At 40.3% G+C, this 57,671-nt stretch carries 48 protein-coding genes, 21 tRNA genes, 3 rRNA genes and 7 pseudogenes (2 of these 79 cut by a window edge); 20 read left to right on the forward strand and 59 right to left on the reverse strand.

The annotated features are described in order from the left end of the window. A pseudogene (locus tag RGF10_RS21530) lies at positions 1-2,800 on the reverse strand (GH36-type glycosyl hydrolase domain-containing protein) (it extends 5,464 nt beyond the left edge of the window). Positions 2,801-2,988: 188 nt separating this feature from the next. On the opposite strand from RGF10_RS21530, the gene RGF10_RS21535 reads away from it, so the two are divergent. From RGF10_RS21535 to RGF10_RS21570, 8 genes are all read left to right on the forward strand, one after another. After that, positions 2,989-3,141 carry a hypothetical protein gene (locus tag RGF10_RS21535; RefSeq protein ID WP_318505667.1) on the forward strand — a complete coding sequence of 51 codons (153 nt, stop codon included), beginning with the start codon at positions 2,989-2,991 and terminating at the stop codon, positions 3,139-3,141. Between the two features lie 18 nt (positions 3,142-3,159). Continuing rightward, positions 3,160-3,510, forward strand: a complete 351-nt coding sequence (locus tag RGF10_RS21540; protein ID WP_318505668.1) for an ASCH domain-containing protein — start codon at positions 3,160-3,162, stop codon at positions 3,508-3,510. 268 nt (positions 3,511-3,778) lie between these two features. Then, a complete protein-coding gene (gene atpB, locus RGF10_RS21545) occupies positions 3,779-4,522 on the forward strand; it encodes a F0F1 ATP synthase subunit A (RefSeq protein ID WP_318505670.1) in 744 nt (247 codons plus the stop codon). Between the two features lie 14 nt (positions 4,523-4,536). After that, positions 4,537-4,944: a F0F1 ATP synthase subunit B gene (locus RGF10_RS21550; protein WP_318505672.1), complete on the forward strand. Its 408-nt coding sequence runs from the start codon at positions 4,537-4,539 to the stop codon at positions 4,942-4,944. Next, complete coding sequence (locus RGF10_RS21555) at positions 4,913-5,875, forward strand: AtpZ/AtpI family protein (RefSeq protein WP_318505673.1); 963 nt, start codon at positions 4,913-4,915, stop codon at positions 5,873-5,875. The genes RGF10_RS21550 and RGF10_RS21555 overlap by 32 nt, the downstream gene beginning before the upstream one ends. 279 nt (positions 5,876-6,154) lie before the next feature. Continuing rightward, positions 6,155-6,562 (forward strand): anti-sigma regulatory factor, encoded by a 408-nt coding sequence (locus RGF10_RS21560; protein ID WP_318505675.1) that lies wholly within the window; start codon positions 6,155-6,157, stop codon positions 6,560-6,562. Then, positions 6,555-6,863, forward strand: a complete 309-nt coding sequence (locus RGF10_RS21565; RefSeq protein ID WP_318505677.1) for a hypothetical protein — start codon at positions 6,555-6,557, stop codon at positions 6,861-6,863. Before RGF10_RS21560 ends, RGF10_RS21565 begins: the two co-directional genes overlap by 8 nt. 53 nt (positions 6,864-6,916) lie before the next feature. Then, complete coding sequence (locus tag RGF10_RS21570) at positions 6,917-8,425, forward strand: ATP-binding protein (RefSeq protein WP_318505679.1); 1,509 nt, start codon at positions 6,917-6,919, stop codon at positions 8,423-8,425. Positions 8,426-8,511: 86 nt separating this feature from the next. Here RGF10_RS21570 and bioA read toward each other — a convergent pair whose 3' ends face one another. Together bioA and bioD are read right to left on the reverse strand one after the other, a co-directional pair. Next, positions 8,512-9,813: an adenosylmethionine--8-amino-7-oxononanoate transaminase gene (gene bioA, locus RGF10_RS21575; protein ID WP_412176755.1), complete on the reverse strand. Its 1,302-nt coding sequence runs from the start codon at positions 9,811-9,813 to the stop codon at positions 8,512-8,514. A gap of 52 nt (positions 9,814-9,865) precedes the next feature. Next, on the reverse strand, positions 9,866-10,585 hold the full coding sequence (gene bioD / locus RGF10_RS21580) for a dethiobiotin synthase (protein ID WP_318505682.1): 720 nt from the start codon (positions 10,583-10,585) through the stop codon (positions 9,866-9,868). 115 nt (positions 10,586-10,700) lie between these two features. Between bioD and RGF10_RS21585 the strand changes: the two genes are divergently transcribed. Further along, a complete protein-coding gene (locus RGF10_RS21585; protein ID WP_318505684.1) occupies positions 10,701-11,288 on the forward strand; it encodes a biotin transporter BioY in 588 nt (195 codons plus the stop codon). Positions 11,289-11,384: 96 nt separating this feature from the next. Here the strand turns inward: RGF10_RS21585 and RGF10_RS21590 are convergent, their stop codons facing one another. The 6 genes from RGF10_RS21590 to RGF10_RS21615 all read right to left on the reverse strand — a co-directional run bounded on the left by RGF10_RS21590 (position 11,385) and on the right by RGF10_RS21615 (position 16,468). Further along, entirely contained in the window at positions 11,385-12,755 is a 1,371-nt protein-coding gene (locus tag RGF10_RS21590; RefSeq protein ID WP_318505686.1) for a sensor histidine kinase, read from the reverse strand. 35 nt (positions 12,756-12,790) lie between these two features. Beyond that, the gene (locus tag RGF10_RS21595; protein WP_318505687.1) at positions 12,791-13,489 is read right to left on the reverse strand and encodes a response regulator transcription factor; all 699 of its coding nucleotides are present in this window, start codon (positions 13,487-13,489) and stop codon (positions 12,791-12,793) included. A gap of 152 nt (positions 13,490-13,641) precedes the next feature. Further along, on the reverse strand, positions 13,642-14,631 hold the full coding sequence (locus RGF10_RS21600) for a sensor histidine kinase (protein WP_318505689.1): 990 nt from the start codon (positions 14,629-14,631) through the stop codon (positions 13,642-13,644). 5 nt (positions 14,632-14,636) lie between these two features. Continuing rightward, positions 14,637-15,017: a hypothetical protein gene (locus RGF10_RS21605; RefSeq protein WP_318505691.1), complete on the reverse strand. Its 381-nt coding sequence runs from the start codon at positions 15,015-15,017 to the stop codon at positions 14,637-14,639. Then, on the reverse strand, positions 15,014-15,709 hold the full coding sequence (locus tag RGF10_RS21610; RefSeq protein ID WP_318505693.1) for a response regulator transcription factor: 696 nt from the start codon (positions 15,707-15,709) through the stop codon (positions 15,014-15,016). Before RGF10_RS21610 ends, RGF10_RS21605 begins: the two co-directional genes overlap by 4 nt. A gap of 162 nt (positions 15,710-15,871) precedes the next feature. Further along, a complete protein-coding gene (locus RGF10_RS21615; RefSeq protein WP_318505695.1) occupies positions 15,872-16,468 on the reverse strand; it encodes a hypothetical protein in 597 nt (198 codons plus the stop codon). Positions 16,469-16,674: 206 nt separating this feature from the next. Here RGF10_RS21615 and RGF10_RS21620 point away from each other — a divergent pair, with 206 nt between their 5' ends. Beyond that, the gene (locus tag RGF10_RS21620) at positions 16,675-17,754 is read left to right on the forward strand and encodes a GIY-YIG nuclease family protein (protein WP_412176657.1); all 1,080 of its coding nucleotides are present in this window, start codon (positions 16,675-16,677) and stop codon (positions 17,752-17,754) included. A gap of 46 nt (positions 17,755-17,800) precedes the next feature. Here the strand turns inward: RGF10_RS21620 and RGF10_RS21625 are convergent, their stop codons facing one another. Together RGF10_RS21625 and RGF10_RS21630 are read right to left on the reverse strand one after the other, a co-directional pair. Continuing rightward, positions 17,801-18,124, reverse strand: a complete 324-nt coding sequence (locus RGF10_RS21625) for a nitrous oxide-stimulated promoter family protein (RefSeq protein ID WP_318505699.1) — start codon at positions 18,122-18,124, stop codon at positions 17,801-17,803. Between the two features lie 154 nt (positions 18,125-18,278). Next, positions 18,279-18,887, reverse strand: a complete 609-nt coding sequence (locus RGF10_RS21630) for a methyltransferase domain-containing protein (protein ID WP_318505701.1) — start codon at positions 18,885-18,887, stop codon at positions 18,279-18,281. Between the two features lie 238 nt (positions 18,888-19,125). Between RGF10_RS21630 and efeO the strand changes: the two genes are divergently transcribed. The 3 genes and pseudogenes from efeO to RGF10_RS21645 all read left to right on the forward strand — a co-directional run bounded on the left by efeO (position 19,126) and on the right by RGF10_RS21645 (position 23,000). Next, positions 19,126-19,983 (forward strand): iron uptake system protein EfeO, encoded by an 858-nt coding sequence (efeO, locus tag RGF10_RS21635; protein ID WP_318505703.1) that lies wholly within the window; start codon positions 19,126-19,128, stop codon positions 19,981-19,983. 1 nt (position 19,984) lies between these two features. After that, positions 19,985-21,248: pseudogene (gene efeB / locus RGF10_RS21640) on the forward strand (iron uptake transporter deferrochelatase/peroxidase subunit). Between the two features lie 12 nt (positions 21,249-21,260). Next, complete coding sequence (locus tag RGF10_RS21645; RefSeq protein ID WP_318505704.1) at positions 21,261-23,000, forward strand: FTR1 family iron permease; 1,740 nt, start codon at positions 21,261-21,263, stop codon at positions 22,998-23,000. A 78-nt stretch (positions 23,001-23,078) separates the two neighbouring features. On the opposite strand, the gene RGF10_RS21650 is transcribed toward RGF10_RS21645, so the two are convergent. Together RGF10_RS21650 and RGF10_RS21655 are read right to left on the reverse strand one after the other, a co-directional pair. Continuing rightward, positions 23,079-23,858, reverse strand: a complete 780-nt coding sequence (locus tag RGF10_RS21650) for a TPM domain-containing protein (protein ID WP_318505706.1) — start codon at positions 23,856-23,858, stop codon at positions 23,079-23,081. Beyond that, on the reverse strand, positions 23,858-24,433 hold the full coding sequence (locus RGF10_RS21655) for a LemA family protein (protein WP_318505708.1): 576 nt from the start codon (positions 24,431-24,433) through the stop codon (positions 23,858-23,860). Before RGF10_RS21655 ends, RGF10_RS21650 begins: the two co-directional genes overlap by 1 nt. Before the next feature lie 384 nt (positions 24,434-24,817). Here RGF10_RS21655 and RGF10_RS21660 point away from each other — a divergent pair, with 384 nt between their 5' ends. Continuing rightward, a complete protein-coding gene (locus tag RGF10_RS21660; RefSeq protein WP_318505710.1) occupies positions 24,818-25,987 on the forward strand; it encodes a pyridoxal-phosphate-dependent aminotransferase family protein in 1,170 nt (389 codons plus the stop codon). A gap of 39 nt (positions 25,988-26,026) precedes the next feature. On the opposite strand, the gene RGF10_RS21665 is transcribed toward RGF10_RS21660, so the two are convergent. From RGF10_RS21665 to RGF10_RS21730, 15 genes and pseudogenes are all read right to left on the reverse strand, one after another. Beyond that, positions 26,027-26,455: a DUF4395 domain-containing protein gene (locus RGF10_RS21665; protein WP_318505712.1), complete on the reverse strand. Its 429-nt coding sequence runs from the start codon at positions 26,453-26,455 to the stop codon at positions 26,027-26,029. Between the two features lie 175 nt (positions 26,456-26,630). After that, positions 26,631-27,296, reverse strand: coding sequence for an NAD(P)H-hydrate dehydratase (locus RGF10_RS21670; protein WP_412176756.1), 666 nt, complete (start codon positions 27,294-27,296; stop codon positions 26,631-26,633). Beyond that, positions 27,223-27,378 carry a hypothetical protein gene (locus RGF10_RS23995; RefSeq protein WP_412176757.1) on the reverse strand — a complete coding sequence of 52 codons (156 nt, stop codon included), beginning with the start codon at positions 27,376-27,378 and terminating at the stop codon, positions 27,223-27,225. The genes RGF10_RS21670 and RGF10_RS23995 overlap by 74 nt, the downstream gene beginning before the upstream one ends. Further along, entirely contained in the window at positions 27,357-28,181 is an 825-nt protein-coding gene (locus tag RGF10_RS21675; RefSeq protein ID WP_318505713.1) for an NAD(P)H-hydrate epimerase, read from the reverse strand. Before RGF10_RS21675 ends, RGF10_RS23995 begins: the two co-directional genes overlap by 22 nt. Positions 28,182-28,288: 107 nt before the next feature. Next, positions 28,289-28,762, reverse strand: a complete 474-nt coding sequence (locus tag RGF10_RS21680; RefSeq protein WP_318505715.1) for a PepSY domain-containing protein — start codon at positions 28,760-28,762, stop codon at positions 28,289-28,291. 114 nt (positions 28,763-28,876) lie between these two features. Continuing rightward, on the reverse strand, positions 28,877-29,146 hold the full coding sequence (locus RGF10_RS21685) for a PepSY domain-containing protein (protein ID WP_318505717.1): 270 nt from the start codon (positions 29,144-29,146) through the stop codon (positions 28,877-28,879). Further along, the gene (locus RGF10_RS21690; protein WP_318505719.1) at positions 29,073-29,444 is read right to left on the reverse strand and encodes a PepSY domain-containing protein; all 372 of its coding nucleotides are present in this window, start codon (positions 29,442-29,444) and stop codon (positions 29,073-29,075) included. Before RGF10_RS21690 ends, RGF10_RS21685 begins: the two co-directional genes overlap by 74 nt. 58 nt (positions 29,445-29,502) lie before the next feature. Beyond that, on the reverse strand, positions 29,503-30,015 hold the full coding sequence (locus tag RGF10_RS21695) for a sensor histidine kinase (RefSeq protein ID WP_318505721.1): 513 nt from the start codon (positions 30,013-30,015) through the stop codon (positions 29,503-29,505). Beyond that, positions 29,972-30,862, reverse strand: a complete 891-nt coding sequence (locus RGF10_RS21700) for a histidine kinase dimerization/phospho-acceptor domain-containing protein (RefSeq protein ID WP_318505723.1) — start codon at positions 30,860-30,862, stop codon at positions 29,972-29,974. The genes RGF10_RS21695 and RGF10_RS21700 overlap by 44 nt, the downstream gene beginning before the upstream one ends. After that, positions 30,859-31,560, reverse strand: coding sequence for a response regulator transcription factor (locus RGF10_RS21705; RefSeq protein WP_318505725.1), 702 nt, complete (start codon positions 31,558-31,560; stop codon positions 30,859-30,861). The genes RGF10_RS21700 and RGF10_RS21705 overlap by 4 nt, the downstream gene beginning before the upstream one ends. 179 nt (positions 31,561-31,739) lie before the next feature. Then, positions 31,740-33,074: pseudogene (locus RGF10_RS21710) on the reverse strand (IS3 family transposase). A gap of 121 nt (positions 33,075-33,195) precedes the next feature. After that, positions 33,196-33,946, reverse strand: a pseudogene (locus RGF10_RS21715) (amino acid ABC transporter ATP-binding protein). A 14-nt stretch (positions 33,947-33,960) separates the two neighbouring features. Then, positions 33,961-34,620 (reverse strand): amino acid ABC transporter permease, encoded by a 660-nt coding sequence (locus RGF10_RS21720; RefSeq protein ID WP_318505727.1) that lies wholly within the window; start codon positions 34,618-34,620, stop codon positions 33,961-33,963. 64 nt (positions 34,621-34,684) lie between these two features. Then, positions 34,685-35,468, reverse strand: a pseudogene (locus RGF10_RS21725) (amino acid ABC transporter substrate-binding protein). 202 nt (positions 35,469-35,670) lie between these two features. Further along, positions 35,671-35,901, reverse strand: a complete 231-nt coding sequence (locus tag RGF10_RS21730; RefSeq protein WP_318505729.1) for a hypothetical protein — start codon at positions 35,899-35,901, stop codon at positions 35,671-35,673. 135 nt (positions 35,902-36,036) lie between these two features. On the opposite strand from RGF10_RS21730, the gene RGF10_RS21735 reads away from it, so the two are divergent. Beyond that, positions 36,037-36,110 (forward strand) — tRNA-Arg (locus RGF10_RS21735). A gap of 72 nt (positions 36,111-36,182) precedes the next feature. On the opposite strand, the gene RGF10_RS21740 is transcribed toward RGF10_RS21735, so the two are convergent. Further along, on the reverse strand, positions 36,183-36,692 hold the full coding sequence (locus RGF10_RS21740; protein WP_318505731.1) for a YfbU family protein: 510 nt from the start codon (positions 36,690-36,692) through the stop codon (positions 36,183-36,185). 699 nt (positions 36,693-37,391) lie between these two features. Between RGF10_RS21740 and RGF10_RS21745 the strand changes: the two genes are divergently transcribed. Next, positions 37,392-37,775: a hypothetical protein gene (locus RGF10_RS21745; protein ID WP_318505733.1), complete on the forward strand. Its 384-nt coding sequence runs from the start codon at positions 37,392-37,394 to the stop codon at positions 37,773-37,775. After that, positions 37,763-38,050, forward strand: a complete 288-nt coding sequence (locus tag RGF10_RS21750) for a YxcD family protein (protein WP_318505734.1) — start codon at positions 37,763-37,765, stop codon at positions 38,048-38,050. The genes RGF10_RS21745 and RGF10_RS21750 overlap by 13 nt, the downstream gene beginning before the upstream one ends. A 113-nt stretch (positions 38,051-38,163) precedes the next feature. Here RGF10_RS21750 and RGF10_RS21755 read toward each other — a convergent pair. Beyond that, positions 38,164-38,924: pseudogene (locus tag RGF10_RS21755) on the reverse strand (SDR family NAD(P)-dependent oxidoreductase). Between the two features lie 408 nt (positions 38,925-39,332). Here RGF10_RS21755 and RGF10_RS21760 point away from each other — a divergent pair. Next, a pseudogene (locus RGF10_RS21760) lies at positions 39,333-42,364 on the forward strand (efflux RND transporter permease subunit). An 80-nt stretch (positions 42,365-42,444) separates the two neighbouring features. Here the strand turns inward: RGF10_RS21760 and RGF10_RS21765 are convergent. After that, entirely contained in the window at positions 42,445-42,624 is a 180-nt protein-coding gene (locus RGF10_RS21765; RefSeq protein WP_318505736.1) for a hypothetical protein, read from the reverse strand. After that, positions 42,596-43,462, reverse strand: a complete 867-nt coding sequence (locus RGF10_RS21770; protein WP_318505737.1) for an NADH:flavin oxidoreductase — start codon at positions 43,460-43,462, stop codon at positions 42,596-42,598. Before RGF10_RS21770 ends, RGF10_RS21765 begins: the two co-directional genes overlap by 29 nt. A gap of 197 nt (positions 43,463-43,659) precedes the next feature. Between RGF10_RS21770 and RGF10_RS21775 the strand changes: the two genes are divergently transcribed. Then, a complete protein-coding gene (locus RGF10_RS21775; protein ID WP_318505739.1) occupies positions 43,660-43,962 on the forward strand; it encodes a DUF5634 family protein in 303 nt (100 codons plus the stop codon). 403 nt (positions 43,963-44,365) lie between these two features. Further along, the gene (locus tag RGF10_RS21780) at positions 44,366-45,982 is read left to right on the forward strand and encodes an ATP-binding protein (RefSeq protein WP_318505741.1); all 1,617 of its coding nucleotides are present in this window, start codon (positions 44,366-44,368) and stop codon (positions 45,980-45,982) included. A gap of 269 nt (positions 45,983-46,251) precedes the next feature. On the opposite strand, the gene RGF10_RS21785 is transcribed toward RGF10_RS21780, so the two are convergent. The 27 genes from RGF10_RS21785 to RGF10_RS21915 form a co-directional block, all read right to left on the reverse strand. Continuing rightward, positions 46,252-46,325: transfer RNA gene (locus tag RGF10_RS21785), tRNA-Ile, on the reverse strand. Positions 46,326-46,330: 5 nt separating this feature from the next. After that, positions 46,331-46,404: transfer RNA gene (locus tag RGF10_RS21790), tRNA-Gly, on the reverse strand. Positions 46,405-46,476: 72 nt separating this feature from the next. After that, positions 46,477-46,551 (reverse strand) — tRNA-Gln (locus tag RGF10_RS21795). A 16-nt stretch (positions 46,552-46,567) separates the two neighbouring features. Continuing rightward, positions 46,568-46,643 (reverse strand) — tRNA-His (locus RGF10_RS21800). A 6-nt stretch (positions 46,644-46,649) separates the two neighbouring features. Continuing rightward, positions 46,650-46,734, reverse strand: a tRNA-Tyr gene (locus RGF10_RS21805). A gap of 29 nt (positions 46,735-46,763) precedes the next feature. Beyond that, positions 46,764-46,839, reverse strand: a tRNA-Phe gene (locus RGF10_RS21810). Positions 46,840-46,879: 40 nt separating this feature from the next. After that, a tRNA-Asp gene (locus RGF10_RS21815) sits at positions 46,880-46,956 on the reverse strand. A 3-nt stretch (positions 46,957-46,959) separates the two neighbouring features. Beyond that, a tRNA-Met gene (locus tag RGF10_RS21820) sits at positions 46,960-47,033 on the reverse strand. A gap of 172 nt (positions 47,034-47,205) precedes the next feature. Next, positions 47,206-47,298, reverse strand: a tRNA-Ser gene (locus tag RGF10_RS21825). Positions 47,299-47,377: 79 nt separating this feature from the next. After that, a tRNA-Met gene (locus RGF10_RS21830) sits at positions 47,378-47,454 on the reverse strand. Positions 47,455-47,477: 23 nt separating this feature from the next. Next, positions 47,478-47,553: transfer RNA gene (locus RGF10_RS21835), tRNA-Ala, on the reverse strand. 21 nt (positions 47,554-47,574) lie between these two features. Then, positions 47,575-47,651, reverse strand: a tRNA-Pro gene (locus RGF10_RS21840). Between the two features lie 8 nt (positions 47,652-47,659). Beyond that, positions 47,660-47,733, reverse strand: a tRNA-Arg gene (locus RGF10_RS21845). Between the two features lie 36 nt (positions 47,734-47,769). Beyond that, positions 47,770-47,859: transfer RNA gene (locus RGF10_RS21850), tRNA-Leu, on the reverse strand. An 8-nt stretch (positions 47,860-47,867) separates the two neighbouring features. Next, a tRNA-Gly gene (locus tag RGF10_RS21855) sits at positions 47,868-47,942 on the reverse strand. Between the two features lie 7 nt (positions 47,943-47,949). Continuing rightward, positions 47,950-48,034, reverse strand: a tRNA-Leu gene (locus tag RGF10_RS21860). 15 nt (positions 48,035-48,049) lie between these two features. Then, positions 48,050-48,125: transfer RNA gene (locus tag RGF10_RS21865), tRNA-Lys, on the reverse strand. 6 nt (positions 48,126-48,131) lie between these two features. Then, positions 48,132-48,207: transfer RNA gene (locus RGF10_RS21870), tRNA-Thr, on the reverse strand. A 3-nt stretch (positions 48,208-48,210) separates the two neighbouring features. After that, a tRNA-Val gene (locus RGF10_RS21875) sits at positions 48,211-48,286 on the reverse strand. 6 nt (positions 48,287-48,292) lie between these two features. Next, positions 48,293-48,367, reverse strand: a tRNA-Glu gene (locus tag RGF10_RS21880). 42 nt (positions 48,368-48,409) lie between these two features. Next, a 5S ribosomal RNA gene (gene rrf / locus RGF10_RS21885) occupies positions 48,410-48,525 on the reverse strand. 62 nt (positions 48,526-48,587) lie between these two features. Then, positions 48,588-51,524: ribosomal RNA gene (locus tag RGF10_RS21890) — 23S ribosomal RNA — on the reverse strand. 195 nt (positions 51,525-51,719) lie between these two features. Then, a 16S ribosomal RNA gene (locus RGF10_RS21895) occupies positions 51,720-53,269 on the reverse strand. The 16S, 23S and 5S rRNA genes sit together here with 20 tRNA genes alongside, the layout of an rRNA operon. A 377-nt stretch (positions 53,270-53,646) precedes the next feature. After that, a complete protein-coding gene (locus tag RGF10_RS21900; RefSeq protein ID WP_318505742.1) occupies positions 53,647-54,375 on the reverse strand; it encodes an amino acid ABC transporter ATP-binding protein in 729 nt (242 codons plus the stop codon). Then, positions 54,372-55,016: an amino acid ABC transporter permease gene (locus tag RGF10_RS21905; protein WP_318505744.1), complete on the reverse strand. Its 645-nt coding sequence runs from the start codon at positions 55,014-55,016 to the stop codon at positions 54,372-54,374. Before RGF10_RS21905 ends, RGF10_RS21900 begins: the two co-directional genes overlap by 4 nt. A 53-nt stretch (positions 55,017-55,069) precedes the next feature. After that, the gene (locus RGF10_RS21910; RefSeq protein ID WP_318505746.1) at positions 55,070-55,846 is read right to left on the reverse strand and encodes a transporter substrate-binding domain-containing protein; all 777 of its coding nucleotides are present in this window, start codon (positions 55,844-55,846) and stop codon (positions 55,070-55,072) included. Positions 55,847-56,199: 353 nt separating this feature from the next. Further along, positions 56,200-57,671, reverse strand: partial view of a polyprenyl synthetase family protein gene (locus RGF10_RS21915; RefSeq protein ID WP_318509640.1) — the 3' portion only. The gene runs 922 nt beyond the window's last position; the window shows 1,472 of its 2,394 coding nt (coding positions 923-2,394); its start codon lies off the right edge, out of view; it ends in the stop codon at positions 56,200-56,202.

Here is a 57,671-nt window from a genome sequence, read left to right on the forward strand (position 1 = left end):
GACCTTGAACAACGGTATTTTCATTCAAAATCGTGGCAATGAAAAGAATTGCGACTAAAATGTATCCTCCAACCATTCCAAGCATAATGGGCGAGCCTGTCTGCTTGCTATTGCGATCCTCTTCACTTGATGAGACCCATTCTAGCAAGCGCTTCTTAGAAAAAAATAAGCGATAGAGTGCCTTACCAATTCCATCTATTAATAAGGCGATTTGAAATGGCAGAGTAACAAACGAGACAAGAACCTGTCCTATTGTATTTAAGATACTACCAGGATTTACAAACCACGTTTGAAAAGTTAACAACTGACGAATGACAGGTAAAAATAGCGTTACAGCTACTAGTGCGAACCAGCGGAGCGGGGAACCTGGTAAAATCGTTAACCCTAATAAGAGGATGAAAAAAAGTGCCGGCTGTAATAAACTACGCCGCATATTATCGAGGATTTGCCATTTAGTTAAAATCGATAAATCGACTGGCAATAACTCCCCTCTTCGGTTAAACGATTTCGACATTAACCAAGGTAACAACTGCCAATCTCCTCTTACCCAACGATGCTGTCGCTTTTGAAACGCAATATACTTTGCAGGGTGGCTATCAATTAATTCAATGTCTGATAGTAAACCAGCACGAAGAAAGCCCCCTTCCAGTAAATCATGGCTTAATACACGATTTTCTGGAATTCGTTCGCACAACACTTGATAAAAGGCATCGACATCAAAAATTCCTTTCCCCGTAAAAATCCCTTGTTCTAAACCATCCTGATAGGGATCAGACATCGCAAAAGCGTATGGATCCATGCCAGGCTCAGAAGACGATAGATTAGCAAATCTAGAGCGCATCGCCGATTCATGACTCATGCCAATCCTTGGCTGAAACACTCCATAGCCTTCAATTACTCTCGTCCCAGCCTTGTTTAAAACAGGTTGATTATATGGAAAATGTAGTGTTCCAATCATCCGCTGAGCCGCTTCATGAGGAAGCTGTGTATCAGAATCAAGCGTAATGATATATTTAATTTCTTTTAATAAAGGGACCTCTTCTGTTACTAAAAAACTCGTTGTCTGGCTCCCCTTAATTAACTCAACAAACTCAACTAATTTCCCTCTTTTTCTTTCCCACCCCATCCAAAGTCCTTCAGTTGGATTCCATAATCTTTTTCGTTGAAAAAGATGAAAGGTGGCTTCAGGATAAGTATTTCGCAACCTCTCTATCCCTTTTTGGGCTGTTAAAATGATCCCTTCATCCTGCTCGAGCGATTCAAAATCAGCATCCTTAAAGTCACCTAAAATGGTAAAATGAATATTTTGATCCCGATTTGCTAAGTAATGCAATTCAAGTCGATCCACAACCTCTTCTACTTCTTCAAGCGATGACCAAATAACAGGAATCACAACCATTGTCGCTGCATTATCTGGAACCCCTTCTGAAAAGTCGTATCTAAGCAGCGGAACAGGATGTTTAACTCTTTCAATAACCCAGTGTGCAGCAGTGATAGCCCATTCTAGCGCTGGCATCAACAAAACGGCTAATACCACAACAATCTCAGCTGGACTTAAGAAATATTCCCACCCCATCCAAATGGAAAAAATAACGAGTGCCATCACACTTAATCCTGCAATCATATTAAAATACGTTCCAGTGGCACGTCGTAATATACCTGTTTCTGGAAGCGCCCTTGGTTTACCACACATCTTTAATGCCTCATGCAATAACTTAATTCCATTTGCATCCAATAAATAATACGCTACAAAAGACTGCCGTGAAGACCATTCACCTTTATTCTCAGTTTGTTCCTTCACATATTGATTCGCTAACTCAACAGCTTGCGTTGCTACTAGATTTTCTGGGAGATTTAAGCGTCGCGCTAACACTTCTACTCTCCTACGTAAATTATTCCTACTAGAAAAATCTAATTGTGCATATAAACCTGTACTCTCCTTGCGTAATGTTTGCTCTACCATTGAAATTTTTTCAAAGGTTTCATCCCAATTCCAACGCGAGAGTCTCCGAATACTTGTGATTAAATTTCCTGTCGTCACCTGATAGGCAGCTTGAAGTTGATATTCATACGATAGGATATGATCTAAGCTTTCTGGACCATTTTCTAATTTACAGATCAACCATTCGCCTACTGTAGCGGTATAATCAGCTCGTTCACGAAGATGTTTTACTAAATGGACAATCATCGGACCTGAAAGTGGCATTTCTTGTTCGGCATCATCTAAAACCTGCTTTAACTTTTCTGGTGTAAGCTCTGCTGTATCAATTCCAGCTACTAGTTGATCAACTAAGGTACAAACATCACGCCGTTCATGAATTGTGTCCATTATACTTGAAAGCTGGCGAATTAATGCAACTCTCATGATAAGTGGAAATGCCCACACCTCAGATATGGTTAATACGGAAACCTCTTGATAGCTTCTAAGATAGGAGATAAAAGAATCCTTATTTAAATGACCATCACTAGCCTTTAAATATTCGGTGCAAATTGAAAAGACTCTAGTTTCCCCGCTTTTTTTCAAATGGGGCAACGAGTTTACAAACCCTTTGGTTAATTGCTGTTTAACAACTAGTACTTGCTCTTCTAAAAATTCGGCATTATCTAGAAGCCATTCCTCTGCTGGCTGAGCACATCCTGAACGGTTTTCCCGTAAATCCTTAACAAAACTACGTAAATTCTCAAGGTCCCTATCATTGGTACGCCAAAAACGTGTTGAGGGCTTTCGGCTAATAAAAGGATCATGATTCAAAGCCGTTTTATGCGCCTCTTCTCTGAGCTGTTCTTGATTCAAAATCATGTATTATTTCCCCCAAATATCTTTTAGCAGTAAATGCGTATACTGATAAAATTTTCCCATTCTGTCCATAAAATATGCATGTTGGATCGAAAAGGCTGAAAAAAAGAGGGAATAGGCTTTGGAGGTTTTTAACATTACCAACTTTAATATGTTATGATATTAGAGAATTTTATAGGGGGTTGTAACATATGCATCCATCTTTTCGTTATGGGATGATGGTGATCCTAATCTTTGTGTTTACCTGTGATGGCAACGCCTTTATCTTCAATCATTTTTACCAAAACAGTAATGAGGATAAAGGAAAGTATATAAGAATGTTTTCAAGTCTAAAATATTCATAATAACAAGGGGGCGTCTCTATGATAAAGCAACAGAGCAATAGTGAATTACCAGCAAAAACCTGTACAATTGATCGACTCGTAACCATACCTGCTGATGTAAAAAAAGTAATCCAAGGAAAAAAAACTGCCACGAGACGAAATGGAAGGTATGCTGATATTGGCGAAATTATGATCCTTGAGAATAAACAATTTATTGTGGAAAGAGTGTATTCACAAGCGTTAGGTGAACTAACAGAGGAAAATGCAAAACAAGAAGGTTTTGACAGCATTGAAGAATACAAGCAAACGATATTATCCTATCATCCAGGAATGCCTTGGTTACCACAAATGCGCGTTTGGGTTCATGAATTTAGGCAGATTTCTGAGTAAACACACAGCAATCTTACCCAAGATATGTTCTATCTGAGGCAGACATATGTTAGAGAACTAATATAACGAAATGCTGCCTCTTTTTCTTTCTCCTATACTCACAGTTACAAGTTGAGATTTCTGAATTTTTAATTTATCGCACTATTTATAGTACCTTTTTCCTATTAAATTATGTATAATTGAACTATAAGAAAGATTCGGCTATATCCCCCTACTTTCATCCCCACCACTTTCTGTCACTATTTTCAAACAGAAAGGAGGGTTCATTATGCACTCAACACGCCCACTAGTGCAATTTTTCGGATTAACTTTTGATTTATCCATCATTCTATCAAGCACTGTTGCCGCTTTAATCGTGCTTATTTTCGTCTATGCCTGTACTCGGCACATCACAGAAAAAAAACCCGGAAAAATGCAAAACTTAATCGAATGGATTATTGGCTTTGTTCAAAATATCATGATCAACTCTATGGGGACAAAGGATAATTTTTTTATTTTAACAGCTGGTGTAGGACTTCTTCTCTATTTATTTATCGCCAATATATTAGGGATACCATTTGCGATAATTGCTGGAGAACACGATATTTCATGGTGGAAGTCACCAACTTCAGATGCGCACGTTACGTTAACCATGGCGATTATGATGATTGTCTATACCCATTTTATTGATATTCGCTTGCACGGCTTTAAAAAATATTTATTAAGTTTTTTTAAGCCATTTAAAGCGCTCTTTGTCATTAACATTTTGGAACAATTTGCGACGACATTAACACTTGGATTACGTCTTTTCGGTAATATTTATGCTGGCGAAGTTATGCTTGCCATTCTTGCAGGAGCTGTGACAAATGGGTTTGACTCCGGTTGGTTAACAGGTATGGGGGCAGGGTTACTAACCGCATTTCCAATGATAATTTGGCAAGCGTTTTGTTTATTCATCGGTGGGATTCAAGCATACATTTTTGTAACACTTTTCATGGTTTACATTGGCCAAAGGGTAAATGAGGCCGCTTAAGGAGTGTATAAAAAATGGGGGACTTTGAGATTTTTGGTATGCCCGTCTCATTAGGGACAATGATATATCAAGCGATCCTTTTTACGATTCTTATTTTCATACTTAAAAGAAAAATGCTTGGTAAAGTAGTAGAGGCAATGGAGAACCGTAGAGATACGATTGAAAATGAACTGAAACTTGCAGAATCGTTTAAACGTGAAGCTGAGAGCAACATGATTAAACAACGTGAACTAACGGAAGAAGCCACAATTGAAGGAAGGAAAATTATCGCGAAAGCACGGGCAGAAGCAGGAAATATTGTAAAAGAAGCAAGAAAAGAAGCATTGATGATTCGTACCCAAGCCTATGATGATGGACGTCCTAAAAAAGTTCGGGGGTGCGTGGAGTGTCATGAAGAATGTGTTTATTCGAGAAATTGGTAAAGTCGTTGAGAAAATCGACCTCGATGAAGAGACTAAATGGATTCATGTTAAATATGCAAGAGGGAATTTTCATAAAACCGCCTATATTATTAAAAATGACCCAGATGGTGCCCAAAATTCGATTGAGAATTTTCTTAAGGACTGTAATGCTTCCAATGAAATCATTGCCGACTTAAACAACCCGATGAAAAAGGGAAAACAGAGTACGGAGATTCATTATCAAGAATTCATCAATTTTCTCGTTAAAACATCATCTGTTCACATTATGGGCGCCATCTCACTCGGTTTATCGATTTTTGCAGGGTATCAACTTGGAGTTATGATGGATGAACGACTTAATAACTATCCATCATACACAGTAATCGGATTATTATTTGGTCTGGTAGTTGGCTGCTTAATTGGCTATGTAATGATGTATAAATACCTTGGCATTCTCTCAAAAAAAAGCATGGACAAATCGGACAAGAGATTAATTAGCACAGATAACTTCGAGTGGCCCACTATTGAGGTAACGCTTTATGATGTACAAAGGGCAGTTCGTAATTTTTCAGCTGATCTTCCGAAAGGAATAAAAAGAACCGTTCTTGTTTTAGAAGATAACAAGATTGATTTTAAACAATTGGCACCCTATTTAAAGGGAATACCTAGCAAGCCATATTATATGGCCAAAGAAACATATGATATCTTTGAGGAAAAAGACAAGCACATTGCTCCAATAATTGATACGGTTCAAAAAGCTGTCTATTTATTTTATAAGGTAAATGAACAATATCCAACGATGCCATACGATCGGCTTCATCGTATAAACTATTACCAACTTATGCAGGATCATTATCTCAATGAAAAGCCAAGCATTGAGCTGTATTTGACAGAGTATAATGGATTAATCACTCATATAAAACCACAGAAAAAACAGGTTGGCTCCTTCTAATTACAAAAGCAGTTACAAGAATACCTTGTGGCTGCTTTTTTACTGAATCATCTATAGTGAATTAAATTATCTAATTCCGCTACATTACCATAGTAAACACTCCCATCATTTTTTCGACAAATTACCACATAATCCGTTGTTCCCTAGCATACTATGTCTACATAATACGAATTTTCTTTATTTTTAAAAAACATTATCAAATTTTCGGATAGATGTGCTAAAATACACTTTGGAATATATTAATTTACTTTTATTTTACGAAAAGGATAGGATAAGAATTTGTACAGGATTGTAATTGAACGAGAAGATGATGTGTACATGGCAAGTACAATCGGGAAACGCGTTGCTGAAGATTTCGGTTTAAACAAAAGCGAACAAACGAAATTAGTTGTATCCATTATGGAATTAACACGCAACATTGTCTTTTACGCTGGCAAAGGCGAATTATTCATCAAGCCCGTACCTTCCTATGGAATTGAAATTGTCGCTGTTGACCAAGGTCCTGGCATCCCTAACCTTGATCATATTTTAAATAACAAGGTCCACTCAAAAACTGGCTTAGGATTGGGGATTTCTGGTGTGAAAAGATTAATGGATGAATTTGAAATCAAGAGCACCGTTAACCTCGGTACGAAGGTCAGAGCAGTTAAATGGTTTAATGAAGGGCAGGTTAGTCACATTGATTAAATCACCCACCGCTCATGAAATCTCCTATGGATTAGTTGAACTCAATCCAGACGGAACCATTCAGAGAGCTAATGAAGAAGCGAAAAGACTATTAATTTCCGAGGAGAGTGATACCAATTACCTTTTTCATCGGATTAACAACAATGAAATAAAAACAAAACTCCATGAATGCTTTATGGGGAGAGCCAATGAATTTATTGTCACAATAGATAATCAGCCCGTCTTTTTTTATTTCATCGCTCCCACAACGATCACCATGATAATATCCATGTCTACATGTTTAACATCTACAATCTATTAACACTTCATGATCACAACAACTGGAATAATCATTTATTATCGTCAATTGGGGAAATGGCAGCAGGTATTGCCCACGAAGTGCGGAATCCTTTAACTGCCGTGAAGGGCTTTTTACAATTAATGGAGCAAACATATAAGGAAGAATATTCTCATATTGCCCAAAGTGAATTAGATCGAGCGATTCATATACTAAATGATTTAATGAGTGTCTCAAAGCCTGAGTTTGCTCAAGAGGAACAAACCTCCTTCAATGTATGCTCTAAAATCGAATCCATCTTATTGCTGTTCCAGAATCAACTCTATCAAATCAATGTCATTAAAAGTTTTGAAAATGAAAACGCGGTCATAATTGGTCGACGAGATCAAATTAAAAAGGCATTATTTAATCTAATTAAAAATGCAATTGAAGCCATGTCGGATGGCGGAACGTTGATTATTGAACAATATGAAGATGGACACGATGTACACATTAGTATTTCTGACTCTGGCGTCGGAATCCCAAAGGACAAGCTTCGATTACTTGGAACACCTTTCTTTACTTTAAAGCAGGACGGGAAAGGAATGGGCTTAGCCCAAGTCTTTAACGCCATTCAAAGTAATCACGGAAAGATTCGAGTGACAAGTGAGGAAGGTTTAGGTACAACTTTCTTCCTTTCGTTCCCAAAAAAGAGCCAGTACTCTACCCAATATTTAGGAGGTAACTCAATGTTACAGGTTATCGATTCAAAAACAGAATTAACAGATTTTCTCTACAAAAATTTAGATTTTTATACAAATGAATGGGTTCAATATTTAGAGAAAAACAAAGGCTACATTACTTCTTTATTAAAAGAAAATGGGGAAATGGATGCCTATTATAAGGTCGGTAACCCGATTATGAAGCTTGTTGCACAAAATATCCTTGAAATGAAAACTGAACTCATTATGGATGTAGCAAAAGAACGCGGCGTGAAAAGTGCTAAAACAGAATTCCCGATGCATTTAGCTTGGGAACTTTTCCAATCTTCCCGCGGCATCATTTGGAATGCGATTAAGTCATTCTATAATGAATCGAAAAATACAATGTCTACAGAAGAATTTTTCACGTTAGAACGCAATGTCAATGACATCATTGATTTATATATTGATTCATATACAGCTTACTATGTGAATTATAAAGAAGAATTGTTAAAGAGCCATCGTGAAACAGTCGACGAATTATCTGTTCCAATCATCCCAATTGCCGAACGAGTTTGTATTTTACCAGTGGTAGGAAATGTGGATACGTATCGGGCTAAAAAGATACGTGAAAAAACGCTTGTCCGTGTAAAAGAGTTAAAAGCACAACAGCTTATTATTGATATTTCTGGTGTTCCTTTTGTTGATACCGCTGTCGTCAATCATTTATTTAAAATAGTCAAAGGGATTAAATTGCTTGGCTGCTCGACAATTCTTACAGGTATTAGTGCTGAAATTGCCGACACGATGATTGAGCTTGGAATCGAAATTGATAATGAACTAAAAACAAGATCGGACCTTCAGCAAGCCTTACAAGACATCCAGCAATTTAAGATTGGGAAATAAACTATAATACCTTTAAAAAAAGAATTATTTAGAAAAGAAGAACCGTTCCTGCAACGGTTCTTCTTTTCTTTATATATCGAGTTATTTTAAGCTTGATATGACATTTCGGTAGTGTAGATGATGGCTTCTTTCATAATTTCTAACATATGGGTTATTTGTTCTTCGGTAGCTGCTAAAGGTGGCATGAAGACCACGACATCCCCCAATGGCCGCGTCAACATCCCTCTTTTTCTCATTTCAAGTGTCGCTCTATAGGCCATGCGATGTTGCCACGGAAAAGGCTCTGCTGTTTCTTTTTCCTTTACGAGCTCAATCCCGCACATCAAGCCGGCCTGACGTACATCACCCACATGTGGTAAATTCCACAACTGCTTTAATTTCTGTTCAATAAATACGGCTTTTTGTGCTGCCTGCTCGACGATTTGCTCCTTTTCAAATAGTTTGAGATTAGCAAGGGCCGCGGCACAGCCAAGCTGATTTCCGGTAAACGAATGCCCATGGAAGAAAGTTTTAAATTCTTCGTATTCACCGTAAAAGGCTTCATATACTTCTTCCGTTGTAAGGGTAGCGGCGATTGGTAAATAACCGCCTGTAATCCCTTTGGCTACGGTCATAATATCGGGCTGAACCTCCTCATGTTCAACGGCAAACATTTTGCCGGTGCGTCCAAACCCAGTTGCCACTTCGTCAATGATAAGCAAAATATTAAACTCGCGACAAAGCTGCTCAACTCCCTTCAAATATCCCTTTGGCATTACATTCATACCGCCTGCACCTTGAATGATTGGCTCAAGCGTTATACCAGCTATTTCATTGTGATGTGCCTCAAAGATTTCGCGCAAAGATTTTAGCGCTTCATCACGAACGATCGCCCCCTCTTGATCTGCATAAACATTTCGATACATAAGCGGAAACGGCGCCTTGAAGGATTCAAACATTAATGCCCCATAGACGCGATGATATAGGTCAATATCCCCAACACTAATCGCACCTACTGTATCACCATGATACCCATTTGAAAGGGTCACAAATTTTTTCTTATTGGTTTGACCAATGTTTTGCCAATATTGATACGCCATTTTTACAGCAATTTCAACTGAAGTTGCACCCGAATCCGAATAGAATACTCGTTGGAGCTTGGATGGTGCAATCTCAATTAATTTTTTTGCCAGTTGAATTGCCGGTACATTCGCCGCCCCAAGAAGCGTTGAGTGGGCAATTTGATCTAGCTGCTCCTTAATCGCGGTGTTAATTTCAGCTTTACGATGTCCGTGCACATTGAGCCATAAAGATGAATAACCATCAAGATATTCATTCCCGTCAATATCCTTAAGGATGATTCCTTCTCCGCTTTCAATAATGAGCGGATCGCGATCGTAATCCGTCATTTGGGTAAACGGAAGCCATAAATATTTTTTACTTTGATCTAGCAATGTTTCACTATTCAACTTTCTCCATCTCCTTAATTCTATCCATTTGCAGGTTAGCAAGGACCTTCCTTAGCTCCCCATCATCCTTAAACAAATCTTCCACATTCTCTATGTAAGGAATAATTCCTAATACAGGAACGCCAGTAAGCCTTTCAATCATTCTTTGATTCTCTTGTTCGACAACTGATCCTTCTGCCTGTAAACGATTTAAAATAATTCCGGCTATTTGTATTCCAGCCTGCTTCAATGCCATAACCGATAATACAGTATGGTTGATCGTTCCAACTCCTGATCGAGCTACAAGAATAACAGGTGCGGCTATCTCCTGAATCAAATGTAGAATGCAGTCACCCTCATCATTAAGGGGAACGATTAACCCCCCTGCTCCCTCGACTAAAATCATTTCATATTTTTGCTTAAGTGCTTGATAATCATCGATGATTTCAGCCATCAGGATCTCACTCCCTTCTGTACGCGCCGCTAAATGTGGAGATGTTGGCAGCTTGAATAAATAATGATTGGCTTCCTCCACTTTAAGCTCGGGAAGTGCACACTGATAAACTTGCAGGTCAGGTGCCACAAGCTTTCCTGCTTCAGTAATTCCTCCGCTTTGGATTGGCTTGTAGGGAATAACATTTTTGCCTTGTTGTTTAAAATAAGCTGCAAGTAGAGCTGTCACTACCGTCTTACCTACATCCGTATCAGTGCCCGTAATAAAAAAACAACTCATCTAACCCTTCCGGTGATTATTAAATGTAAACCTTATTTACTTTTAAGTTAACATATGAGAAAATAATATTCAATATTTTACAAAAATATAAAAAACTTACCAAGGGAGTAGAGAAATGGTTCAATCAAAAACAAAAAATCTGGTGTATTGTGCGTTATTTGCAGCATTAATGGCTGTTGGCGCTAATGTAACGTCATTTTTAACAATTGGTGGTGTCCCCATCACACTGCAATTAATGTTTGCCATTCTTGCGGGAGGGCTGTTAGGAAGTCGCGTTGGCGCATTGGCGATGCTGAGTTACATCTTTATCGGATTGGCAGGTGCGCCTGTTTTTGCCCAGTTAAAAGGTGGACCAAGTCACTTATTAAGTCCGACGTTCGGCTTTATTGTTTCATTTATTGTTGTGGCGTTCATTACAGGAAAATTAATTGGTGACCACGAACATGTAACACGGAAGCATTTGATTAGTGCAGGCTTCCTAAGCATTTTAGCGAATTACATAATCGGAACGAATCTCATGTATTTAGCTTTAAAAGTATGGGCAGAGGCTCCAACAGGCTTCAACTATGGAATGGCCTGGATGTGGATGGTCAGCTATTTACCGATTGACATAGTTGTAACGATAATTTCGCTGGCGCTTGTTCCAAAATTACAGAAGGCTTTAAAGAAAACGATTGGCACAGGTAAACAAAGCCTTTCATAAGTCTTAAACTCAATAAAAAGGCAAATCCCCCTCATAATTACGGGAGTTTGCCTTTAATTTTTAAGCTAATCTGAGCTATATTTAAAACGACTTAACCTAGCTTTTGTGAAGTTCAAACCAAAATGTAGTGCCAATATTTTTTTTGCTTTCTACGCCGTATGCTACTTGGTGTGCCTCTAGTATTTCTTTGACGATTGCTAAACCAAGCCCGGTTCCAGTTGTTTTCTTTTCGCTAGTTTTGTCAGCTTTATAATAGCGCTCCCAAATATGCAGTAGCTCATCAGCGGATATACCACTACCGGTGTCGGAGATTTCAATTCTAACTTTGTTTAACCCAGCGATGATGTTAACCGTTATCGTTCCGCCACTTGGCGTATGGGTAAAGGCATTGTTAAGTAAATTATAGAAAACTTGGCTAATTCTTATCTCGTCGGCTTCAATAACCACATCCTCAGATTCTACCAGAACGATGGCCACTCCGTTCTTTTCACTGAGAATGGTATAACTTTTTACAGCGGTTTGAATCAGTTCATTTATTTTAAAGCGTTCTTTGCTGAGCTCTACGCTCCCAGACTGAAGCTGGGAAAGATTCATAATATCATCAACAATTTTACTTAATCGTTCTGTCTCTTCTATTATAATTCCCAATTGCTTTTCTCTTTTTGCTGGATCCTTTCCGGTTACATCGCGAAGCGTTTCCGCATAGCCTCGGATTAAGCTTAAAGGCGTTCGCAAATCGTGCGAAACGTTGGCGATTAGATCCTTTCGTAGCTGTTCAATTTTGGAAAGCTGCGCTCCCATATTGTTAATGGTTTCAGCTAGCTCATCTATTTCATCCTGCTTCTTGCTTATTTTTATCCTCGCAAAGAAATTCCCTGCGGCAATTTGCTCAGCTGCCTTCTTTATGTCCAAAATTGGGTTACTAATTCGGCGCGATAAAAAGTAGGAAATAAGCACAGCAGCAAACAAGAGAATGATCGTAATGTAGATAAGCTGCCCTTTTAATATTAGGGAGGTATCCTCCATTGGCGCTAATGGCGTAATAATTAGCATCGCCTTTGAGACCTCACCAGAAATTTTAATTGGTAACCCAATCAATCGAAACTCACTCCCGAATTTCGGATGGGTAACAGCCGCTTCTACTTCCTTCCCTGCTAAGATTTCTGAGATAACCTCTTCTTTCTCTTTCTCATCAATCATCGGCATTTTCCCTGCAGAAACAGTAGAACCAGTGATAAAGCTCGATTCTCCACTTTGGTCAACAAGTTCTGTATAAATATTATTATTAAAAGCAAAGACGGCTAACTTATTTTCAAATTCTTCATTTTCACCTTTTTCAAGTAAATGATTAATCGTAATCACTTCTGTTTTGATGTAAGAAATCCACATGCGATTATAAAAAGTTTCCAGGAATACGACTTGAAAGAACCAAAGAAGAATTAGGACAATACCCACTAACGTCATCATTCCCGCCCAAAGCTTAAAGCGTATGCCCTTCATCCTCATTTTCGTTTACCTGTCGTTTCAAATTTGTAGCCTGTCCCCCATACTGTTACGATAAATCTACGATAATCCTTTAAGCTCTCCCTTAACGTTTTTATATGAGTATCCACAGTTCTGTCGTCACTTTTATAATCGAAGCCCCAAACAGCATTGAGGAGCTGTTCCCTTGAAAAAACGATTCTTGGATTTTTCACAAACAGGCAGAGCAATTCGAACTCTTTTGGCGTTAGATTCACTTCCTCACCATCAACGTACACACTTCTCGAGCTACCTTCAATTTCCAGCCCCTCGATTACAATTGTGTCAGGCTGAGCGTTTCCCCCTTCCGTGATAGAGCTTCTGCGAATGATCGCTTTCATCCGGGCAAGTAGCTCTTTCGGACTAAATGGTTTAACGAGATAATCATCAACTCCTAATTCAAACCCGAACAGTTTGTCGTATTCCTCACCTCGAGCGGTCAGCATTATGATCGGAACCTGAGAACTCTTGCGAACCTCTTTGCATACACCCCAACCGTCTAGCTTTGGCATCATTACATCAAGAATGATTAATGAATACTGACGGCTGATAATCATATCTAGAGCCTCAACACCGTTAGCTGCCTCGTCAATTTCGTAGCCTTCAAGACTAATATACTCTCTGATCATATCGCGTATCCGTTCTTCATCGTCTACTATCAGGATGCGGTCATTCTCCATTTTCATCACCCGCTTACTAGAATTCCAGTCTAAATTTATTTAGACATATGGATCTATTTTTATTTTAAACTTAAATTGTTAAAAAAGTTTGAAAATCAAACGCTTTTTCTCGGGATTGAACGATTCAATAAAAAAAACACTCGACAAATGTCTTACTGCCGAGTGTTTCCCTTTACCATAATTCTAAAAATAGTCCCTTTCCCCACTTCACTCTCTACAGTGATGCTGCCTCCATGAGCCTCCACGAACCCCTTTGCAATCGACAGTCCCAGACCTGTCCCACCTTCATTACGATTCCTCGATTGATCCCTTTTATAAAAACGGTCAAATATGAACGGAAGGGCCTCTTTAGGAATTCCTGGGCCATTATCAGCCACCTGGATAAAAACCTGGTCCTTTCCCTCTTGAACAGATACTTCTACGATTCCCTTTTCTGGTGTATGACGAAGGGCATTTCCAATGAGGTTAACTAATACCTGTGTCATTCGATCCCGGTCAAGCATGAGCCAACATTGATCAGGAATCGCCCCATAGCGAAGGGTAATTTCCTTCTCATCTGCCAACCATTGCAAATTGCTGCAAATTCTTGTAATAAGCTCCTTTACGTTCATTCGCTCTATTTTTAGTGATAGTTTTCCAGCTTCAGCGAGACTTAATTGCTGTAAATCACTAACAAGGCGATTCAGACGATATACTTCATCTGTGAGCTCCAGTATGACCTGTTCAGACGGGTTAATTGCATCTTCTTGAATCGATTCTAGTTTTCCTTGCAGAATCGCTAATGGTGTTCGTAATTCATGTGCAACATCGGCCACAAGGGCCTGTCTAATTTCCTCATTTCTCGTTAACTTTTCCGACATTTCATTGAATGCTTCTCCAAGCTCGTGAATTTCATCGTTCGTGTTTATTTTTACTTTATCTACTTTTTCTCCACTCGCAATTTGATGAATCGCTGCGACGAGTTTTCGCAGTGGATTGGTCATTTTTCTGGCTATCCATACACTGAACAAGACAGCAATCATCATAACCATTAAACTACTAATCACAATTGCCATATTGGATGAACGAAGGAATTCCTGTTCAAGATTCTGTAGCTTATGCTGGTAAAGAATAAGTGTCCCTGCTTTTTTTCCATCAATCATTATGTCTAGTGTTTTTCCCGGACATCCATTCCGCTTGTTCCTATCCTCGATTGGGCTGTATCGGCAACAACCTTTCCATTAGCATCTACTAGAAGCATTTCGGCATTTGACATTGCCATATTCATCAAGTTCCCTTGCATCATCATGCCATGTCCATGTCCCATTCCAGTGGAAAAGTACAGTTCTTGAACCTCATCCCAAGAGCCGGTTTCGTCATAAAAGCTCTCAAGATTTTGCTTCATTTGTTCCATATAACCAAAATTGTACTGCTCAAGGTATGTTTGAAAAGTTGATTCAATTCTATTTTGTAAAAAGATAGATTGACTGACGCCCATCAATAAAACAATTGCAACAAAAGCCACAATTAATTTTGTTTGTAGCTTCATTTTTTATCACCAAAGCGATAACCGATTCCATATACAGTATGAATATAGTTTGGATGTGCAGGATCCTTCTCTACTTTTTTTCGTAGGTTGCTGACATGAGTATCGATTGAACGCTCATAATTAATAAATGCCTCCCCCATCACATTGTTCATTAATTGCAAGCGGCTGTATACTCTACCTGGTTTTTGAGCAAGAGTAACGAGGATTTTATATTCTGTTGGTGTTAAATTTAAGAGTTCATTGTTCACTTTTGCTTCATACGTACTTAAATTGATTTCAATTTCTCCTCGTCGAAGCCACTCATCCTGTTCTACTTTTTCATCAGGAGTACTTCTCCGTAAAACTGTTCTGATTCGGGCAGCAAGCTCACGCATACTAAATGGCTTGGTGATATAGTCATCAGCTCCCATTTCAAGTCCGAGCAACTTATCAATTTCTTCTGTTTTTGCTGTCAGCATAATGACAGGCATTTTCTCGCTTAGCAAACGAATTTTTGCCAATGCTTGTAATCCATTCAAGTTTGGCATCATCACATCTAATAAAATGAGGTCGACCGCATGTTTTTCTACTAGTTGGACAGCGGCCGCTCCATCTTCTGCTTCCACTACTGTAAACCCCTCATTTTCTAAATACGATTTAACTAAATCTCGAATTTTCTTTTCATCATCGACAACAGCAATTAACTTCCCCATTAATTTCTCCACCTTATTTCGTCTTGACTCTATTATATCAAGCGGAAACTGATTTCCTTTGCCGTAAATTTGACTGCTTCGGTATATCTCAAAAAAACTCTGAAGCAAAGCTCCAGAGTTTAAGAATAAAGATACGATATAGTCTCGCTTCATCTTAAGTTATTAATTAAATTGTTGTGTGGTTTCAACGTTATTATTCCATCTACCTTTTCCCATCATACCCATCATTCCTCCTGACCCATTCATCATGGAACCAAAGGAATCATTTTCAATCATCGATTTTATTCGCTCTTCCATATGGTCTAGCATCGTATCCATTTGTTGCTGCGAAATCTTTCCGTCCTTCACAAGCTGCTCTAGTGCCGCTTTTCTTTCCTCGAAAACCTTTGTTGTAACGGTTTCAACAGTCACACCCTTTTCCTCGGCAATAGCTGCGACTGATTTCCCTTGATTTTGTGCAGCTTGAAGCTCGTCCACTGACATTCCGAGCGAATCCGCAATCACTTCAAACATCGATCCATTCATATGCATGCCCATGCCTGCACCACTTCCCATTGGTTCACCTGTCATGGGGCATGTATATTCACTTGAATCTCCTTGTGGTGCATCCTTTTCGTTTACAACTGGAACAGCAGACAGCTTTCCATTATTACTTGGACTATTGTTGGTTGCAGTTGATTCTCCGATTGGAGCGAACATCGCTCCTAGAGTAAATACGCCCAGAAAAGCTCCACCTATAATTAGATTTTTCAATCTCATTTTACCCACTCCTTTTTATTTCTCTCTTTTATTACAGCCTTATCTTATCGAACAACTTTCTAGAACCTATCTAGGAAATGTCAAGATTGTATTAAGATTATAAGAGTTTCCTGTTTATCCTTACCAATTCAAGAATCATACTGTTGTTATTTCATGCCCGTGATAGAATAAAGAGAAAAAGAGCTTTTTATGGGAGAACCAACAAAATGACACTTCAGGAAAAAGTTAAAAATTTGCCCTCCTCCCCTGGCGTGTATTTGATGAAGAATTCAGCACATACGATTATCTATGTCGGGAAGGCAAAGCAGCTTAAGCGCCGCGTTCAATCCTATTTCCAAAACACGAAGCACCACTCGCCTAAAACAATAAATCTAGTCAAAAATATAAAGGATTTCGATTACATCCTAACTGATACAGAATTCGAGGCTTTCATGCTAGAATGCCAGCTGATTCACGAAATAAAACCGCACTTCAATCGGAAGATGAAAAATACATTAGCTTATACGTACATCGTGATTAAAGCAGAAAATGGATCTCGTAAAATCGTCATTACGAATCAGCCCGTATTTGATGAAGGCGGTATTTGCTTTGGTCCCTATCCGAGTAAAGGTGTGGTCGAACGAGCCGTTCAAGCCTTTAAGGATTTTTACAAAATTAATTGCAGCAATCCAACTAAACGAAACTCTACTTGCTTGAACTTTTCTCTCGGCTTATGTATTGGAATGTGCATGGGTGGACCCGCCGTCGAGCTTTATGAAAAAATCCTCGACAGGTTAATTGGCTTATTAAGTGGGGATGAGCACTCGATTATTGGGGAAGTCGAGCTACGAATGAACCAAGCCGCTAACGATTACGATTTTGAAACAGCAGCCAAATATCGTGATACGTTAGAATTAATCAACTATCTTCTCAAGCGCGAGAAGATAATTGAATTTACCTCAGCAAATCAAAGTATTGCAGTTATCGAACATTTGGAGGATACAGCCTTTAAACTGTTTCTAATCAAAAGAAATAAGATTATATTAAATAAGAAGCTTGAGATGACAAGTATAAAAGAAAAACGAACAAGAACCAAGCTGCTCAAGGAGCTTATCGCTAATATTCAAGCATGTCCTGCTCCAGCATCAACAACTATTAGCCAGGATGAAATCGATGAGGCACAGATTATCTATAGCTATTTAAACGGGAGCAGTTGCACGCATATCGTGATACCAGAGGAAGCAGCCCATCATTCTGCCAACAGCAATAACCTTCAGCAGCTTTTGGAGGAATTTATTCCAAAATAAACAACTCGCCGAGAATCGTCTCGGCGAGTTGCTTTTATTGTAAACCCTATTTGTTTAATAAATGCTTCACAGAATATACTGGGTGATAGAGCATCATCCATGGTCCCGAGAAGCGCATAACTGCTTTCATTTTTGCCCGATAATCGGGCTTATAGCAATGAACGGAGCAGTTTGAGCATGCTGTTTTTTCCTCGCCAAAACGGCAATATGACAGCCTTTTATAGGCGTAAGCTTTTAGTTCCTGGCAATCCTCACAGAGTTCCGCTTGATGATGCTTTTTCTTACAATATAAATGGATCATTTTCGTGACCATTTCTTTTTCTTTTTGGATGACTGGTCCATTATTCGGGACGCGTTTTTGTGTCGTCATCGTCGTAAACCTCCATTTCAATGATTTACTTCAAAATCGACCTCTAATCCCTACCATACCATATCCAGCAAAATATACATGGACCAATCATAACAATTTTTCAACAATCTTTGTCACTTCAAAAAGATTTTTAATAGTATTCCTCTCAATACTTCTAATAAGCCAACCGGTAAATCAAGAATCTTTCGTTCTGATTATGCTCATAAAGATTAGGTATAAGGATTTCTTGTTTCAATTCAAATACAGATTGATTTTCTAAAAAATAAATATAATCTTCTGATACATAATATAAGACCAGCTCTATATCCCGGGCACAGCTTTCTCTAGACAACAAAATGTTATTAATAATTTTCCTAAAGATTTGAATCGAAAACGGATTAAAAAAATAAAAACGGTTGTCCAGCTGGTCTATCTTGTAGTCCTCAGCTAAGCAACAATAAAAATGAATTTTCCCTTTCCTTTTTCCAAACTTATCTAAGTAAAGACTGCGATTTTCAATTGCCTGCTGATAAAAGGCTTCATTCATTTCAATCCCGGTCACCGTTGCATTGAATAAATAATGAATAAAAAAATTCAATCGCCCTTTTCCACAACCAAAGTCCACAACTCGATCCTCAGGCTTTATTTCATATGTTTTAAATAAGGTTTCTAACGCAGAATATGGGGTTGGCTCGTATCGATGATAGTGAAACGATTGATTAAATCCCTTTTGATCCCCACTTGTACGGATATTTAGTAGCTCATCATATTCATGTTCTCTCATTGTTTCACACCTATTCATGTGAGATCTTCCTTTTACTATAATATATATTTATTCTTTTATGAATGGATGCTTTTGAAATGTATCCTTCCTACCTCAATTATTTCAATTTTTAAAACTCTCAATTTCAAAATATCATAAAACAATTATAAATTTTTATAATAATATAAATATTAATTGACAACACAACTGATAATGATTATCATTTTTACTAGATTGAACAAAAAGGTGGGCATTAGGTATGAATTACATAGTAAAAATAACAGGTTCGCTCGTTCTTGCAGCTAGTTTACTAGTCGGCTGCAGCAACGATACAACTTCAACTTCTACAGAAGAGCAGGTAAACACAACTTCAAAAGTGGATTTAACAAAACAACAGCAACAATACAAAGAGTTCGCAATGGAGCAATTAGACCAATTTGTCATCAGCACGGAGGAATTTGTTAAAGCGGTACAGGCTGGTGATGTCGAAAAGGCTAAACAGCTTTATGCACCTGCGCGGATGTATTTTGAACGTTCAGAGCCAGTTGCCGAGAGCTTTGGCGATCTTGACCCGCGTATCGATGCCCGTCTTGCCGATGTAAAGGATGAAGGCAAGGGCGAAGATGAATGGTCTGGCTATCATAAAATCGAGTATGGCTTATGGGTAGAAAATACGACGAAAGGCTATGAGGAAGTTGCCAAGCAGCTATTGAACGACACAAAAGAGCTTCGCGCAAAGGTTGAAACGGTAGAGGTAACTCCGGACTTAATGATTACCGGTGCGGTTGATTTATTAAACGAGGTTTCCACTTCTAAAATAACGGGTGAAGAAGAAATTTATTCTCATACAGACCTATACGATTTTAAAGCAAATATTGAAGGTGCTGAGAAAATTTTTGAAATATTTAAGTCTGAGTTAGCGAAAAAAGACGCTGACCTTGTGAAGACCTTAGATGAAAAATTTTCAGCTGTAAATGATTTATTAGCAAAGTATGAGGACGGCAACGGTGGTTACGTTTCCTTTGAACAGTTAACAAAGAATGATACGAAGGCTTTATCTGAAGCGGTTGATCAACTTGGTGAACCTTTAAGTCAAATGGCGATTGTGGTGGAATAACATGAAAGAACAATCAGTTTTTAATAAAGGAGTTTCACGACGCAATGTATTAAAAACCGCAGGTATTGGAGGCGCAGGAATTTTTCTTGGCGCCTCTGGCCTTGGCGGTGCACTTTCTGTGATGGGTGTAAATTTAAAAGTTAAGGATAATCCTAACTCAATCAACAAACTTAACTTTTTCGGTGACTATCAGGCTGGCATCCTGACAAAAAACCCAAAGCACGTATACTTTGTTGCATTAAATTGTGTTGCCCAATCAAAACAAGAATTAATAAAGCTTTTTCAAACCTGGACAGAGGACAGCGTCCGACTGATGAATGGCGAAATGAAGCAAAGTAGAAATAACGCGCTTTTGCCACCAGATGATACAGGTGAGACAGTCGGATTAGATGCCGCCAATTTAACACTCACTTTCGGTGTTGGACCAAGTTTATTTGACAAGCCTGAACTTGGTTTACAAAATAAGAAGCCAGTTGAACTCAATGATTTACCTCATTTTCCGAAAGACCAGCTTGACCCTCATTATACTGGTGGGGACATTTGTATTCAGGCCTGTGCCGATGACCCTCAAGTAGCCTTCCATGCAGTTCCGGAACTTAGTCCGGAACGGCCGAGGGAAAGTAACTATGAAATGGTCCCAAACAGGCTTTAATTCTTACCCCGAAAAAAACGGGAAAACGGAAACACCACGCAATTTATTTGGATTTAAAGATGGGACGGGAAATCCGAATGTCGACGATAAGAAGGAAATGAATTCAGTTGTCTGGGTAGAGCAAGGGGAATCGAAGGATTGGTTAAGCGGCGGAACGTATTTAGCTGTTAGAAAAATTCAAACACATCTTGAAACATGGGACCGAACCGCGTTAAAGGCTCAAGAGGCAACTTTTGGTCGCCATCGTGACAGCGGTGCGCCTCTTGGCAAAACTGGAGAATTTGATGAAATGGAGATAGAACGAAAGGATCCGTCTGGAAACTCAATCGTTCCAATTAATTCACATGTTTTCCTCGCTAAGCAAGTAAAGGATCAAATATTGAGACGTTCCTTTTCCTATTCAGATGGGATAAATCCGGAAACTGGTGCGTTTGATGCCGGGTTATTATTTATTTCTTTTCAAAAAAATCCCAGTCAATTTATCAATATTCAAAGCAGTTTAGGTGCACTCGATAAAATGAATGAGTATATAACCCATCGTGGCAGCGCCTTATTCGCCTGTTTTCCGGGAGTGAAGCATGGAAGCTACCTCGGAGCAGGATTATTCAATTAAGGAGTCTTATTTATGAAAAAAATCATGATGATTTTTGCACTCTTCCTCCTCTTCCTACATCCAGCACAAGGTCAAGCGGCAAAAGAGGATTTCGGGCCACTGTACATCCACATTGGCGAGGCGATTATGGACACGAAAGCAGGAGACTGGGAAGGATCTAAAGGGGCACTCAATCAGCTCAAACTGGACTGGGATAAAATCGAAAAGACAAACAGTCACGAAGTAAAAGCGGTTAACGAAGCGATTGATGCTGCCATAAACTCTCTTCCCAAAAAGGATCAGTCGCAATTACTTAATCAGCTTTCCACTCTATCAAATGCCTTACTTGCATTTGACAAAATGATGAATCCAGCTGACCCAGAAGCCGATCGGGCGAACTTCGAAACTGCGCTAACACCAGTGATGAAATCACTTGAAGAAGCCATTGCCACAAAAGATGCAGACAGTTTAAATTTAGAGTATAAGCGCCTTTCATCTACGTGGACGAAAAACGAAAAACTTGTACGAGAGCAAAGCATTGATTACTATGGACAAATTGAAACACAAATGGGTTTCTTGCGTATAGCGATTACGAAGGATAGTAAGGATTTTGCAGAAATTGAGCAAATATATACGAAGCTTTCACAAACAATAGCTAATTTTATTTCAGGGAAAGAAGCAAAAAAGGTGGAAAATAACAACTATTCCCTTCAGACCCTACTTAATTTATTAAACACAGCAGTCAAATCAATTGATAATGGTCAGCCAGCAAAAGCTACGGCACCTCTTCAGGAATTTTTAACAGTGTGGCCAAGCGTTGAAGGGGATATCCAAACAAAAAATGGTTCATTATATGAAGAATTAGAAAATAACATTCCGATACTTGCAGGAAAACTATCTTCCAGCAACCCTAATATCGAAAGCATCCAGACTCAGCTCAAGGAATACATTCAAGAGATTCGTTTACTCGAAAATAAACAGTACTCCGTTTGGGACGCAGCCCTGATAATGCTGCGCGAGGGCCTTGAGGCATTATTAATTGTCGCTGCCCTTATTGCCTTTTTAAAGAAAACGAATGTATTGAGTGCACAAAAATGGATTTGGGTTGGGGCTGCAGCAGGTGTGGCAATGAGTGTTCTGGTTGCTTATATCATCAATACGATCTTTTCAGCAGCGATGGCTGGATCAAATCGTGAAATTATTGAAGGGGCAACCGGAATCATTGCCGTTATCATGATGGTTGGAGTCGGCATTTGGCTCCATCGAAAATCCCATATTGCTGCATGGAATAAATATATTAATTCGCAAATGGGCAAGGCGCTCTCCACAGGAAGCATACTTTCGATGTCCTTTATTAGTTTCCTATCCATTTTTCGAGAGGGTGCGGAAACCATTATTTTTTATTCTGGGATGGCACCTTCCATTTCAGCTGAAAAATTACTCACTGGTATTGGAATTGCGGTGCTGATTCTTGCATTATTTGCCTTCGTATTTATCCGTTTTAGCACAAAAATTCCGATTGGATTATTTTTTAAAGTGGCCACTGTTCTTATTTATGCGTTAGCCTTTAAAATTCTCGGTGTGAGCCTTCATGCCTTACAATTAACCAATGTAATTAGCACGAATTTAATAAAGAATTTCCCTGTAATTGACTTGATTGGCTTTTTCCCAACATGGGAGACGGTTCTCCCTCAGCTCTTGTTGTTTGGAATGATTATTTCGATGATTGTTATCGTTGAAGGGAAACAGAAGAAAACAGTTATAAGTGGTTGATAGAATAAGAAAAAGCTCATTCGAATTTTTTACTGACGGATGAGCTTTTTTCTTTTTCAAATATGAACGCCTCTAAAGTCACCAGCCACGTCCCGCGCCTCCTCCACCAGATGAACCACCGCCACCGCCACGAAATCCTCCGCCTCCCATGCCACCACCGCCACCTCTGCCGCCTCGCAATAAGGTTGCCAGCAAAAAGTGCGTAAGAAAACCGCCAAAAAACTTAAAATCAAGAAATAGAACGACCACAACGATGATAATCAGCAGCCAAGATGGGATTCCTCCACCTTCAGCATCGGAAATATGCTCATTCTCTCCCCTAGCTGGCGTTTGCTGCAGACCTTCTTGTCCGTACTCAGTAAGGACTTCATTTGCCAATACTTTATACGTCTCGATTAAAGCTTTATTAGGCTCTTGATTTTGGAGATAAGGGATCGCGTACTGATCAAGAATTCGACCAGCTTTCCCGTCTGGAATTCTCCCCTCTAACCCATACCCAACTTCGATCCGAATTTGACGGTCATCCAATGCAAGGACCACTAATACGCCGTTGTTTTCCTGTTTCGCGCCGATGCCGAATTGGCGAAATGCCTCATTCGCGTATTCCTCCATCGGCACATCTTCTGTCGTGTTCACTGTTAAAACTGCAACTTGGGCACTGGTTTGATTTTCAAGCGCTCGGCCCATATTAATTAATTCTGCTTTTTCCTGAGCTGATAAAACGTTGGCAAAGTCCTGAACATAAATGTCTCCAACAGGCGCTGGAATGGAGAGTTCCTCAGCAACACCCCGCCATACAAAAAGCAAACAGGAAATGATGCAAATGACGATTCCACTGAAGAACCGTAGATTCTTCATTATTCATTGCCCTCGAAATCTACCTCAGGTGCTTCTTCAGCCTTCGGGTCCGCCTTAAAATACTCCTTCTCATCAAAACCAGTCATACCAGCAACCACTACCCCAGGAAAACTTTTCACTGTTTTATTATAAATCGCTACCTCAGCATTATAATCCTTACGGGCGACGGAAATTCGATTTTCCGTTCCCGCTAATTCATCCATTAATTGCGTAAACTGCTGATCCGCTTTTAGTTCAGGATAGTTTTCAACCACAACAAGCAAACGACTTAATGCACCGGATAGTTCCGCATTCGCTGTTGCTTCATCCGCTGGTGATTTTGCTCCAGCAAGTCGGGCACGCGCATCTGAAATCGCAGCAATTACTTCTTTTTCATGGGAGGCATAGCCTTTTACCGTATTGACCAGATTTGGGATTAAATCAAGTCTTCTTTGCAGTTGATTCTCAATTTGTGCATAGGACTGGTCAACATTTTCCTCTAAGCTGACGAAATTGTTATAGCTATTCATTAACATCACACCAACTATAACGAAGGCTGCAACCACAACTCCAATCGCTACTAAACCTTTTTTCAATTTAAACACACTCCTTTGTGTTTAGTATGGATAATTGGAAATTATTCTATTTAGCATGACTGAATAAAACATCCTATTAAAAAATAAGACTGTGTTAAATTAGAATGTTGATTTTCGCTCCAGGTGCTTCGCTTTCCGCGGGGCGGGCGGTGAGCCTCCTCGTCGCTACCGCTCCTGCGGGGTCTCACCTGTCCCGCTACTCCCGCAGGAGTCTTCGCACCTTACGCTTCAATCAACTTGTGCCCAAAACAACATGGAGCTTTAACACAACCAAAAATAAAGAGTTAAGAGGAGATTTTATAGGTTCCATCGAAATCATTATTGTATTCATAAATTAGGTTAGTTTTTGCTTTTATTATGGTAATAAAATTAGGGGGATAAATTATGACTGAAAAAGAACTGTTGCTAATACCGGGTCCAACTCCTGTCGTTGATTCCATTTACGATGCACTTTCTCAAGAAACACTTGGACATACTGACCCTAGATTTGCAGCCATTTATAAACAAGCCATTCAAAAAACAAAAGACATGTTAAAAACAGATGGAGAAGTCTTTGTCATTGCGGGATCCGGCACGATCGCCATGGAAATGGCCATCGTAAACACGTTTGCTCCTTCCGAAAAGCTGTTAGTTATTAGTCATGGCTATTTTGGTGATCGCTTCTTAAAATTGGGCGAAGCTTTTGGAATTAAAGTGGACGTTTTACAGTCACAATGGGGCAAACAAGTCTCACCTGCGATCATTGAAGAAATGCTCGCAACCGAAAAATATAAGGCGGTTACAATCACCCATGCCGATACCTCAACTGGAGTCGCAGCCAACTTGGATGAACTTGTCCCACTCATTAAAAAGTATGGGGCACTTGTCATTCTCGATGGTGTTTGCGCAACGGCGGCAATGGAAGAAGACATGAGCAAAACATATGGTTCCGATGGGGCAAAAATCGATATCGTTTTGACCGGTTCACAAAAGGCGATTGGCGTACCACCAGGTTTGGCGATTGTAGCCTTTAATAAGACAGCATTAGCAGCACGAGAACAACTGGAGCATGTCCAAGCATACTATTGCGATATCAAAAATTGGATTCCAATTATGAATGATCCTCAAAAGTATTTTGCTACACCTCCAGTCAATCTCATATATGCCTATAACGAAGGAATGAGATTAGTGCTTGAGGAAGGTTTAGCTAATCGATATTTGCGTCACAAAGCATTTGGTACTGCCGTTCGCGAGGCACTTATCTTATATGGAATGCAGCCTTTAGCGGAAGAAGAAGTTGCTGCCGCAACACTTAGCTGTATTCTTTATCCAGAAGGAATCGATGACGCTGCTTTCCGTACAGCTCTTGCAAAAAAAGGCGTGGTTGTAGCAGGAGCGCTCGCCCATCTTGCCGGAAAGGCATTTCGAATTGGTCATATGGGAAACACGACAGAAGCCATGCTTGAAAAAGCAATAGAGTTAATTGGGGGAACATTAAATGAGTTAGGTTTCTCAGTTGAGCCAACAAAAGCTGTTGAACGATTTAGAGAACTGGCATTTGTTCGAGGAGCTTAGCAGATAGAAACAGGGCTGCATTCATTGCAGCCCTGTTTCTTATTGATGTGCTCTTCTTCTGTATTGATATTGCTTCCACTGAAAATGGATAAAGCAGCCGATGCAAAATCCATTTATGGCTACAAATGCTGCGATACCAACTAGAATGGTAAAAATATAGCCAATAACATCCCATCCTAGTATAAATCCAACAAAACCAAGGCCTAGGCAGATAACAGCGATTTTCTGATTAAACTGCTGTTGCGCCCAGTCTTCAGGAATATAAGCTTTATTTTCTTTTCGCAAAAACAGCTTTGCAAGCTGCATAACTGGATTAAATCCAAATAATAGCCCAGATATTCCTGCGACTAATGGGATTAATAAGAATCCCTCTATACCAGAAACCCATGTCAGCACAACACTAAGAACAATCACCCATTGATTTGTTTTGACAAGTGGACGTGAAATCGAACGAATATTTTCCGTCATATAAATACCAACCTTTCATATAGGTTTTGTATATTATATCTTTATTTATTCATTTTGTACACTATTTAGCATTTACCACCCTCAATTACATTAATTGATTTTTTGATTGATTAAAAAAGCATGAATAAAGCCCAGTCTATTGACTGAGCTAAATGAGTACATTCATTACAATTTGTTAATCCATATTCGAAAGTTGCTCACCTATACCATCAATTATGTCAAATGGTAGCACCCCATAATTCGAAAGAAGTTTTCCCTTTTCCTCTCCAGCCCGTGCATGCAAATAGCTCGCTGAAATCAGCGCCTGAATAGGTGTGGATCCTTGCGCTATAAATGAGGCAATCATCCCAGTTAACACATCTCCGCTTCCCCCTTTACCGAGCGCATCATTCCCGTGAGGATTTATGAATACATCTCCTGCTGGTGAAGCAATTACCGTACGATGTCCCTTCAATAGCAAATAAACACCATGCTCCTTCGCAAAGGTTTGAGCGATATCTAATCGACTTTCTTCGACCTCTTTTACTGTTTTGTTTACTAATGTTGCCATTTCGCCAGGATGAGGTGTAAAAATTACATCTCCTTGATAATTACGAACTAACTCTAATTGTTCACGTAGCATAAATAATGCATCAGCATCGATCACAAGGGGGGTATCTCCCAAAACGCTGATGAAGTCTTTCATCCACTGCTCTCCACCCGGATAGCGACTCATTCCCGGTCCAATTGCAAGACAATCAAACTGGTGAATTTGTTTCTTGATCATCTCAATACCTTCCGGAGCAAAATGCCCGTCCTCTTCCAGGTAATGGCAAAAATAAAGCCTCAGGTGTTTGGGCAGCAGTCATCGGATAAATAGTTTCTGGTACAGCTAAGGTAACTAGACCAGCCCCTGATTTTACTACGGATTTTGCAGAAAAGATCGGTGCTCCAACATATGGCTTTGCCCCCCGACAACAAGTGCATGTCCAAAAGTACCTTTATGACCATGCTGAGGCCGGGCAGGAATAGCTTTTTTTACAAGGGCTTCTGTTATTAGTTGCGGGAGTTGAAGTCCCAGTTCATCCGCTGTTTGTGGCGGGACCGAAATATCCACAGCCTTCCATTCCCCAATATGCTTCGGACCGTCCTGTAGGAAAAATCCTTTTTTCGGAAACACAAACGTAATCGTTTTTGTTGCTTGTATTGCCACGCCATCCACTTTGCCGGTGTCACTGCTCACTCCTGATGGAATATCAACCGCAACAACAAGCTTCGCCTTTGCCAAACAATTTACCATGGAAATCACTTGATAAAAAGGCTCCCGTACAGGTCCATTCACACCTGTCCCCAATATGGCATCAACAATGATGTCTGCACAAACCAATTCATTCAGCAATGCTTCTAACGAATGGTCTCCCAGCTTAAAGAGTGGTAACCCGCGATTTATGTATACATCAAAATGAACTTTCGCATCCCCTTTTATTCGCTCAGGATTAACAAGCAAACATAATAGTGGATTCATGCCCAAATCGTACAGTCTGCGGGCAATCACAAACCCGTCACCACCATTGTTCCCGCCACCTGCTAGGACAACAACACGAGGATATTCACAAGGGGAGCTCTCAAGGATTTCATCTACAACCTTTGCCCCTGCATTTTCCATTAATACAACACCTGGTAAACCTAATTTTTCAATTGTGAACTGATCCATTTGCTGCATTTCCTTTTGCCCAGCTATATACATGTCTGCCTCTCCTCCTTATCTATAAGTTTACAGGATTTCATTCGTTTTCACTAAAATAACAAAAAAAGGCATAGCCTGCCATATTGGCCAAGCTACGCTCACCTTTATTAATCATCTTCATGATCGATGTCTTTTTCTAAAATAGCCCCAGTATGGGCATCAATTTTATACTCGACTTCATATTGTCCATTTTTTACTTCAATTTCATAATAACGATAATCATCTAATTCAACTTTACTGACCTGACCAGGTGTGTCTTTCGTCGCGATTGCGACAGCCTCATCCTTAGATATTTCAACGGTTTGATTTTGGTGAAAGGTTGGATTGTCATCATATTGGTCATCAGAACCTTTATCATCACTACGACGATCATCCCCATAACGATCATCAGAACCTTGATTTCCACTACCTCTACTCTCATTGTGACGATCATCGGAGTTCACTTTTTCGTTTGAACTCTTCACAACAACCTGTGCACTTGATACTTCTTTATTGCTATCATCGGCTAATGCCCCAACACCGACTGCTCCACCAAACAGGATAGCACCTGCAATCAAACCCATTAATACTTTACGTTTCATTTTGTTTCCTCCTTTGTTTATTATACTTTTAATATAGACAACGAAAATGAGGAAACTGAGAAAGGAATATGAGAAATTAATGAGAGGATGCTGAAAATCTTTCAGGATAAAAGATTAATCGTCCCAGGTAATCGAAATGACCTCGCCAGTAATCCCGTGAATTTCAACGACCCCTTCCTGCCCATTTTCTCGCTCTATTTCGATAAGATAATACGTTACACCGCCAACCTCCTCCGTTTTGACACCATCCACTTTCCCACTTATGCTTTGTAACGCTATGGCGATTGCTTCTTCTTCTGTAATGTGCTGATTAGGCTCTGTTGAAGGCTGCGTTTGCTTTTCCAGGTGTAGGTGCGGCAGGACTTTCTTGTTGATCTCCTCCATCCTGGGTGTTTTCCGTCTCCGAGATAATCCGTGTTAAAGTGCCGATTTCCCCTGTAGCTCGGTCGATTTCTACCTCATATGTTCCTGTCTCAAGACGAATGACCACAACATAGACGGCTTGTTGCTCCAGAATCTTTACGATTTCACCTTGATATAAATCTTTTATCTTGCTCCTCGCTTCATCCTTTGTTAGAGGCTCTGCAAATGTAATACTTTTAGACAACTGCCAAGCCATCATCGCCATCAGTACCACCCCAACAATAAGTAAAACCATGCTCTTCCATTTGTATTGACTCATTCATTCCCACTCTCTCTATCAAAGGTTTATTTATACTTTACGTAACAAAAATGAGAAATTAATGAGGATTTGCTGTAAATAACATGATTTTCACCTTTGTACCAATGCCTTCAGTGCTTTCAATTTGTAATTCTGCCCCAATTACCTCAGCAATTTCTTTGGCTAAGGACAAGCCCAGGCCGAATCCACCTGTTTTTCTCGCTCGAGCTTGATCAACTCGATAAAAGCGGTCAAATATTTTGTCGAGCTGATCTGTTGGTATTCCAATTCCACGATCACATATTTCAACGCTTACCTTTTTTTGCTCTCTTCGAATCACTACATCAATGGATTCCTCACTATATTTCTGGGCATTATCCATCAAAATATAAAACAATTGCTTAAACTTTTGTGGATCCACGATGACAAATCCATCATCTTCTATTTGGAGATTGATTTTACGATGATAGGCATTTTGAAAGGAACGTACCAACTCCGTAGCAATCTGAGCAATATTAACTTCCTTCAGTTCAACCTTCCACTGCTCATCACGACCAGCCAATAACAGCAATTGTTCCGTCAGCTCCTGCATCCGGAATTGCCTCAGAATGAATCGCCCGTACAGATTCATCAAATAAATCAGGCTCAGTCTTTCCTCTTCGTTTTAAAAGTGAAGCATATGATTCAACCACTGTTAGCGGCGTTTTCAGTTCATGCGAAGCATTTGCGATAAATTGTCCTTGCTTCTCATAATTCACTTGTAGCAAATCCATCATACTATTGAACGTTTCACCCATTTGAAAGAGCTCGTCCTTTGATTTCTTAGGAAGTGATAATCGCTTAAAGTGCCCACTTTCCCGAATCTCCCGCATTGTTTTAATCATCGACGTAATCGGGTGAGTAATAAAATTCCCTAGCAATCTGGAAGAAACAACAACAGGTATCGTCGCTAATACAGTCACTGCAATTAAGACCACTCTCAACAAACCAAGCATATCCGCCGTTGATTTAAGATTTTCCGTAATTTGTAGTGCGACAACTTCCCCATCATTCCATACGATTGGCAGCGAAACAAAAGCATGGGGAATTCCCTTTGCTGCAATAATTTCTGTTTCTTCTTTTGAATAAAAATAAACCGGTAGGTCGCGCAGCCCTTGTTGACTCGGAACGGCCACACCAGCACCACGCTTCCCATCACTTTTGACAATCTGTAGCATACCATTAATCGGAACATACGCCCGCAGCAGCTCAGCCGTAGGGATAGAAGAGACAGCTTGGTTTATCCCTGCAACTGCTTGCTCGGCTTCTGCCTTAGTCCGCTCCAATTCCCGATCAAGCATCATTTGGCTAAAAGAATAATAGATCGCTCCATTGATGAAAATCAATAGAATAATAAACATGACCGACGTATATAAATTTATCCTATTTTTCAGCTTCATTTTGCATCCTTCAAAACATATCCGACTCCGCGCACAGTATGAATCAATGCTCTTTCAAACGGCTTGTCGATTTTATTCCGTAAATATCGAATATACACATCGACAATATTTGTATCGCCATAATATTCATAACCCCACACCCCATTTAGGAGTTGCTCCCGACTCAGCACTTGACGCGGATGCTTTAGCAAATAAGCCAACAAATCAAACTCCCTTGGCGTCAGGTCAATTTTGTTTTCATTTCTTAAAACCTCATGTGTAATCTCACTGAGCTTTAAATCGGCAATGTTTAACCAGCTCTGTTGGCTGTCTTCGCTCATTATAGACTTTGTATTCAATCGTAATGTAGCGCGAATACGTGCCAGTAATTCTTCGATCTGAAACGGCTTAGTCACGTAGTCATTTGCTCCAAGATCAAGTCCTGACACCTTATCCTCGACAGAAGATTTCGCTGTGAGCAAAATAACTGACGTTTGCAAATCATTTGCCCGGATCCGTCGGAGGAGTTCGATTCCACTGATTCCAGGCAGCATCACATCTAAAAGTATGACATCCCAGCTTTGTTCCTGAAATTGTTTAAAGCCTTCCAAACCGTCTAATGCCTTTTGCACTTCATAGCCTTCATATGACAGCTCCAGTTCAAGAACACGAGCAATTTTTTCCTCATCCTCGACGATTAAGATTTTCGGTTTGTTCATTTATGCCTCCTTGGTAGTTTTCTGAATTTACTGATATTTTATCATTTAGGGTGTATTTTCGCATGTTTATTAGGTCAAATCAGAAATTGAATACTGGAAAATGTTTAGGCAGGCAAAAAAAAAGCACTCTCGTCAAAGAGTGAACTGTGCCCCCGTTTACGGACAGTTTAAAAAAGCGCCTATGCAGCTAATAAGTGGCCCAGGTATTGTACCAGGGTCATTTTATTTAAGCCCCATTGATAACGGTGATGGTTATATTCTTCGATTACTCGATCTACTTCTCTCTTAACCTCTTTTAAATTATCTAAGGATTTATACTCTGCTAAATCCTTAAAATGTCCAAAGAAGCTTTCCATTGGTGCGTTATCCCAACAGTTTCCCTTTCGGGACATTGATTGAGTTATGCCAAGCTTTTTCACTTTGCTTTGGAATAGAGGATGCGTATAGTGGACACCTTGGTCAGAATGTAACATGGCTTCTGGGTGAAAATGATTGCTGACAGCTACTTTTAACTTTTTTAACGTCTTATAGACGATATCCATCTCTAAAGATGTGGACAAGTGGTACGCAATAATTTCCCTTGTAGCTCCATCCTTTACGCAAGATAAATATGCTTTTTGACCCTTTCCAAAATAGAGATAAGTAATGTCAGTAAGCAGGACTTTCCCTGGTTCTTCCTGATTGAATTCTCGGTTAAGAAGGTTAGGGCAGGTTCGATGTTCCTGGGTTGCCTTGGCCATCTTACGATAGGGATTGGCCTTCCTTACTTTGGTTACAAGATTATATTTTGCCATTAGACGCCTAATTTTTTTGTGATTCATTATGGCTGTATAATCATTCTCCATAATCATTTTAATCTGGAGGGCACCTACTTTTTCCTTTTTGCTAATGAAAATTTCTTGGATTAACTCTATATCCAATTCATCCTGCTCGTCACGTTGTGCACGTAAAGGTGCAGCCTTCAACCAATCATAGTAGCCACTACGGCTTACACCTGCCAGTTTACACAGGAAGGAAACAGCTTTCTTTAACTGATGTATTCTTAACGTTTTCTCGATTAGAGAAAACTTTTCAGCTGCCGTTAAAATCGTTTCTTCTTCAGCGCCTGCCTTTCTAACTCTTCCAGCTTTTTTAGGAAGTCATTCTCTGCCTCAAGGAATTTAATTCTTGCCTCAGCTTTTCGTAATTTCTCTTCCACGGAAAGATGCTTTGAAGAAGGGCGTCCTGTACTCCCTTTGCCTCTGCGTTCTGTAAGGAAACCATCCTCTCCAAACCTTTTATACGAATCCCTCCAACGCCTAAGACAACGTTTAGGTTGATCTTTACCGATCATGTTGAGGTCAAAGCCATGTTCAATAAAGATTTGTGATGGTGTTTTTCCACTTTTGTAATCCGTAACTGCTTTTACCTTAAATTCCTGGACTATACGAGATTGACCTTTCAGAAACGCTCACAACATTAGGATTCTTCTCAAGCTCTTTAATTTGGAATTCATTATAAATATTCTTACTCATGATAATCCTCCGCCCATATTCATTAAATCTATTGAAACACAAAAAACCCCGGATAGGGGCACTTTTTTATCAGTGTCCGTTATCCAGGGTATAGTTCAGAGAGTGCTAACCGTTCTAAACCTTATTTCAAACTCCGAGTCAAAAACGCCTTTGTTCGTTCGTGTTTAGGGTTTGTAAATACCTCATCCGGAATGGCCTGATTCGATAATTTCACCATTGTCCATGAACATTACGCGATTGGCGACCTCTTTAGCAAAGCCCATCTCATGTGTCACGACAATCATGGTCATATGTTCCTCTGCCAATTTCTTCATAACCGAAAGCACTTCACCTGTTAGTTCAGGGTCCAATGCCGAGGTTGGCTCGTCAAATAACAATATTTCGGGATTCATCATCAACGCGCGCGCAATCGCTACCCGTTGCTTTTGACCGCCCGAGAGATTCGCCGGGTAGGCGTGGGTGCGTTCAGTCAGACCGATTTTATCAAGAATTTCCGCACTACGTTTTTCAATCGCCGCCGCTGATTCCTTCTTAACTAGCTTAGGTGCTAGCTCTAGATTTTCCTTAACCGTCAGATGCGGAAAAAGATTAAAGTGCTGGAACACCATTCCCATTTTTGCGGTAATTCGCTTCAGGTCCTGCGGCTTGGAGTATAAGCCGTCTTTAACGAGATAATCCCCAGACACCTTCACCGTGCCTCCGTTAATTTCCTCAAGATGAACCAAACCGCGCAGCATTGTGCTTTTTCCGGAGCCAGATGGACCAATTACAGCTACTACATCGTTTTTATTTACATCAAAAGTAATTCGTTTGAGGACTTCGATTTCCCCAAATGATTTTTTTAAATTGTTTACTTCAATTAGTGCTGCCACACTATTCCCTCCAACTATTGGAATGTATACTTTTTCTCAATCCACTTGAACAACATTGTTAGGATGAGTGTCATAATTAAATAAATTACACCAGCGACAAAGAATGGAACGATCGTAAAGTCACGGTTTACGGCTGTCTGCGCAAAGTGCAGCAATTCAGGCACCGCTACTGCGTATAATAGTGCCGTATCCTTTACTAGCGTTACTGATTCATTTGCTACCGCCGGAAGGGCAATTCGGAACATTTGTGGCAAAATAATTCTAGTTGTTGTTTGCCATTTGCTCAAGCCAAGCACTTGAGCCGCTTCATACTGACCTTTATCAATTGCAAGCAAGCCACCACGGAAAATTTCTGCAAAATAAGCTGCATAGTTTAAGATAAATCCTAGGCATGCCGCCACAAAACGATCAAACACTAAATACTCCCCAATTACCTGGATCATCGGTAGTCCGAAACAAATAAACAACAATTGCAGTAACAGAGGTGTACCGCGCATGACATATACATAGCTTTGAGCTAGCCAGGATAACGGCTTAATACTGCTTCTTACCGATACGGTCAGCAAAAACCCAAGCGGTATCGATACAACAATACAAATCAAGAACAAGAGCACCGTCATTTGTGCCCCTTCTAACATTGGCATTAAGATGGATTGAATATATTCAAATGACATCAATATTTCCTCCAAAAACAAAACAGGGTTCCCAAAGGAAATCCTGTTTGCCTTCTATTCATTATTATTTTAAAACTTTATTTTCACCGAACCATTTAGTTGAAATTTCACCAGCTGTACCATCTTCATTTAACTCATCAAGTGCTTTTTGAAGCTTTTTAAGCAACTCTTCGTTTCCTTTTTTCACACCGATACCGTATTCTTCAGGAGCAAGTGATTCATCAAGAACTTTAAATTTTTCATTCTCTTTTGTCATGTAATAATTAATGACGATTTCATCAATAACCACTGCATCTAAACGACCAGATTTTAGATCACTTAGAGCAAGCACGTTATCCGAGAATTCAGTAACGGTTTTGATCTTGTCTTTAATCGGATTCGCATTTAAAGCATCTGCTGCTGAAGATAATGATTGTAATCCAACAACCTTTCCTTCTAAATCAGCAAGCTTTGTAATGTTTGAATCAGCCATTGTCACAACTACCTGCGCGTTTTTCAAGTATGGCTTTGTGAAAAGAACTTTTTCTTTTCGCTCATCCGTAATCGTGTATCCGTTCCAAATAAGGTCAATCCGGCCACTGCTTAGCTCAGATTCTTTTGTTTTCCAATCGATTGGTTGGAATTCAACTTCTACGCCCATTTTTTCTGCTGCTGCTTTAGCATAATCAATGTCAAAGCCAACGATTTCATTTTTATCATCGCGGAAGCCCATTGGTGCAAATTTATCATCAATTCCAATTACTAATGCTTCTTCCTTGTCTTTTTTCCCAGGTAGAAGAGTCAGAACAAGCTGTCATGAATAAAAATACTGATACGATTGATAAAAATATAAGTGCTAAACGCTTCATTGTAAATATACCCACCTTCGCCTAATAAATTATTTATTATATCCTTTAGTGCGTTACCATATTATCATACTAGAATAGTATAACAACATAATACATCAGGATGCAATTATAATTTTTGGAATTATTGACGATTAGTATTCTTTGAACACATTCAGTTACATTAGGAAAGCTGTGGGATTAGTCCAATCCACACAGCTCATGCTTAGTTCTCTTTCATTTCACTCAGTTCATCAATCAATTGTTTCGTTCTTTTCGCATTTCCTTCGGCAAAATTTTCGAGACGGTCCTTCAACTCATCATCATCATGAATTCGCTCTGCCGTGATCAAGTAGGTTCGCATTAAATCCTCTTCCACCTCGATTGAGTTTTGGATTACTTCTTTTAGAACTTCCTTGTCATCACCTTTGTTATCATTAAAAAGATCTGAACTCATCTTGCAACCTCCTTTACATTTTATATCGTTCTCAATCTTTTTCGTTCACATACTTCTTAAATAATTTTCAGCCAAAAAACCTAAAAAATTGTCCTTTTGACCATTCATACTAAGTGTTTTATAATTAAGTTCTATGTCCCAGTAGCTCAGCAGGATAGAGCGACAGCCTCCTAAGCTGTAGGTCGGAGGTTCAAATCCTCTCTGGGACGTATTTAAAAAAAGGCGAAACCTTTGATGTAACTAGGTTTCGCCTTTTTTATATTCTATACTTGAAGCAATTCTTATGCCCCAATTACATCCCTAATTTCCGCCAACGTTAACTCATGATGTTCCTTACCAGAAATACCTTTCCAAACAGCTAACATTCGTCTATATTTGTCCAGCATTGGCCCGTCTGTTTGATAGTTTGGATATTTAGCATTGTCTTTAATTTCATCATATTTATCTAAATCATGCAGCACGAATTTAGCATAGGACATATAAATTGCTTCAAGTTGTCCATCGAATCCACGGAACTTTACGTTTTCCTTTTTAAGATCACCATGATCTTCTAGCGCATGAAAAGAAAGATTGAGGGAATGATACATTTTTAATATATCCCAAACCTCCTGTGTGATAGCAACTGGGACATTGTCCGGAATCCATTCAAATAGTTCATTGTAGTTTTGGACAAAACCATTTTCAAGGATTTTTCTATTTAAAGCGTACATTTTTTCTTCTTCGGGATTAAATTTTTCAAGAATTAAAAACTGATTTATCAAGATTAGTCTTTCAGATTTTGACAGATTCATGCAATCATCTCCTTTATATAATGAATTCGAACAACTCAACAAATTTACAGCGGTAGAAATTGTTAACTATCAGTGAACAATTTGCCTTGTCACGCAATTTATTTTCTGATGGCGAAACAGCGAAAAATATTACAACAGCAAGGTTTGCAACCCATTCTATTGCAAGAGTTTTCCATATTACAAAAGGAAATATTTTCTTTATTAATGTTGTCATACTTTTCACTCCATTTAGGCCCCTCAGGTATATATAATTAAAAACAAAAAAGGATTGATGCCCTTGAGTAATAGGACAATTGAGTTAATGAATTCAATTAATAAAATTAAAGAAGAATTTACTATTTTTATTGATAATAGATATACAGTCAATTATGCGATTGATGAATTAAGTCGTCTGCATAATTTAGCCCCTAATGTGATAAAAGAGATTTTAACAAAACATTAATGAGCCCTACTCAATCGAGTAAGGGCATGTTTTTTTTTATAAGAATCTTGGTAAAATATATTGACTATAAAACTAGTAAAAGTTGAAACTTTTTTTGTTTTGAATCGTAAATACATGATAAATTAAAATAAGTGTAAATTTCGCGTTTGTTATATTTGCACTTCTTTTATATTAAAATCTTGGAGGGAAATCTCATTGAAGAAATTTTTAGCAGCAATCCTTACGGCAGCGCTTATTTTTTCCCTGTCGGAAGCTACGTGTTTCAAGATCACTCAACAACAGTAGAAGCAAGAGGCTACAAATCTGGTAAAAGAAGTTTCAGCACGAATAACAGTGGTACTACCAACAATAATTCTTTATTCCAAAAGAAACAGAATAGTTCCACGACTACAAATAAATCAACAAGAACTACAACCAAAGGTATGTTTAAACCAGGCGGACTAATGAAAGGTTTAATGCTAGGTGGACTTGCTGGCTTACTATTTGGTAGCCTATTTGGAAGTATGGGCTTTTTAGGTTCAATTTTAGGCTTGATGGTAAATGTTCTAGCGATTTTCATTTTAATTTCCTTGATTCGTAAAGTTTTCTCCTTCTTTAACGATAAGAAGAAAAAAGAGGCTCATTCCCAGTGGAGAAACTAATCATTTCAGAACAGGACATCATTAACGCTGTTTGTGTCTATATCTCCCGCAAAAAACAGGTGAAGCCAGAAGAGGTGGAAGTTGAACTATTGTTTGATGATGACTACGGCTTTTCAGCTGAGGCATACGTTCATGACCGCAAGCAAGTTCTAATTGCGGCAAACCTTATTGAGGCTTTACGGTTGTGGCTTGATGAATATTTGCACAGAGACCCATTTGCCGGAATTGAACTCGTTTTAGATGATGATGAAGGTATTATTGCGTTCGTTCGATAATCTTGAACGACTAATAAATAAAGCACACAGGTTCTTCTGTTTTAGAAAAACCTGTGTGCTTTTTAATTTTGAATATAGCTTTAGTGCCCAGCTTTCCAAACTACTCAGCCAGCCTAAAAATTCATCTTCGATTGGCCACCATCAACATTAATGCTAGCGCCAACAATCCAGAACGCTTTTTCTGATGCTAGGAACGCCACGACATTCGCAATTTCTTCAGAGGTTCCAAAGCGCCCTGCTGGAATTTCATTTTCGACGAATTGCATGATTCCGACTGGATCCTCTTCCAGACGTCTTTTCCAATTTCCTGTATCATGAAGAATGCTCCCTGGGCGACACTGTTTACACGAATCCCAAACGGAATCATTTCATCAGCAAACGACTTTGTGAAGCTAATCAAGGCTGCTTTGGCATTATTATAGGTTACCTTTCCGCCACTCTCTCTACCGAAAACAGAAGTAATATTAATTATCGATCCGCTTCTCGTTTGTTTCATCTTCTCAGCTGCCAGCTTGCTTAAATGAACCGCTGAAAAATAGTTAAGCTCCATTGCTTCATAAAATAATTCCATTGGCGTTTCCGCTGCTAATCCACCATTGCTCCCACCAGCGTTATTAATAAGCACATCGATTGAGCCCTTTTCTTCAATAAAATCCTGCATCAGCTTTTCACGTTGATCTGCCTTTGTCACATCCACTTGAAAAATCGATACTTTCCCTCCTAAATCCTCTTTTGCTTTTTTTAATACCTCAAGATCACGGGCAGCAATCGATACATTTGCCCCTTCTTCTAGTAAAACCTCAGCAATTACCTTACCTATTCCCTTGGATCCGCCTGTAATTAAAATATTCTTCCCTTGCAATATCAAATCCATTAAAAACACTCCTGTAATATAGATTAAACTTTCTTTTTTTGTTTTTCTACTATATTAATTATAGCCTTTTGGAAAAAAACAACAAAATAAAGATACTAAATCGATCTCACCCCTAAACTATCACTAAAAATTTAATATCCTTCCCTAGAATGAAATCAGCTAAGCCTCAAGTCTGAGAAAAAGTTAAGTCTCTACAAATCTAGAAAATTATGTAATATTTACTGTAACAATTAAATAAAAGTGAGGGTAGCTAAAAAAAGCTTCCAAGTGTGCAACGAATAATTTTGGGAGGTGAGCGAATGCTCATTCACAAACGATTGTAAAAATTGTAATTTTTTAACAATTTTTACATCATATGTGCTATCATATAACTCGATTTTACATTTATTTCAAGGAGGAGAGGAACCTTTGTCAATTTTTACTAAATGGGCTTTTAAAAACAAATCGGCGGTTTCATTAATGACGATTTTGGTGTTAGCCATTGGGATTGTAAGTTACTTTCGCTTACCGATGGAGTTCTTACCATCTGCTGATAACCCTCAGGTAACGATTATTTCGATGGGGCATGGAACAGATTCCAAAACGATGGAAGCAGGGGTGACCACCCCAATCGAACAGGCTGTCACGGGAATTAAGGGAAAAAGTCAATATATTCTACTACTGGTGACGGATTTTCGAAAGTAGATCTCTTTTTTGAATCGGGTTCAGATATGAAGCAAGCAAAACAAGATGTTCAAGAGGCATTATCAAACATCGCGTTGCCTCCATACATATCAAAACCAATCGTGTCTCAGCTTAATACTTCCATGATTCCGATTTCAAATATTGCCATCACCTTTGAAGATGGCTTAACACAGAAAAATATCGATTTCATTAAGGATAAAATTGAACCATTATATAAAGACATAGACGGAGTGGCACAGGTGGCTACATATGGTATTGGTGACACGGTTATATCTGTCAAAATCGATAATACCAAATTAGCAGAAAATCAAGTGACCCTCCAAGAAGTAATGGGGATTCTTCAAGGCCAAAACTCTGCAGTTGCCATTGGGGAAGAAATAATTGATGGGAAAACGAGCAATATTAAAGTACTTGGGGACTTAACTAGTATTGAAAAGTTAAAGAGTCTTTCGGTCGCTCCTAACGTTGCACTTAAGGACATCTCATCGATTAAAGAAGTGAAAAACACTAATGTTATCAGCCGATTTAATGGAAAAGAAGCAATAGAAATTGGTATTACAAAGGATAGCAATTCGAACGCGGTATCCATTAGTAAAGACATTGAAAAAGTGACAAAAGAGATCAACAAAAAATACGACCAGCAGGAGGCTACAATTTACGTTGCATCTGCGGATATGGTTGAAACATCCGTGCAAACGATGATGAAAGAGGTTCTTCTCGGGGCCTTATTTGCGACGATTGTTATTATGATTTTCTTACGAAATATCCGTACGACTTTTATTACAATTGTCTCCATCCCATTGTCACTTTGCATTACCTTGTTCTTGCTTTCATGGTCTGGTGTAACTTTAAATATTTTAACACTCGGCGGCGTGGCCGTTGCCGTTGGACGCCTTGTAGATGACAGTATTGTTGTGATTGAAAATATCTATCGGAAAATGCAAACCGAAAAATTTTCAGTAGGTATGGTTATTGATGCAACGAAACAAGTGGGTGTAGCAATTACTGCTTCAACCTTAACCACGGTTGCTGTTTTCTTACCAATGAGCCTATTAAATGGTGGCCTTCAAGAATTTTTATTACCCTTTGCTCTTACGGTAACCTATTCCTTACTGGCATCCCTACTCGTTGCCTTAACCGTTGTTCCATTAATGAGTGCTGGATTGTTGAAAAACACCAAAGTTCCAGAACACAAGCCTGCAGTTAGCTTTCCAAAACTTGTCACTTGGTCATTAAACCATAAATGGATTGTATTCACGATTTCGATCCTGCTCTTTGGTGGATCGATTGGCGCCTATTTTACAATTCCTAAGGGTGCAGTTGACAATTCTTCCGCTGACTATGTCACTACGACACTCAGCTATCCAAATGAAACACCGTTTGAAACGGTAAAAGAAAAAGCGATTGAACTTGAAAAAGCAGTCAGAGAAATGGATGAAGTAAATGATGTATTCACCCAAATCGGCTCTTCTGCTGATACGGCCCAATTTGGCTGGATTGGATCTCCAACTGAGGCAACCTTAAGCATTTTATTAAAGGATAAAGAAGATACCGATAAAATCTTAAAGGAAATTGAAAAGAAAAAAGAGCAGTACCCAGATGCAGTATTAGAAGTAGCCTCTTCTTCTTTTATGATGGGTGGGGCAAGCACCAATATCACGATTGATGTCATTGGGGATAATATTGATAATCTTGAAAAAGTCGCCAATACCGTCAAGGAAAAGATAAAAGATATTGATGGTGTTGAAAAAGTAACGACTAACCAAGATGAAAAGAAAACCGTGTACTCGTTGACAGTGGATCCAGCAAAAGGTAATACGGAACAAATTGCTCAGCAGCTCGGAGTCATGTTGAATCAAACACCAATTGGAACGATATCGTTAGATGATAAACAAACCACAGTCGTATTAGAGCCTCTGCTAGAAACAAAAACATCCAAAGACCTAAACGACATCCCAATAATGACCGAAGCTGGAATGTTACCGTTATCACAGATTGCTTCATTAAAAAGCGAAGAAAGCTCAACAAACCAGTTCCATAAGGATGGAGAAACATACCTACAAGTAACGGCCTCTGTCGATCCTGCAAAACTATCGGAAATTGCCAGCAAGGTCAATTTAGAAATCTTTGGTGATCAAAAAGATAAAAAAGGCATTAATTTACCAAAGGATGTGGAGGTACTTGTTGGCGGTGCAAGCACGCAGCAAGCTGATGATTTTACTGATTTGTTTTTAATCATGCTCGTTTCAATCGGAATCGTGTTTTTAATCATGGTTATCACGTTCAAATCAATCAAAGCGCCCATTGCGATTCTTTCCTCGTTACCACTTGCGGCAATTGGAGCGATTTTAGGAATCTTAATTAGTCGAATTTCGGTTGATATTACCGCACTTCTCGGCGCTCTAATGTTAATTGGAATCGTCGTCACCAACGCGATTGTCCTTTTAGATCGAGTCAGACAAAATGAACAAACGATGATCCTACGTGATGCGCTCATTGAAGCAACAGCAACAAGAATGAGGCCTATTTTAATGACAGCAGTTGCCACAATTTGCGCAATGCTCCCACTGCTGTTTAAGAAAGCCGAAACCGGAAGCTTAGTATCACAAAGCCTAGCTATTGTTGTTATCGGTGGACTGGCGTTGGCGACGCTCCTAACCTTGATAGTCATCCCATGTATTTATGAACTGCTTTACTTTAAAAAATCAAGAAAACAGCGATTAACACCACCAACGGAAACAGATATAACGATGTAAAAGAAAAAGAGTAATGAGGTTTTTTGACCTCGTTACTCTTTTTGGTTTATTAGTTTTTCGTTAAAACCGTCAATCCTAAACTAAACTTCTACCTTCCTATCATTTTGCATCTCAATTTTCCTAATTAACCCTTCAACAAAATTAGGCTGAACCATGATGGTTCTCGCTAGACCGATAAAGTCAATCTCGCCCTTTTCGACCATTTCAGTTGCGATGTCAATATTCTCTAATTCACCGGCTTCCGATAACGGGAATCCCAATGTTACTTTTAACAGTACGAATCATTTCTCTTAGCATGGCCTGTCCAGGCAGGCGTAACGGTGGCATTAAGCCCGTTGATACATCAAGAATATCAATACCTGCTTCCTCTAGCATTTTCGCAACAAAGCAGCCTTCATTTAATGTCAGCCCACCTGGCAATAGATCATCCAGCCCTAAACGGACTAACAGGAGAAAATCCGCTCCTACTGATCTTCGAATTTCTGTTACAATTTCAAGTAAAAGTCGACTGCGATTTTCAAGACTGCCGCCATATTCATCGTCTCGAAAATTCGTCAATGGTGATAAAAATTGGGACAATAAAAAGCCGTGACAGTTGTGGATTTCTACCCCATCAAATCCTGCCTTCTTTACACGAAGGGCAGCCTTAACAAACTCAATCTTGATCACTTGAATTTCCTCAATGGTTAAGGCTCTTGGCATCGAACGCTGCAAAACTGGATGCATCACTGCGGATGGAGCGACTGCCTCCATACCCGTTAACACAGGGTCGGCAGCACTCCCTGCGTGATTAATTTGAACAACCGCAATTTGTTCATTTTTATGGATAACATCAGCAAGCTTCACCAACCCCTCGATGCATTCATCACGGTCCACATATACAAGTTTCTCTCGATATTGCCCTGCTCGATTAATAGCCGCCTGTTCAACGACAATTAAGGCTGGCCCTTTGCGCTGCTCATATATGGACAATAATTCCTCCGTAATAAGCCCATCCTGTGTTGCTTTCGATATATCAAAGGGTGCACAAACATAGCGATTTTTGAACACAAGATTTTTAATCGCCTGTCGCTGTAATAATATTTTGCTATGATTCATTTTCCTTCTCCCTTACCATGAATGACTTATTCTTCACTCTAATACAACTTTCTCAAATATTATTTAAAAATATTGACAATGTTAGTAAAAGAGTGGAATACGACATTTCAGTACAATAACAACTTCTTAGAAATACCTCGTTTAATATTACTAAAATTAGCCATATTAAAGAGAGGATCATAGGAGGAGTGAATGAAATGGAATACTTATCAAGAGAGCAAATCATCAATCAATTGCAGCAGTCCTTTCAGCCCTATCTTCAACAATTTGGTTTAGATGATATCGGAGTGTTTGAAGAACATGGCCAAGGTAATCAATACTACATTGGCTATTCAGCTAAAAAAGGTGACAAAACCTATCATATTCATACTCCATTTATGAAGAATAATAATGGTGAACTAGCACCATTAAACCAAAATTGGACGGTGGAAACGGACGAACCAGATAGGAAAGATCATGGCGGTTATCAAAATGTCGAAAGTGCCCTTCGAGATATATAATCATTAACAGAACAAAAGCGCAAGGCGCCCGCCTATCGGCGACAAGCACAAGACGAGCTGGCCGAAAGGTTGTTCTTTAACCTTTTGGACGGATTGGCTTGTGACCTCGAGCCGATGGCGCCTGGAGCTGGACACCCATCAAAATTTTATACTTTCTTATCTTTCAAAAAGGATACAGGAAAAATCATGTCCAAAAGCATGGTCTTCCCTATATCCTTTATTTATGGTCAATTTTGCCCCTCTACTCCTTGTCGCTTTCATTTCAACCATTAATTCCTTTGTTCATATAACCATTCTATTTGTTATAATTGTATTGGTATTTTTATAAAGTATATAATACATTTATCTTTTATTAATAAATAAAGCAATATTGTATTTCTGACAACGTTGAGGAGTCTACAGGATGACTGAAAAAGAACCAAACTATATATCGCAATCAAATAAAATGTGTGAAGAAAGTGGAATGAATCCTAATGAAATAACGTTTCCAAAAAAAATTATGACGGAACAAGAACTTTTCATCAAAAGAAAGGCTTACAATGAGATTTTATCTGTTGTTAGTTTTTTCTCCTATAAACTTTTGGATTCCTTAAAAGGAACCCCTTTATTAATTGCCATCTCTGATTCTGAAGGATATTTATTAGATACAGTTGGTGACGAAACTATAAAGGCAACCGTAGAGCAATTAGGAATAAAATTGGGATGTCGTTTTTCCAGGGAAGACATGGGTACTAACGTAGTTAGCTTGGCATTAGAGCAAAGACATCCTGTAAGATTAATAGGCGAAGATCATTATCATAAGTTTCTTCATGAAATTGCTTGTTATGGTGCACCATTCCATTATACGGATGAAAATAATTTACTTGGTAGTGTTGGTATTATGATGCCCATTGCTTATCAAAATCCCCTATTTTTATCTATGCTATCTCAGGTTGTAGATTCAATTGAAAGAGAACTGTTACTAAGAAAACAAAATCGAACCCTTAGTATCATGAATCAAGTTATGTTAAGCAAATCAAAAAATGGGATCGTCATTACAGATGAAGCGGGTATTACAACAGATATTAATACGGTTGCTGAAAAAATATTAAACTTAAGTAGAAAATCTGATTTAGGAACGAGCATATATAAGTCCGCTTTTATTGGAAATCATTTTAAACGCGTAATTGAATGTGAAGAAATATTTGAAAATGTAGAACTGAAATTTAATAACTCTGCCGGAAAACCAGTAGTCTGTTTATTAGATGCCCAACCCATCTATGAGGAAGGAAAAGTGGTCGGAGCTTTCGCAAAGTTCAGGGACATTACTGATCGGTATTTAATGGAGGAAAAAATAAAACAGGCTGAAAAACAGGGTCTTGCGGGTCGAATTGCAGCAGGTATTGCACATGAAATAAGAAATCCGTTAACAACCGTTAGAGGATATTTACAGTTTCTTGAAAAAGATGTTGATCCAAAAACATCGCAACTTTTCTCCAGTTTATTAATTCCAGAAATTGACCGTGCTAATAAAATCATTACTGATTTCTTGAGAATCGCAAAGCCTGCGGCAAAAGAATTTGAAATTATACAGGTGCAACATTTCCTTGTTGACTACCTATGGAAATTTCTCGAAAGTGAAGCATTGCTTCACAATATTGAAATAAACGTAGACATTCATCCTGCAACAAAAAATCTTTCCATCCATTGTAATCGTGAAGAATTGTTGCAGGTATTTATCAATTTATTTCAAAATTCCATGCAGGCTAAAGGGAATAAGCCGCTAAACATTAAAATCAAAACCAAACTAGCTAACTCCCACGTTCAATTTATCTTTAGTGATAATGGAAAAGGAATCGACGCTTCTGTTCTTACTCATATATTCGAACCATTCTTTTCTACTAAGGATATTGGTACTGGACTAGGTTTATCAGTGTCTCAAAAAATAGTCGAGAACCATCATGGCTCAATTCAGGCGAACAGTAACGAAAATGGAACTGAATTTATTATCGAGCTTCCTTTCATAGACTCACAAATGTAATAATGTTGAGATTTTCAAAAATATCTATATAGTAAAACGGCACCTAGTATACTTTTAGGTGTCGTTTTTTACCTTACCTACTTTATCTTTATATTGGTAGATTCTTTTTCACAATGGTTATTTTATGCTCCATCCTTTATCACAGAAAAAGAAAGGGTAAAGCCATACGGCTTTACCCTTTCTTAATATTTCGCACCTTATAGGATTATCTCCACTTAGCTACGACATAATTCTATCACTGTCTTTGCTAAATCTTTGCAAATATAGAGTGGGCCTAAATGGACTCGAACCATCGACCTCACGCTTATCAGGCGTGCGCTCTAACCAGCTGAGCTATAGGCCCATATTTGGAGCGGGTGATGGGAATCGAACCCACAACAACAGCTTGGAAGGCTGTGGTTTTACCACTAAACTACACCCGCATATTTAAAATTTTGAAGGCAACACCAGATTTGAGACTGGGATTTGAACCTCTTAGCTTTATTGTATACAAATGGCTGGGCTAGCAGGGATCGAACCTACGAATGACGGAGTCAAAGTCCGTTGCCTTACCGCTTGGCTATAGCCCAATAAAAGTTATTAAAATGGGGCGACTGATGGGAATCGAACCCACGAATGCCTGAACCACAATCAGGTGCGTTAACCACTTCGCCACAATCGCCATAAATGGTGGAGGGGGACGGATTCGAACCGCCGAACCCTGAGGGAGCGGATTTACAGTCCGCCGCGTTTAGCCACTTCGCTACCCCTCCATATAAGAAAGAAATATAAATAAATTTCATGGTGGCTCAGGACGGAATCGAACCGCCGACACAAGGATTTTCAGTCCTTTGCTCTACCGACTGAGCTACTGAGCCACATTACTTTCAACAGTAGGAATCACTACTGGTATAAATATGGCGGTCCGGACGGGACTCGAACCCGCGACCTCCTGCGTGACAGGCAGGCATTCTAACCAACTGAACTACCGGACCATATTGCGGGGACAGGATTTGAACCTGTGACCTTCGGGTTATGAGCCCGACGAGCTACCGGGCTGCTCCACCCCGCGACGGTAAAAATTTATAAAGTTTTCTTCATGCCCTAAGTCTTAGTAAGGGCTGTCCCGATTTCAGTTAGCATACTCAAGGAGCTGCTCAATCGGTACAACTCGCAGTTTTATCAATGAAGTAACACTCGTTGCTCCACCCCGCGACGGTAAAATTTTAAATTTGATATAAATATGGCGGAGGAAGAGGGATTCGAACCCCCGCGCGGTTTAACCCGCCTGTCGGTTTTCAAGACCGATCCCTTCAGCCGGACTTGGGTATTCCTCCATATAAATAAATCATATAAGACTCAAACAGTCATGAGCATTTTTTAATTCTAAACAGCGAGGCTTAAAATTCAAAAAAATGGTAGCGGCGGAGGGGATCGAACCCCCGACCTTACGGGTATGAACCGTACGCTCTAGCCAGCTGAGCTACACCGCCAAAAATTATATTTAAGATGTTTTTGGTGGAGTCTAGGGGGATCGAACCCCTGACCTCCTGCGTGCAAGGCAGGCGCTCTCCCAGCTGAGCTAAGACCCCATACACAATGAGAAGTTTTAATGGTCGGGAAGACAGGATTCGAACCTGCGACCCCTTGGTCCCAAACCAAGTGCTCTACCAAGCTGAGCTACTTCCCGTAATTAAGCGCGCCCGAAAGGAGTCGAACCCATAACCTTCTGATCCGTAGTCAGACGCTCTATCCAATTGAGCTACGGGCGCATATAGTTTTTTTGATTTGCTATCACAAAACAAAAATGGTGCCGAGGACCGGAATCGAACCGGGTACGGTAGTCACCTACCGCAGGATTTTAAGTCCTGTGCGTCTGCCAGTTCCGCCACCCCGGCAATATCATTGGAGCGGAAGACGGGATTCGAACCCGCGACCCCCACCTTGGCAAGGTGGTGTTCTACCACTGAACTACTTCCGCGAATATATGGTGCGGGTGAAGGGAGTCGAACCCCCACGCCTTGCGGCGCTAGATCCTAAGTCTAGTGCGTCTGCCAATTCCGCCACACCCGCATATATTCATATTAATGGTGAGCCATGAAGGACTCGAACCTTCGACCCTCTGATTAAAAGTCAGATGCTCTACCAACTGAGCTAATGGCTCGAAAAATGGTGCCGGCTAGAGGACTTGAACCCCCAACCTACTGATTACAAGTCAGTTGCTCTACCAATTGAGCTAAACCGGCATATGGTGGAGGATGACGGGCTCGAACCGCCGACCCTCTGCTTGTAAGGCAGATGCTCTCCCAGCTGAGCTAATCCTCCACATATTGGTGACCCCTACGGGATTCGAACCCGTGTTACCGCCGTGAAAGGGCGGTGTCTTAACCGCTTGACCAAGGGGCCATCTGAGAAAAATTGACAAAATAAAAACCCCAAAGGGGCTTAGCCCGGCAGCGTCCTACTCTCACAGGGGAGAGCCCCCAACTACCATCGGCGCTGAGAAGCTTAACTTCCGTGTTCGGTATGGGAACGGGTGTGACCTTCTCGCTATCGCCACCAGACTATTTAACTGAGAAAATTCATTCTCTCAAAACTAGATAATGTAGAAGAAGAAAAACGTTTTTTGGTTAAGTCCTCGATCGATTAGTATCAGTCAGCTCCACATGTCGCCACGCTTCCACCTCTGACCTATCAACCTGATCATCTTTCAGGGATCTTACTAGCTTGCGCTATGGGAAATCTCATCTTGAGGGGGGCTTCATGCTTAGATGCTTTCAGCACTTATCCCGTCCGCACATAGCTACCCAGCTATGCCTTTGGCAAGACAACTGGTACACCAGCGGTGCGTCCATCCCGGTCCTCTCGTACTAAGGACAGCTCCTCTCAAATTTCCTGCGCCCACGACGGATAGGGACCGAACTGTCTCACGACGTTCTGAACCCAGCTCGCGTACCGCTTTAATGGGCGAACAGCCCAACCCTTGGGACCGACTACAGCCCCAGGATGCGATGAGCCGACATCGAGGTGCCAAACCTCCCCGTCGATGTGGACTCTTGGGGGAGATAAGCCTGTTATCCCCGGGGTAGCTTTTATCCGTTGAGCGATGGCCCTTCCATGCGGAACCACCGGATCACTAAGCCCGACTTTCGTCCCTGCTCGACTTGTAGGTCTCGCAGTCAAGCTCCCTTGTGCCTTTACACTCTACGAATGATTTCCAACCATTCTGAGGGAACCTTTGGGCGCCTCCGTTACTTTTTAGGAGGCGACCGCCCCAGTCAAACTGCCCACCTGACACTGTCTCCTACCCCGATTAGGGGTATGGGTTAGAATTTCAATACAGCCAGGGTAGTATCCCACCGATGCCTCCACCGAAGCTGGCGCTCCGGCTTCTACGGCTCCTACCTATCCTGTACAAGCTGTACCAAAATTCAATATCAGGCTACAGTAAAGCTCCACGGGGTCTTTCCGTCCTGTCGCGGGTAACCTGCATCTTCACAGGTACTATAATTTCACCGAGTCTCTCGTTGAGACAGTGCCCAGATCGTTACGCCTTTCGTGCGGGTCGGAACTTACCCGACAAGGAATTTCGCTACCTTAGGACCGTTATAGTTACGGCCGCCGTTTACTGGGGCTTCGGTTCAAAGCTTCGCTTGCGCTAACCTCTCCCCTTAACCTTCCAGCACCGGGCAGGCGTCAGCCCCTATACTTCGCCTTGCGGCTTTGCAGAGACCTGTGTTTTTGCTAAACAGTCGCCTGGGCCTATTCACTGCGGCTCTTCTAGGCTTTAACACCCAAAAGAGCACCCCTTCTCCCGAAGTTACGGGGTCATTTTGCCGAGTTCCTTAACGAGAGTTCTCTCGCTCACCTTAGGATTCTCTCCTCGACTACCTGTGTCGGTTTGCGGTACGGGCACCTTTTATCTCGCTAGAGGCTTTTCTTGGCAGTGTGGAATCAGGAACTTCGGTACTATATTTCCCTCGGCATCACAGCTCAGCCTTTACGGAAACGGGATTTGCCTCATTTCCAGCCTAACTGCTTACACGCACATATCCAGCAGTGCGCTTACCCTATCCTCCTGCGTCCCCCCGTTGCTCAAACGATAATGAGGTGGTACAGGAATATCAACCTGTTATCCATCGCCTACGCCTTTCGGCCTCGGCTTAGGTCCCGACTAACCCTGAGCGGACGAGCCTTCCTCAGGAAACCTTAGTCATTCGGTGGATGGGATTCTCACCCATCTTTCGCTACTCATACCGGCATTCTCACTTCTAAGCGCTCCACCAGTCCTTACAGTCTAGCTTCAACGCCCTTAGAACGCTCTCCTACCACTGACATCGTAGATGTCAATCCACAGCTTCGGTGATACGTTTAGCCCCGGTACATTTTCGGCGCAGAGTCACTCGACCAGTGAGCTATTACGCACTCTTTAAATGGTGGCTGCTTCTAAGCCAACATCCTGGTTGTCTAAGCAACTCCACATCCTTTTCCACTTAACGTATACTTTGGGACCTTAGCTGGTGGTCTGGGCTGTTTCCCTTTTGACTACGGATCTTATCACTCGCAGTCTGACTCCCACGGATAAGTCTTTGGCATTCGGAGTTTGTCTGAATTCGGTAACCCGATGAGGGCCCCTAGTCCAAACAGTGCTCTACCTCCAAGACTCTTACTACGTGAGGCTAGCCCTAAAGCTATTTCGGAGAGAACCAGCTATCTCCAAGTTCGATTGGAATTTCTCCGCTACCCACACCTCATCCCCGCACTTTTCAACGTGCGTGGGTTCGGGCCTCCAGTTGGTGTTACCCAACCTTCACCCTGGACATGGGTAGATCACCTGGTTTCGGGTCTACGACCACATACTAATACGCCCTATTCAGACTCGCTTTCGCTGCGGCTCCGTCTTCTCAACTTAACCTTGCATGTAATCGTAACTCGCCGGTTCATTCTACAAAAGGCACGCCATCACCCATTAACGGGCTCTGACTACTTGTAGGCACACGGTTTCAGGATCTATTTCACTCCCCTTCCAGGGTGCTTTTCACCTTTCCCTCACGGTACTGGTTCACTATCGGTCACTAGGGAGTATTTAGCCTTGGGAGATGGTCCTCCCTGCTTCCGACCGGATTTCACGTGTCTGGCCGTACTCAGGATCCACTCAGGAGGGAACGAAGTTTCAACTACAGGGTTTTTACCTTCTTTGACGGACCTTTCCAGATCTCTTCATTTACCCCGTTCCTTTGTAACTCCATGTTGAGTGTCCTACAACCCCAAGAGGCAAGCCTCTTGGTTTGGGCTATGTCCCGTTTCGCTCGCCGCTACTCAGGGAATCGCGTTTGCTTTCTCTTCCTCCTGGGTACTTAGATGTTTCAGTTCCCCGGGTGTGCCTTCAATACCCTATGTATTCAGGTAAAGATACTACTCCATTACGAGTAGTGGGTTCCCCCATTCGGAAATCTCCGGATCAAAGCTTACTTACAGCTCCCCGAAGCATATCGGTGTTAGTACCGTCCTTCATCGGCTCCTAGTGCCAAGGCATCCACCGTGCGCCCTTTCTAACTTAACCTAAAGGTTAATTCTCTTATTATTAAGAGAGAAAAAACTAATGTGGTGTTTCTTGTTTTCTTCTTTTACGATTATCTAGTTTTCAAAGAACGAAATGATACAGAGGAATTGCTCCCTCAAAACTAAACAAACAAAGCGGTCAACAGTACAGACCAGAAGGTCTGCATTCCGATTGTCTTTACGACAATATCCTTAGAAAGGAGGTGATCCAGCCGCACCTTCCGATACGGCTACCTTGTTACGACTTCACCCCAATCATCTGTCCCACCTTAGGCGGCTGGCTCCTTACGGTTACCCCACCGACTTCGGGTGTTACAAACTCTCGTGGTGTGACGGGCGGTGTGTACAAGGCCCGGGAACGTATTCACCGCGGCATGCTGATCCGCGATTACTAGCGATTCCAGCTTCATGTAGGCGAGTTGCAGCCTACAATCCGAACTGAGAATGGTTTTATGGGATTGGCTCGACCTCGCGGTTTCGCGACCCTTTGTACCATCCATTGTAGCACGTGTGTAGCCCAGGTCATAAGGGGCATGATGATTTGACGTCATCCCCACCTTCCTCCGGTTTGTCACCGGCAGTCACCTTAGAGTGCCCAACTAAATGATGGCAACTAAGATCAAGGGTTGCGCTCGTTGCGGGACTTAACCCAACATCTCACGACACGAGCTGACGACAACCATGCACCACCTGTCACTCTGTCCCCGAAGGGGAACGTCCTATCTCTAGGAGTGTCAGAGGATGTCAAGACCTGGTAAGGTTCTTCGCGTTGCTTCGAATTAAACCACATGCTCCACCGCTTGTGCGGGCCCCCGTCAATTCCTTTGAGTTTCAGCCTTGCGGCCGTACTCCCCAGGCGGAGTGCTTAATGCGTTTGCTGCAGCACTAAAGGGCGGAAACCCTCTAACACTTAGCACTCATCGTTTACGGCGTGGACTACCAGGGTATCTAATCCTGTTCGCTCCCCACGCTTTCGCGCCTCAGCGTCAGTTACAGACCAAAGAGCCGCCTTCGCCACTGGTGTTCCTCCACATCTCTACGCATTTCACCGCTACACGTGGAATTCCGCTCTTCTCTTCTGCACTCAAGTTCCCCAGTTTCCAATGACCCTCCCTGGTCGCAGCCTGGGGCTTTCACATCAGACTTAAGGAACCGCCTGCGCGCGCTTTACGCCCAATAATTCCGGACAACGCTTGCCACCTACGTATTACCGCGGCTGCTGGCACGTAGTTAGCCGTGGCTTTCTGGTTAGGTACCGTCAAGGTACCGGCAGTTACTCCGATACTTGTTCTTCCCTAACAACAGAGCTTTACGACCCGAAGGCCTTCTTCGCTCACGCGGCGTTGCTCCGTCAGACTTTCGTCCATTGCGGAAGATTCCCTACTGCTGCCTCCCGTAGGAGTCTGGGCCGTGTCTCAGTCCCAGTGTGGCCGATCACCCTCTCAGGTCGGCTACGCATCGTCGCCTTGGTGAGCCGTTACCTCACCAACTAGCTAATGCGCCGCGGGCCCATCTGTAAGTGACAGCCGAAACCGTCTTTCAGCTTTCCCTCATGAGAGGGAAAGGATTATCCGGTATTAGCTCCGGCTTCCCGAAGTTATCCCAGTCTTACAGGCAGGTTGCCCACGTGTTACTCACCCGTCCGCCGCTGATATCAGGGAGCAAGCTCCCATCAATCCGCTCGACTTGCATGTATTAGGCACGCCGCCAGCGTTCGTCCTGAGCCAGGATCAAACTCTCCAAGAAAGTTGATTTAGCTCAAAAATGTTACGTTGGCTCGTTTGCTTCTATATTATAGAAACAACACGATTTATTATTGATTGTTGACGTTTGTTTGTTTAGTTTTCAAAGAACAATTTTCTCGCATCGCTCAGAGGCGACTTTATTAATATAACATGTCGTGTTAATCATGTCAACATTATTTTTTCTCAGTTAATGTTGTTGCTCAGCAGCGACGTTTATTAATATACCAAGTTCTAATATATAAGTCAACAAGTTTTATTCATTTTTCTTCATGAACCTTTTTAATAAACAAAAAAGCCCGAAAGAATGAAAGATTTTACTTTCAATCATGTCGGTCTTTTTTGTTTTTCTGACTATTAATTGTGTATCACACTATTTATTTATAGCACCTTACTCAAAAATGATTTAGTTCGATTATGCTGAGGGTTGCCGAATAACTCATTTGGTTCATTCTCTTCGACGATGTACCCACCGTCCATAAATATTACTCGATCTCCTACTTCACGTGCAAAGCCCATCTCATGGGTTACGACGACCATCGTCATCCCTTCCTTCGCAAGCTGCTTCATTACTTCTAATACATCCCCGACCATTTCAGGGTCAAGGGCAGAAGTTGGCTCGTCAAATAGCATAATTTTCGGATCCATAGCAAGAGCTCTAGCAATCGCCACACGCTGCTTTTGTCCTCCAGAAAGTTCACCTGGATAGCTATGAGATTTTTCCTTCAGTCCTACTTTATCAAGTAATTCCATAGCTTTTTTATCTGCTTCCGCCTTTTGGATTCCACGAATTTTAATCGGCCCCATTGTAACGTTCTCAAGAACCGTTTTATGTGGAAAGAGATTGAACTGTTGGAACACCATTCCAACTTCTTGTCGTACTTTATTAATGTTTACCTTAGGGTCAGTAACATCATGACCATTAATGACAACCTCGCCACCGGAAATTTCCTCCAGGCGATTGAGACAGCGCAAGAACGTACTTTTCCCTGAACCAGATGGTCCTATTACGCAGATCACTTCTTGTTCATGGACGACTGCATTAATATCTTTTAAAACTTCGAGTTTCCCAAATGATTTTCTTAGATTTTTAACAGTAATTATGCTCATCGAAGCTGGATTCTCCTTTCAACGAAGTTCGCAAGAACGGTTAATAGATAGATCACAATAAAGTAAATAACACCTACTACAAGCCAAATCTTAAATGCTTCAAAGGTTGCTGATGCTTGAATCTGTCCTTGCTGGGTTAAATCTGCGATTCCAATGACGGATAATAGCGAAGTATCTTTCAAGCTAATGATGGATTGATTTGTAATGGTTGGAAGCATTCTTCTAAATGCTTGTGGAAGGATGACATAACGCATGGTTTGTGAAGCTGTGAATCCAATCGACCTGGCTGCTTCTGTCTGTCCTTTATCAATCGACTGAATACCAGCTCTGATAATCTCAGCAAAATACGCTCCAGCATTAATCGCAACCGTTATAATACCGGCTGTCGTGCTGTTTAAAGAAATAAAATTGAGCGAATTGACTCCAAAATAAATAAAGAACAATTGCACAATAAATGGCGTTCCACGAATCGCATCTACATAAGCCTTAGCAATCCAGTTTAAGACTTTTATTGGTGCAAGACGTAACAACGCAACAATTAAGCCAATTAAAAATCCAAGTATAATAGCAATCACAAAGATATAAAGTGTTACCTTAAGTCCTTCGAGTAACATTGGCATAGCAGCAACAATTACATCCATTGACTTCATTCCTTTCCAAAAGAAAGCGCGCACTACGCGCGCTTTTCTATGCTTTATTCACCTAAATATGTTTTAACAATTTCATCGTAAGTGCCGTCTTCTTTTAGTTCAGCAAGCCCTTTGTTAATTTTTTCTAATAAATCAGCATTTTTGCCTTTTAAGACTGCGATACCGTATTGGTCACCATTTAAGCGATCCCCTACGATTTTTAAGCCAAGATCTTGCTGTGCAATTGCGTATGAGATTACTGGGTAATCTTCAATTAACGCATCTGCATTTCCATTTGATACTTCTTGGAACATTGCTGGGCTGTCATTAAATTGAACCACTTTAATATCTAATTTCGTTGCATTGTCTGTTGCGTATTTCGCACCAGTAGTTCCTTTTTTAACAGCAACTGTTTTTCCTTTTAGATCATCAACTGATTTAATTTCAGTATTATCTTTTTTAACAATTACAGTTAAACCTGCATCAAAGTATGGTTCAGAGAAGTCTACGATCTTTTTTCTTTCGTCTGTAATACTCATACCTGCAATCGCTACATCAAGTTGATTGGCTTGCATAGCAGGGATAATACCACCAAAATCCATTGGGCTTAATTCAATTTTAAAGCCTTGGTTTTTAGCAATCGCATTAATCAAATCGATGTCGATCCCTTTGTACTCGTTCCCATCTTTAAATTCGAATGGAGGATAAGTTACATCAACCCCAACTTTATAAACTTTTGCAGTTTCCTCTTTTGTATCGGTTGCCTTTTCTTCTTTTCCACCACAGGCAGCAATAAAAAGAGATAAAATTAATAATAAACTAAGTAAAGCGAATTTTTTCATTCAAACCACTCCATTTATTTTTATTTTACTTTTCTTATAAAACACTTGTTTTTTATAATATAACACATCCCCAAAAGGATTTAATAGTGAAAATTATTGGAATATAATTACTCTTCCTTATTTAAGGAATATTCCCCTATCTTTTTTTGTGATAGATATAGCTTTTTTAATCTTTTTTTGTGATTAATTTATTAAATTATATCGAGAAATTCTATTCTAGGCAAGAATTCTATTTCGAACTTCTTCGCAAACATTACTTTTTATTATTTTATTAAAATAAAAAAACACTCTTTTTCCTTTAAAGGTTGAGAGTGTTCAAATTACATTACCTATTACCGATGTTGGTACTACTATTAATGATCACGATTCACAATATAATTCATTAAATGCTTTAAAAATGTAGTATTACGCGGCACTTCCAAGAGTGATTCTAACGCCAGACAATAATGGTCCCACATTACTTTTTTTGCCCCGTCCAATCCTAGAATCGATACAAAAGTCGAATTGTTATTGTCCACGTCCTTGCCTGTTAGTTTTCCAAGCTTCTTTTCCTCCCCTTCCACATCCAGCAAATCGTCCTTAATTTGAAAGGCAATACCGGCATGGTAGGCAAACTTTTTTAATGAATTCAATTCAGATACAGATACTTGAGCAAGGATGGCTGGCATAATGAGAGAAGCCTCGAATGCTAGTCCAGTTTTATAAAAACTCATTGCATTTAATTGTTCCTGGGTCAGTCTTTTTCCCTTGGATGCTAGATCCATTGCCTGTCCCTTACACATTTCCTCTGTAACATGGGTTGAATATTGAATTAATTTAAGCACGGTTTTCGAATCAAACTCAGTGAGAGATGCTTGTTCAGCAATGGCCTTCTGAGTTAAAAAGAGTCCAGTTAATTCTGCAACGGCCATGTTGTACTCAATGTGAAGAGTGTTCCGTCCCCTTCGCATTGATGCATTATCCTGGGATGGCAGATCATCGAAGATTAAGGAAGCCGTATGCATGTATTCCAATGATCTCAAAAGAGGGAGGATCGCAGCTTGATTTAATTGGTATTCTTTCACTCCCATTACCCAAGTAATAATCGACCTCAGTCGCTTACCATCCCCTTCAAGGCTATAATTAGCCGCTTCGATAATGGGTTCATTTAGCAAGTTTGTTTCCTCACTTTGCGGAATATGCAAGAGTTGGTTAATCTGATTGCGGACTGATTTAACTGTGTCTAGAAATTGTTCCTGCTCCTGTTGTTCATTTTTAAGCGTTGTTAGCATCTGGTCACGCAGTAGTTTATCGAAGAAATCAACATCATCGGCTTTTTGCACCATCTTTTGAATGACCGCATTGAATGTAGGAACTCCAGAAAAGAACAGATTCATTACCTCATTGTATTTTTTAATCCCCATCCGCTCTTTATAACGTTTCAATCCATTAATTGCTCGATCGAGGATTACCTCACAGGATTTCCGATCTGAACGGTAAATGTGATGAATTAAATGAGAGATGACTGCCCAATATAGTTCAAATGGGTTAATCAAATCCTCGCGCTGATTATGGTAAGTTAAGTAATATGTGTAAGGTGTGACCGCTCCTTCCTGTAAATCATCAAATAGGTCAGCAAAGTCATCCGCAAGCTGATTGTATATGCCATAATAGAAGGTTCGATATTCAAATCCATCATCTTGAGAAGCACTAAGAACGGAACGAGCAATCAATCGAGAAGAAGAGGACTTTAAAATAATCGGAATATATAGCTCTTCATTTGTGTAATGTGCATTGGTTAATTCCTTAGACCTGTCCACTTCCTGAGATTGAAAAAATACGTAAG

It is taken from the genome of Bacillus sp. T3, from assembly GCF_033449965.1.
Classification (GTDB): Bacteria; Bacillota; Bacilli; order Bacillales; family Cytobacillaceae; genus Bacillus_BU.

What these genes read in the sequence shown, in the direction of transcription:
- RGF10_RS21555 (WP_318505673.1), top strand. Translation starts at nt 4,913, where the DNA reads ATGAAGAATGTGTTTATTCGAGAAATTGGTAAAGTCGTTGAGAAAATC.
- RGF10_RS21585 (WP_318505684.1), top strand. Translation starts at nt 10,701, where the DNA reads ATGGTTCAATCAAAAACAAAAAATCTGGTGTATTGTGCGTTATTTGCA.
- RGF10_RS21590 (WP_318505686.1), bottom strand. Translation starts at nt 12,755, where the DNA reads ATGATGACGTTAGTGGGTATTGTCCTAATTCTTCTTTGGTTCTTTCAA.
- RGF10_RS21620 (WP_412176657.1), top strand. Translation starts at nt 16,675, where the DNA reads ATGACACTTCAGGAAAAAGTTAAAAATTTGCCCTCCTCCCCTGGCGTG.
- RGF10_RS21910 (WP_318505746.1), bottom strand. Translation starts at nt 55,846, where the DNA reads ATGAAAAAATTCGCTTTACTTAGTTTATTATTAATTTTATCTCTTTTT.
- RGF10_RS21685 (WP_318505717.1), bottom strand. Translation starts at nt 29,146, where the DNA reads ATGGAGGAGATCAACAAGAAAGTCCTGCCGCACCTACACCTGGAAAAG.
- RGF10_RS21550 (WP_318505672.1), top strand. Translation starts at nt 4,537, where the DNA reads ATGGGGGACTTTGAGATTTTTGGTATGCCCGTCTCATTAGGGACAATG.
- bioA (WP_412176755.1), bottom strand. Translation starts at nt 9,813, where the DNA reads ATGACGGATTACGATCGCGATCCGCTCATTATTGAAAGCGGAGAAGGA.
- RGF10_RS21730 (WP_318505729.1), bottom strand. Translation starts at nt 35,901, where the DNA reads ATGAGTTCAGATCTTTTTAATGATAACAAAGGTGATGACAAGGAAGTT.
- RGF10_RS21645 (WP_318505704.1), top strand. Translation starts at nt 21,261, where the DNA reads ATGAAAAAAATCATGATGATTTTTGCACTCTTCCTCCTCTTCCTACAT.
- RGF10_RS21595 (WP_318505687.1), bottom strand. Translation starts at nt 13,489, where the DNA reads ATGGAGAATGACCGCATCCTGATAGTAGACGATGAAGAACGGATACGC.
- bioD (WP_318505682.1), bottom strand. Translation starts at nt 10,585, where the DNA reads ATGAGTTGTTTTTTTATTACGGGCACTGATACGGATGTAGGTAAGACG.
- RGF10_RS21900 (WP_318505742.1), bottom strand. Translation starts at nt 54,375, where the DNA reads ATGAGCATAATTACTGTTAAAAATCTAAGAAAATCATTTGGGAAACTC.
- RGF10_RS21695 (WP_318505721.1), bottom strand. Translation starts at nt 30,015, where the DNA reads ATGCAGGAGCTGACGGAACAATTGCTGTTATTGGCTGGTCGTGATGAG.
- RGF10_RS21705 (WP_318505725.1), bottom strand. Translation starts at nt 31,560, where the DNA reads ATGAACAAACCGAAAATCTTAATCGTCGAGGATGAGGAAAAAATTGCT.
- RGF10_RS21775 (WP_318505739.1), top strand. Translation starts at nt 43,660, where the DNA reads ATGGAATACTTATCAAGAGAGCAAATCATCAATCAATTGCAGCAGTCC.
- RGF10_RS21630 (WP_318505701.1), bottom strand. Translation starts at nt 18,887, where the DNA reads ATGAGAGAACATGAATATGATGAGCTACTAAATATCCGTACAAGTGGG.
- RGF10_RS21610 (WP_318505693.1), bottom strand. Translation starts at nt 15,709, where the DNA reads ATGGGGAAGTTAATTGCTGTTGTCGATGATGAAAAGAAAATTCGAGAT.
- RGF10_RS21605 (WP_318505691.1), bottom strand. Translation starts at nt 15,017, where the DNA reads ATGAAGCTACAAACAAAATTAATTGTGGCTTTTGTTGCAATTGTTTTA.
- RGF10_RS21540 (WP_318505668.1), top strand. Translation starts at nt 3,160, where the DNA reads ATGATAAAGCAACAGAGCAATAGTGAATTACCAGCAAAAACCTGTACA.
- RGF10_RS21680 (WP_318505715.1), bottom strand. Translation starts at nt 28,762, where the DNA reads ATGAAACGTAAAGTATTAATGGGTTTGATTGCAGGTGCTATCCTGTTT.
- RGF10_RS21675 (WP_318505713.1), bottom strand. Translation starts at nt 28,181, where the DNA reads ATGTATATAGCTGGGCAAAAGGAAATGCAGCAAATGGATCAGTTCACA.
- RGF10_RS21905 (WP_318505744.1), bottom strand. Translation starts at nt 55,016, where the DNA reads ATGGATGTAATTGTTGCTGCTATGCCAATGTTACTCGAAGGACTTAAG.
- RGF10_RS21720 (WP_318505727.1), bottom strand. Translation starts at nt 34,620, where the DNA reads ATGTCATTTGAATATATTCAATCCATCTTAATGCCAATGTTAGAAGGG.
- efeO (WP_318505703.1), top strand. Translation starts at nt 19,126, where the DNA reads ATGAATTACATAGTAAAAATAACAGGTTCGCTCGTTCTTGCAGCTAGT.
- RGF10_RS21570 (WP_318505679.1), top strand. Translation starts at nt 6,917, where the DNA reads ATGGCAGCAGGTATTGCCCACGAAGTGCGGAATCCTTTAACTGCCGTG.
- RGF10_RS21740 (WP_318505731.1), bottom strand. Translation starts at nt 36,692, where the DNA reads ATGAATCTGTCAAAATCTGAAAGACTAATCTTGATAAATCAGTTTTTA.
- RGF10_RS21535 (WP_318505667.1), top strand. Translation starts at nt 2,989, where the DNA reads ATGCATCCATCTTTTCGTTATGGGATGATGGTGATCCTAATCTTTGTG.
- RGF10_RS21615 (WP_318505695.1), bottom strand. Translation starts at nt 16,468, where the DNA reads ATGAGATTGAAAAATCTAATTATAGGTGGAGCTTTTCTGGGCGTATTT.
- RGF10_RS21650 (WP_318505706.1), bottom strand. Translation starts at nt 23,858, where the DNA reads ATGAAGAATCTACGGTTCTTCAGTGGAATCGTCATTTGCATCATTTCC.
- RGF10_RS21600 (WP_318505689.1), bottom strand. Translation starts at nt 14,631, where the DNA reads ATGATTGATGGAAAAAAAGCAGGGACACTTATTCTTTACCAGCATAAG.
- RGF10_RS21665 (WP_318505712.1), bottom strand. Translation starts at nt 26,455, where the DNA reads ATGACGGAAAATATTCGTTCGATTTCACGTCCACTTGTCAAAACAAAT.
- RGF10_RS21780 (WP_318505741.1), top strand. Translation starts at nt 44,366, where the DNA reads ATGACTGAAAAAGAACCAAACTATATATCGCAATCAAATAAAATGTGT.
- RGF10_RS21625 (WP_318505699.1), bottom strand. Translation starts at nt 18,124, where the DNA reads ATGACGACACAAAAACGCGTCCCGAATAATGGACCAGTCATCCAAAAA.
- RGF10_RS21660 (WP_318505710.1), top strand. Translation starts at nt 24,818, where the DNA reads ATGACTGAAAAAGAACTGTTGCTAATACCGGGTCCAACTCCTGTCGTT.
- RGF10_RS21770 (WP_318505737.1), bottom strand. Translation starts at nt 43,462, where the DNA reads ATGAATCATAGCAAAATATTATTACAGCGACAGGCGATTAAAAATCTT.
- RGF10_RS21690 (WP_318505719.1), bottom strand. Translation starts at nt 29,444, where the DNA reads ATGAGTCAATACAAATGGAAGAGCATGGTTTTACTTATTGTTGGGGTG.
- atpB (WP_318505670.1), top strand. Translation starts at nt 3,779, where the DNA reads ATGCACTCAACACGCCCACTAGTGCAATTTTTCGGATTAACTTTTGAT.
- RGF10_RS21700 (WP_318505723.1), bottom strand. Translation starts at nt 30,862, where the DNA reads ATGAAGCTGAAAAATAGGATAAATTTATATACGTCGGTCATGTTTATT.